The organism is Mesorhizobium sp. B2-8-3, from assembly GCF_006440815.1.
Lineage (GTDB): Bacteria > Pseudomonadota > Alphaproteobacteria > Rhizobiales > Rhizobiaceae > Mesorhizobium.
Genome location: NZ_VFTW01000020.1, coordinates 57672 through 108992, shown reverse-complemented (window position 1 = coordinate 108992; position 51321 = coordinate 57672). Strand labels below are relative to the sequence as shown.

The window sequence follows — 51321 nt, the reverse complement described above, 5'->3', positions numbered from 1 at the left end:
ATCGGCGGATCCTTTTGGCGAAGAATCCTCCAATCAAATCACTTCAAGCCGTCCTCACCCTTGCGTCGTGTACTGTGGAATCCGCTTCAGCGCGACACGCTTTAAGCGGCGAGCGGCGAGACGGGCCGGCGCAGCGGGCGCCGGATCGGCGCCCCAGACGTGACGTAGTCCGCTCCTGGCGGGGCCTGCATCGACAGGCGACCATGACCGCTCAGCGCCGCCTGGGAGCGGGTGGGAAAAAACAGCCGAAAGACCCCATCAGCCAACCTACCCGCCGTCGGAAGAGCCCTTAACGCAGCCCTCCTACAATCAACGCCAGGGAGCGATGTCCCCATTGGGCTCACGACAATGACGCGACCACCTCCAGCATCACCTCCGTCGCGCCGCCGGCGATGGATAGGACGCGTGCATCCCGCGCTATGCGCTCGATCGGACTCTCTCGCATAACGCCCATAGCGCCGTGGAACTGCACGCATGCATACAACACCTCGTTGACAAGTTCGCCGCAGATGGCCTTCAACATCGAGATTTCGCGCAGGCAGTCGTCGTCCGCCGCCATGCGCCAAGCGGTGGCATAGAGAAACTCACGGCTTGCCTCCACTTTCGCAGAGAGCATCGCAAGACGTTGACGGATCGCCTGCATGTCCCACAGGACGCCCCCGAATGCGCGGCGCGTTTTTACCCAGGAGAGGGTCATATCGATCGCGGCCTCGGCCATCCCTATCGCCATGCCTGCAAGAACAAGGCGCTCATTCTGGAAGTTGCGCATTATGGAGTAGAAGCCCTGTCCCTCCGCGCCGAGCACGTTCTCGGCGGGGATGCGGCAACCGTCGAAGACGAGCTCCGCCGTATCGGAGGAGCGCCAGCCGAGCTTGTCCAGCTCGCGGGCGACACTGAAGCCCGGCGTCCCCTTTTCGACGAGGAACATCGTGATCCCGTGGCTTCCTGCCGAGGGATCAGTCTTGGCTGCGACGCAGTAGAGATCCGCGTGAACGCCATTCGTGATGTAGAGCTTCGTACCGTCGAGCACATAGGAGTCGCCATCTCGCAGCGCACGCGTGCGGATGGCCTTCACGTCCGAGCCCGCATCCGGCTCCGTTATAGCGACCGCGGTGATCACCTCGCCGCTGATAATGCCCGGCATCCAGCGCGCCCGCTGGGCTTTGGTGCCGTCGTGAAAGACATACAAGGAAGCCATGTCGGCATGGACCAGCATTGCATCGGCGACGCCGCCATAGGTCGAGCGCCCGAGCTCCTCGGCGAAGACCGTTGATGCGACCGCGTCCATCTCGGCACCACCGTACTCGGCAGGGTAGCGGATGCCGAAGAAGCCGAGCTCGCCCATGCGGCGCAGGATCGGACGAGGAATGAATCCGTTCTCCTCCCAGAGATCCGCACACGGCTTGATTTCCTCATCCACGAACCGGCGCACTTGGTCGCGCAAGAGCTCATATTCCGCCGCCACCCAAGGCAGTCCGGGTTCTCGTGCCGATACCCAAGCTTTGTCCATCATCTTCATCCGCTCTGCATGCGTCCAATGCAAGGGCACCGCCAGGATTGGTGCCCAAGGTCGGGGGGCATTCCGGCAAGCTAGAGTTCGACCTCCTCTCTCGGTCCCTCCGAGAGTGGGGAGCCTTTGGAATTTGCCATCCAACGCATTCCGTCGATCACTTCCGCCAGTTCGGCGAGCGTCGGGCGCTCAAAGAGGTTGCGAAGCTGCACGTCGACGCCGAAGATCTTCCGCATGCGCGACACCGCCCGCATCACCAGGAGCGACTCCCCGCCCAGGCCGAAGAAGTTGTCGCGACGGCCGATTGCCTCGACCTTAAGGAGATCGCACCACAGCGCGGCCAGCGTCTTCTCGGTCTCCGTCAACGGGGCGGCGAATTCTTGCGCAGGCTGGAAGTTTTCCGCGATCGGCTCGGGAAGCGACGAGCGGTCGATCTTGCCGTTGGACGTGAGCGGCATCCGTTCGAGGCAGACATAGTGCGTCGGAATCATGGATCCTAAGAGTTCTTCGGCGAGGTGCGCGCGCAGGTCCGCGACGGTCAGGGGTTTCGACGAGACATAGTAAGCCACAAGTCGCGCGATACCGTCTTCGGCCGCTGGCGGTTCGACATCGCCCATTTGGACCATCGTTGGTGTCGCTGGCGTCGTCGTCGAGTTGGCGATGGCGATGACAGCGCATTCCTGAACGTGTGGATGCTTGAGAAGCCGCGCTTCTATCTCGCCCAACTCGACACGTGCGCCACCAATCTTCACCTGATGATCGGCGCGGCCGAGAAAGTCCAGGCGCCCTTCCGAGTTCCAGCGGGCGAGATCCCCCGTCTTGTACAGCCGCAGCTTCGAAAACCCATCTCGAGGATCGGGGACCGTAAGGAAACGCTCGTCGGTCAGGTCAAGGCGATTGAAATAGCCTCTCGCGAGACCGTCGCCGGCAATGAACATCTCACCGATGGTGCCGGAGGCGGTGGGCTGATGTGCTTTGTCGAGGACGTAGATGCCCGCATTGGCGGCCGGAACGCCGATCGGCACCGATGCGGATTGATCCCGGTCGATGTCGAAACGGTGAATCATGCAGCCAACCGTGGCTTCGGTTGGTCCGTACTCGTTGTAGATTTCGATGGGGTGGGGGATGGCGTTCGTGATATCGCGAGCCAATTCAGTTTTGAAATCCTCGCCGCCCACGATGAACTTGCGCAGCCTTGTGGTCTCGAGATTGCGGTCGCGGATCATCGCGAGATGCGCCGGCGTCAGCTTCATGATATCGACGGCATTGTCGTCGATGACCTTGAGCACGACCATGCTCTGGACTCCGGGATCACCGAGATAGACCACGATGCGGCCGCCGGTGACGAGTGGCGTAAAGAGTGTGGTAACGGTCAGGTCGAAGGCAAGGGATGAGAAAAGGGGCCATGCGTCACCTTCGCTGGAACCGTATACCCGAGCGGCCCACCAGATGTAGTTCACCAGGCTCCGGTGCTCGATCACGACGCCCTTGGGCGTGCCGGTCGAGCCGGAGGTGAAGATGATGTAGGCGGCGGTGTCCGGAGTGGCAGCGGATGGTCGGGCCGAGTCCGGCTGAGTCAAAATCGACCCGAAATCGGCGTCGAGCACGAAAATGTCTGCAAGGTTCGGGGACATGACGGATTGAAGGCGCGCCTGTGTGATCGCCACCGGCGCCCGCCCGTCGGTCCCGTTGGCAATGTCCTTCAGGATCGTTGCGAGACGCCCCTTGGGTGTTGCCGCATCCAACGGCACATAGGCCGCGCCGGACTTCAGGACGCCCAAGATCGCGACGACGACCTCAATGGAATGCTCCATGAACACAACGACAATCCGACCTGGCCCAGCGCCGGTCGAACTTAGATGCGTGGCCATCTGGTTGGAGCGTTCGTCGAGCTGCCGGTACGTCAGCATTGCGTCACCGAAACGGATCGCTTCGGCGTTGGGACTACGCCTCGCCTGGTCGCGGAAGAGATCGATGATCGTCCTGTCCGACGGGTAGGGCGCCGCCGTGGCGTTGTACTCGACAACCAGCGCCTGATGATCGGCATCTTTCGGGAGGGGAAGTGCTACGCCCTTCGCCACGATAGGTAGGACTTCATTCATGAGATACGCTCTCCATTGCAGAAATCAAAAATCAATCACGTCAATCGCTCAGCCCTTCGGGTTGCCTGGCGATAGAGCTCTGCGATGGCAGGTGCGTCCGGCTCCTCCAGCATACGGCTATCGTTGCAGTCCTCGGGCCCGAAATAAAACTCGGCTTGGGGCATCACTCGAAGCCATTGGCGCGGCGCCGCACCCGATCGCATCCAAGCCTTGTTCGGAAGGAATATGCATACTCGACCCGAATACGGGGTGGGGATGTACCGCCGCAAAGCCGTGATCGCCGTGGATTTGAGTCGAGCTCTGCTCGCCAGCACCGGATCTGCCGTGATAGGCTCTTTGCTTTTGCGAACGGGGGTCACGAGGGCGCCGACGCGCCCGCCAAGGTTCCCGAGACGCCTGCCGAAATACCGGAGACGAGCGCCGAATGTCGGCAGCTTTGCTATCTCTCGCAGAAATGAATCGGCGGTGCGACTGGCAAAGAAATATAGCTGACGCGGCAATTCCTTAAAGATGATGGGGTGTAGGGGGCCAAAGAGCGCCATGCACGGGACCTCCGCTCCGCGTTGACGCAGGATTTTTGCCAGCTCGAGAGCGGTTGCAGCGCCGGAGCAGTAACCGGCGATGATGTACGGACCGGTGGGCTGATATGCGACGATCTGGCGGGCGAAATACTCCGCGATATCTTCGACGCGTTCCATCGGGTCGCTCTGCCCATCGAAGCCAGACGGTTGGAGTGCGTAGAACGGCTGATCGCCACCCAGGTGCTTCGACAGGTCCGAGAATGAGAAGGGCGCCCCGATATGCCCGGGCACGGCATAAATGGGCGTGCGTGTTCCGCGAGACTGCAGGGGAATGATTGCTGGCTGTTGCCGGGCTGCAGCCGTGGCCATGTTCAGAAACGCGATGATTTCGCCCTTCCGGTTACGCAACTGGTCGGAAGACTCGGCAGTCAGTGCGCCAACTGGGGCGTTGCAGCGCAGCCGGTCGCCCTCTGCCCAGACCTTGATGTCCTTGACCGCGAGGTCTGCGAGAAGCTCCGGGATCTGCATCAAGTCCGCCGACATAGGGCCTCTCGAGTTGGTTGACCTCCTCGCTTATCCGCAGTGCATCGTAGGTGAATGATGGCATCGCCGACATTTCAATTCCGGACTACCACTCAATTCCGGACTGCCACGGTCCCGATGTACCCGGGTTTCGGTACGAACCTATGGACAGCCCAATCCCTTTCCTCCCAGGAAAGGGGCTGTCCTAAACCGCATCCCAAGGCCTTGGAGATAGCCTCCAGCCGGGTCCAGCGCCGGAGGAAGCCTTCCAGCCGGTCTTGCGGAGCAAGGGCGGTGTAGGACCCGTATTCGGAGGCGGAAAAGCAGAGCGCTGCGATCTCATCCGCTTCGGGCACCGGCAGAACTGCCTCGATGTCCACCCCGACCTCCTCCCTGGTCGAAAGGGCGACGACCGCGACATCTCCGGATCGTGAGACGCTGAAGCGCAAATCGCGAGCAGGCATGCGGTGCGAGAGGTGGGGTTTGCCCAGGCGTCCATATTCCAGTTCGATGTCGGACGGCGAGATTCCCAGTTTGGAGGCGAGGAGCCGGCGCAGCAGCCCACGGGTAGCTTCAAAGCGGCGGCGGTCCCGCTCCAGTCTCAACCCCTCGGCGCGCCGACGTTCCTCTTCGTTGAGGCAAACGCCTATCTCGCGGATGACGTTCTGCTCAGCATCGAGCATGAATGCCAGGACCTCCAAACCATCTTTGTCGAGAACCGGTATTATGATCCCGGGTCTCAGCCCGACTTTATCCAAAGAGTTTGAGGGGGGCGGTGCCGGCTCCACAACAGACTGACTGACGCCGAATCTGGGTCGAATTAATCGATGTCCCGGCCGAGCCGAGACAACGTGAAAATTCCAGCTCTCGCCAAATGCGCCATGGCGATCGTCCCCGCCCGCGCCGGAAAATTGGATAAAGTCGAGCACGGGGCAGCACTCAGAAGTCATACGTGGATCCCGATCGCTGGGAACGCTCGTTCATGCGGAATCCCGATGAAACAATCACGTAAGAGCGAAAGCAAGGAGCGGCTGGTGGATATTTTGATGTATGGATGTGCTATAAAGACCCAGATATGCTGCTGCTCGCGAGGGGTCTGTCGGAGGCGAAACGGCCGAACTTATCTTGACACCTATCTTGACGATGAACTCGCGCCCCATTGATCTCCTGCTTTGACGAGTAAGGCTGCTGGCCAAAGAGCAGTTTACTTGGATGCGGAATGCCCAGATCAAAGCAATCTCCGCTTCGCTTGCGATGCCACCGTCAGTTAAGGTCCAATTCGGATTACCTCTTCTGACTGATTGATCGGCCATGGTGGCTACGTGGCCACTTGGAATCTATGGCTCCAGCGGTAGGAGTCGAACCTACAAGCCTTCCGGCGTCGCATCAACAGTGCGGTGCGTCTACCAATTCCGCCACGCTGAAACATAGATTAGACAAATCCAACCTCTCCTTTGTCCTCGCCTGCCGAACCTGCCGATCGATGGTGCAAGAGCCTGCCTCAAAAACTTGATACAGAGTGGCAACTCCTATTTTGCTCGACACTTCAAGCCGCGGCCTGTCTCATGCGAGTGGCAATGGTCCCTAGCACCCGCTTGGCACCGCGCAGCTTTGCCTCGATGCGGCGCTCTGGACTGTCTCTGCCTATTGCGATCCACGTCAAAGGATGCTCGGCATTGGCCAGGTGTGACTTGTGCCCGGCGGTGCCTGCCAGAAAATCGTAGCCGCGCTCCCCGCGTCCGAAGCTGTCCTCAATGGCCAGCACATGGCTGACAAGCCCGGGCTTGAGCCGGCCGTCGCGCTCAAACAAAAAGCCGCTTTGATAGTTGAGAACACGGCCGTCATGCACGAAATTGTACAAGACTCCAATTGTCTGGTCCCCAGCCAGCGTCCGTGAGATGCGGACGGTCCCCGTGGGAACTCCGCGCGCAATGAGGTCCTCGTGAAACCGACGGAAGCTCGGATTGGCAAAAGATCCCTTGTGTCTCCACCGCGCCTGATGAAGCTCGGCGAGCAAATCAAACGCGGCGAGCGCCTCCGATGTCGCTTCCAGCGTCCGGAACTCAATGGGGCCGCGTTCCGCATATAACCGCATGGCACGGCTTACCGCTTGGCGAGTATTGCGGCCCAACGTGGCGCGGTAATTTCCGCCTTTCTGCCGGACTTTGGCGAAATCAATCCACCGTGCCGTATCTTCCGCTTTGACCTCGGTAAGGAACCCAGCCCTACGCGCGGTGCGGCAAGCGGCCAATTCGAAGTCCCGATCAATTCCGGAGAGCACCAGCTGGTCGGAGTAGCGCAAGTGATGTGCCAGAGCCTCGAGGCATGCCACCCTGGTGGCATCGGCCAAGGATCGCTCCGCAAGAATATTGTTGTACTCGATGAACAATCGATCGAAATGAACGTCTCCGGTTTCATTGAGCAGCCAACGCGCTCGTGCATGCAGCCCGAAACTCCACGCCCTCCGCCGGCAAATAATCGCCAGGCCGACGATCTTGCTTGACGTCCGAGCGACTAAAACGTGGGGTTGCGCCCCCGCCGGGAGATGCCGCAGCCAAGTTCCGATCCAAAGCCAGGACAGATAGAATGAGTGAGTTGCTCGCGCTTCGAGCTCCTTCCAATCGGTCTCAAGTTTCGCGATGTTCTGCAAGACCTCCACGCTAACGTCGATCACCGTATCCTGAGGCATGGCAGGCTTGTCTGAAGCAACACGATAGCGCTTCGCATCGACAACCGAGATGTCGCCAGATTCTGACATGCCCCCATCTTTCAAATACTTTGCCTTCGACGCCGTGCCATTGGCTAAATACTTCGCCAACGCCCCACGTTATGATTCCAGCGGGACGCGCCCTGGATTACTAGCGTTGCGGCCGCCGGAGGCGAATTGCCATGTCCAGGGCAAAATCCTTTGCCAGGCATCAATTCGGACTCATCACCTGATCCGCCAGCACGCGGCCAGGCCCTACGTCGTTGAGAGTGCTCGCGGCCGGCAAGCTGTCGCCGGTCGGCGACGAGGTTGGGACCGGCGAACCGGCTGGCTCTCCTGGCTGGCTTTCGCCCACGATGATGTTGACGAGGTCACCTGGCCGCAACAGGGTCATCCCGGCGGACTCGATGCTGACCGGCCCGGCTGTCGATTGCCGCACGATTTGATAGGTCACCCTGTTCGCGTTCGTCGCGAACTGGGCCGCAAACTGGGCGCGGGTCACCGGCAACGTGTACAGGATGCCTTCGCTTGCGTTCAAATCGCGTACATTGGCCGCGATCTGGCTCTCCGTCGTCTCAAGCTCGACCTCCAGATCGTTCCTGAGGTCGGCACGAGTTTGCAACACCTCAGCCTCCAGCGAAGCGACGCGCTGCTTGGCGCTCGCGTACTGGTTGCGGGCGTCCCGCCGACGCTGTTCCGCGTCGGACAACTCGCTCTGGGCCTGGTCCATCATCGTCACGTTGAGAACTTTGCGGTCCACGAGCGTGCGCATACTGTTGACGCGCTCCTGGCGCAGCTTGACGAGTTCGTCGAGCGATTCCATGTGTCCATACGCGACGACATCCTGCTTGGCCGCCTCCAGCGCAGTCAGGGTCGCGTGTTCGCGATACTTGCGGGCCATGGCGAGGGCACTACGACGGTCGCTCTGCTCATTGACGAGGTTGGCGGCTTCGACCGCGCCGGCCAATTCCAGCAACTGGGACGGGATCTTGGGCGCCGTACCGTCGCGCTCGGCCTCCAGGACCGCCCCGCGCGCGAGCAGTTTCACCATGGCATCGATCGCCCCGCTCCGCTTCTGGGTTTCACGCACGGCTTCGATCTTCTGCCACGGCTCGCTCTGGCCCTGGTTCAGTCCGCCGGCGAGCGCGATGGCATGTAGGATCGTCATGCCGGGCGCGTACTTGAACGAGCCTGGATTCTTGACCGGCCCCAGCACGTAAATGGGCGAGCGCTCCAGCGACACGATGTTGACCAGCCCCTTGCGGCCAAGCAGTTGTTCGAAGGTTTCCACCAGGTCGGCCTGTACTTGTTGCGCCGACCGGTTGGCGACCGCAATGGAGCCAAGCAAGGGCACGGAAATCGTGCCGTCCTCCTGGACAGTATATTCGCCGCTCAGTTCCGGACGCTGCAGGATGCCGCCCAGCGCCGAGGCCGAGGACGCGCCCGCCCACTTGTCTTCCTCGACGTCGACTCGCTCGTAGAACGCGACCTTGAGGCGATCGCCGACGCCGAACAGGCCTCCTGTTGGCACGTCTGGCGCCATGCCGAGCGTTTTGGAGCGCTCGGAATTGGTGGCGACGGCAGGGGCGGCGCTCCTTTCGATCAACGCTGCGGTAGACGCATCCGGTCCCGTGCTGAGAGTTTTGGAGCGCTCGGTACTGAGGACGGTAGGCGCGGCGCTCGGTTCGATCAGAGCGGCGGCCAACGGCACGATCGCGCGGGAGGGTTCGGCCGTGGCTTGGGCCGGTTGATCTTGCCAGCTGTCGATAGCAGCAGACACCTTCTGTGCCAGAATTCCGGAGACCTCCTCGACCTTCTGTGCCAAGGTTCCGGAGACCTCCTCGACCTTCAGCATCACGGGTCCGGAGACCTCCTCGACCTTCTGTGCCAAGGTTCCGGAGACCTCCCCGACCTTCAGCATCACGGGTCCGGAGACCTCCTCGACCTTCTGCATCACGGGGCCGGAGACATCCTCGATGGCCTTCCAGTTTCTGATCGCGCCTGCTCCCAGGGCGGCGACGCCAGAGAGCCCCATGACAAACAGGACGCCTTTCATGCCGCTCCGGGCCAAATGCGACGAGGAGGAAGTGACGGGTTCGGAGTTGTATTTTGTATCCATGGCCATGGCGTGTGTCTTTCGCTTTTTCAATGGTGGCCATCCCGTCCCGAACTGGTCGAGCCGAGCAAGGCTCTGCCTTATCGTGACCCTTCACCGCCAGCGGCACAACTATCCCTTTGTGGGCACTCCTTCGGGATAAACACCGCCTTGCACGAACTCGTTCAATGAGCAGATTACCGCGCCGCAGGAGAACCTCTTTGACGGGCAAACGAGACAAGGCGATCGAACGCAGCGAAGAACCGGAAATATTGGTCTATCGACGGAGCGTCTCGAACCGCCTGCGGCCCCAACATGCAATCGCAGGACGGCTGGGCCATCTCCAATTTCATCGTCCAAGCCTTGGAGAACGGGCCGATCACCACCCACGGCTCCTGGCCGCAAACCCGATCGAGAGTCTCGGGTTTGAGAATCCGGATAGATCTCGACGATGCTGCCCTAAGCCTAAAGAGGGTATTTTGGCGCCTAAAGAGGGTATCTTGGCATGGGGGTTTCGTGGCGTAAGGTAATATAGGCTGAAAAGAAACCATGGCGGTTGGCGCGTGGAGTGCCGGGTTCGTACATCAAACGGGCCATAAGAGAGGTCGAGCGCCACAGATCAGAGGAAGGCTGCGATGACAAGACAATCTTTTATAACAGTGCTTGTGGGAACGAGCGAGTTACTACGAGAGGGTCTTATTCGAATCCTCGATGCAGAAAAGTTTCGTATTCTTTCCTCTGCAGACTGTGTTCACGATCTTCTGCAGAAGCCACTTCCCCAGAACCGATCCATCTTGCTCATCATGGATGTCGGCGGTACTGATGCCAACGCTGGATTCGCACAAATTGCGGACTTTAAAGCAATTTACCCGTCCAGTCATGTCGTTGCGCTAGCCGATAACTGTCGATCGAACGATATAGTTTCAGCCTTTCGTGCGGGAGCTGACGCGTATTTGACAAAAGCCGCTGCTCGCGAAACCTTCATCAAAACCATCGAATTGGTTATGCTTGGGCAGACGGTGCTGCCTGCAGAAACGTCGATGTTTATTCAAGATATTTGGCCTAGCATGAAATATGATGCGGCACATGATTTGGCAAACGCGGCTGTTAAAACGGAGGATGAGGAGACAGAGCTGTCGGTTTTGTCAAATCGTGAAAAAAGTATTCTTCATTTTTTAATCGAAGGAGAGTCTAACAAAATCATCGCGCGCAAGATTAACATCGCCGAAGCTACGGTGAAGGTACATGTAAAGGCCATCCTTCGAAAGATACGGGTCCGCAACCGTACTCAGGCTGCAGTTTGGGCGATGAATCATGGCTTGCTCACTCCCCCCGTCGGCAATGGCCTGTCAGGGAATGAAAAGATCGCAATTCAACCCTCTCATGATCCGCAAGAGCTAATTGAAGCGCAAAAGGGGTACCGCTTTCTCGAGAGCACTCATCCGATGTGATCGCCTCCAGGTTGCGGGAACCCGAGTATTTCGCCATGGCTCTCAGCTCGGGCAGGCCAAATTCTTTGGCAGTTAAATTCTCTCGCGAAAAACTAACGGTGGATCATGAGCGAAAGCGCTTGAACTCGCCCGACGATCTGCTAACAAAAATTTGTATGTCTCGTCGGGACATTTTACAGCGAAGACATACGGAAGCAGCCCATTCAAAGCTAACAGATCTCACTATCCTTCTTTGAAGTTGAGGGGATGCATTAAGGTGGGCAACGCAAAAATTGCTCCTGGATTTTCGCTCAACGAAGCCCGAATTGGAACGGTCGAGGGCGGAGAATCTGGGCTCCTGGTCTGGAAATTCGACCAACTGGTTGCAGTCCTTACTCGGATCGACGAGGAAGCCTACTCCACAAAGGGCAAATGGTTCCTCGAGACAGGCTTTGGGTTGCTGAGCGGTCAGCACAAGAATTTCGATACGATCGAGGAAGCCGTAAGCTGGGTGGGCAGACATACCTTCCCCTAATGCCCTTGATTGATCAGCGGATTTCCGCAACCCGGCGCGCGGTTAGCTTCCCGGTGGCCGAATTTGGCAAACGCGGCCATCGCTCGGTCTGCGAATTCGTGCACGCCGCACAAAAAAGGCGCTGACTGCAGCTGAGCAGGATCGTGTTGACGAGGCGCGCCGGCGGGCGCGGTAGGTCCAACACCAAGAACGGGTTGATCCCGCCCGCCTGGTGACCGGAGGCAATTTCACTCCGCTCCAATCACTGCAACGAGGTCCCTCGACTTGGGATCGTCACTTCCGCATAGTTCCTTCCGTGAAGAGATCGTTGACCTTGTAGGCGACTTCCGTGCGGTTGGTCGCCTTCAGTTTCTTCATGATGTTTCGTATATGCACCTTCACGGTGCTTTCACGCAGGTTCAGCTCATAGGCGATGATCTTGTTCGCCTTCCCGCGACGGAGCGCTTGGGCGACCTCGGTTTGCCTTAGAGTGAACATTCTCGACAAAGGCTGCGTGTCGCGGCTGTCTGACTCGATCAGATGCCGCATGGAGAGAACGCTGCTTGCAGGGACAAAGATACCTCCGGCTGCAGCAAGGTTGATCGCTTCGACACACACATCGATACCGACTGAGGTCGGAATGTAGCCTCGTGCGCCACATTCGAGAGCTGCCAATATCTGTGCAAGGTCCTCATTGTCCGCCAGGACAACTACGGGGATCGATTTGAACTCAGACGATATGCGCCTGATCTCGTCTGCCGTGGCATGATCGGCGGCCTTCCGACCGCCAAGGTTGAAGAGTATGGCGACCAGGGGAGGGGCTGAGCCCTTCTTCATGCGCCATTCTTCGATTGAACCCATGGCGGCGACCGCCATGCCGAGTTCGTGGTCTACGAGGGCCGATGCAAGGCATTCTCGGTCCAAGGCCCTTCCATCCAGTATGAGAAGGCATTGCTCATGACGAGCATTTTCGGTTCCGTTGCTCGAAACCGTTGGTTGATTCATAGAGTTGTAATTAACCAGTCCAGCTGAGGAGCTCATACTACCAGCCCTTTTGCATACCAGCCGCCTCGCGCGGCCGACTACCCCTTATTCTAGAATTTGGAAAAGCAATCCCACCCGTCCAGTTTAAGGCTGGATCGCTTCATTCTGACCACACAGCAGTTCCCGCCTACCCAGCGAAGAACTGCTAACGTTACTCTAGGGTGAGATTATTAGCGGTCGCTAACCTAGGTTAATTTTTAGTAAAATTCCAAATAAGCGAAGCCGACCAGGCCTTGAAGACGCTGCGCCGCGCCGCTGGTTCCCAGGCACGCCGTTTTGCCTGCTGCTTGAACCGAGGAGGCAATCGCGGGAGCATGCTGGATCCGCCAGAAGATCTAGCTGAGGTACTCTTTCTCAAATCCGGCCGATTTTACGAGGTTCTTGCGGTTAAGAATCTCGACATGACCAGCCTTGAATGAGACGAGACCGGCACTGCGGAGCTCCCTCAATGTCCGGTTCACGTGAACGGGGGTCATTCCGAGGATGTCCGCCAGCTCATTCTGAGTGAGAGGGCAGTCATACTTCCCGTGGGCCGACAGGCCAACGTTGGAGAGCCTTTCCTCCAATTCGAGCAGGAAATGGGCGGTCCGGCTCATTGCGTTGCGCCGCCCGACATTCACCAGGTGCTCGGCTAGAATGGCGTTCATCCGTGCCAGGGAGTGGGCAATCCTGCTGCCGAAGCTAGCTTCGGACAAGATTCCCTCGACCAGGGCCTTCCTTGGTATTGGATAAACGGTCACATCGGTTATGGAGGCTAGCGAAGCGAACCGGGGCCCGTCCACGGAGCGGAAGCCGACAATGTCTCCCCAAAGAGGAGTGTCGATGATCTGCCGTTCTCCGTCCGGCAACCCGCGGTAGAGCAGGGTCCAGCCTGACTTTACAATGAATATCGTATCGTCGTCGTCATCCTGGCGACATACGATCGAATGGGGTTTGTAGGCTCTGGCGGCAACACCGAGAAAATCGTTGTTGGCCCACTCAGTCTTCGACCATGTCCCCCCAACCGGACGTGGGCCTATGAATTGCGACAGCGTCTGCATGGAGATCCCCAGTTTCTCCAACTCTACCACAACCTACAATAGATAATTCTTGAAAGCCAGATGTGAGCGACTTCACAGTGAGCTGGGTATGGTTGCAATGCCCGACGGAAAAGAACTCTTCTCCGACGTCTGCAACGCCGCTGCGACTTCGAAGTTCCGTATCAGCCCCCCACGGTGGAGAAATCGAAGGCCGATGTCTTCGCCGGCGATAGTGCGGCCTTCAGGCGAGGCGGCATTTACATCCGCCTGGCTTGCGCATTTCGCGTCCAAACGCGCATTTGGCCGTTTGCTGAAAGTTGCAATTGGGAATTTGCCCGCCGAGCCTCGAAAATGTGAGGTCGGCAGGCCAGCTACTGGGCCGCAGCCGCTGTCTTCGAATGCATGATAACGTTTTGGTCTTCAGGCGTTCCCCTTGGGGGCGGCCTTGCTCAGCCATTGAGGATCGAGAGCCGTATCGTCGGGATGGGTGGGGGCTTCGAAGGCATCGATCAGCGTTTTTGCTGCCCTGCCTGCAAGGTGGGATTCTGCGTACCTGGCTTGGACGGCCCGAGCGCGGTCGTAAACTTCTTTGAGCTGCCGGACCTCCTTGGCTCCCAACGTCTCACGCATAATCTGCCTGGCCATACCGTTTCCCCTTCTTGCGTTGGAACGCCAAGCAAATCGCCGTCTTCGTCTATCAGCACCGGCCTGCGCGCCCGAAGAGATGGCCAACTTTGGCAGCAACCTGTGATCACCGGCAAAACCAACGCGCCCGGTCTCGTCAGCCAGTTCCTCGCGACTTTTGGCAAGCATCTTTTCGCGCCTAGCGCCCAGACGGCCGATCCGAGTGAGAATAGAGTTTACATGGTGGCGAAGTCTCCGGGCATCCGCCCTGGCTAAGCTTTAATGCTTACCGCCGGGCCTGCCATACACAGGTTCCTTCGGAAGGAGTATCTGCGGCCATCCTTCTGCAGCGGGATGTCCAGCTACGTCCTTTGGCTCCCGGCGGCGCGGCGGAAAGAAGCAGGGAAGCGAGGAGAGCCGACATCGCATGACCATGTCACTGTATAGCGGCGGCTCCGACCGCTCACCTTGGGTTGATGCGCTACAATAATCTCGGCAACGCGATCGAGCGCACGCTCGATAAGCAGACAGCATGCCTGCATCCTTTGAGGAGGCAGAAGCGGGATCCTCAAGCTATGTCTCGCCGATAGATCATCAGCTGGTTCTCGCCTTCCTGCATGATCCCACCCCACTGATTGCGAACGACGAAACGCAGGCGAAGGACTGCGCGGGCCGGATTGCGCGTGGTCCGCTTGTCCGCGACCGTTACCTCCGCTTTGATGGTGTCGCCGGCGAACACCGGGCCTGAAAACCGCCACGTCCAGCCGAGCGACGCTACCGCCCTGAACCGGGCGACGGCATTGTTCTTCAGTCCATCGACAAGAGACAGCACGAGCAAGCCATGAGCTACACGGGCCGGGAAGCCATGCCGCCGCGCCGCCTCGTCGCTCATATGGATTTCGAACCGGTCACCGGTCATTTCCGCGAATGCCTCGATGACAGTTGCCGTTACTTCTCGGGAAGGCGTTTCGAAATGGTCGCCGATCTCCACGTCTTCGTAGCTCAACCCGAAGCCTGTGAGCGATTTTCCCTTGGGCTCGACACTCATGCCGGCACCGGAGCATCCTCTCGCAACAGTCCCTTCTTCTTCAGGTCCTTCCAGAAATCGCCCGGGATAGAGTAGCTGAACCAGGAGAGATTCTGCTCGAGTTGCTGGACGGTGCGGGTGCCGGCGCAGAAGGAGGGGATGGCCGGATGCGCTACCACGAACTGCAAGGCGGCGGCCGGCAGCGGCACGCCGTGTGCGCGGCAGACCTCTTCGATTTTCGCGACTTTTTCAACGATGTGGCTTGGCGCGGGTGAGTAGTTGTACTTGGCGCCGGGAACGGCACCCGTGGCCAGGATGCCGGAATTGAATCCCCCGCCGACGAGCACCGCCGCGCCACGTTCGACGCAAAGTGGAAGAAAAGCGTCCAGGGCCTGCTGTTCGAGAAGCGTATAGCGACCTGCCAGCAGGAAGCAGTCGAAGTCGCGCTGCTTCAGAGCTTCGTGGCAAACCTCCCATTCGTTAACGCCAACGCCGATCGCCTTCACAAGGCCTTCCGAACGCAGCTTCTCCAGCGCCTTCCAGCAGCCATCCATCGCCTGCCGGAAGACCTCCGGCTGCTCGTCCCCGCTGGTGAACCGATCGATGTCGTGGATAAAAAGCATGTCGATGTGTTCGAGGGCCAAGCGCTGCAGCGAATCCTCGAACGACCGCATGGTGCCGTCGTAGGAGTAGTCGAAATTCATGGTGTTCGGCGCGGCGTTCGACCACGGCGCGAAGTCGATCTGCGAGCGCTTTGCCGGTTTCAGCATCCGGCCCACCTTGCTGGCGAGGACGAACTCGTCGCGCTTCTTCCACCGAAGCGAATGCCCGGTTCGCAGTTCCGAGAGGCCGTGGCCGTACATCGGCGCGGTGTCATAGAAGCGCACGCCCGCATCCCATGCGGTCTGGATCATGGCATCCGCGGTCTGCTCCTCTATGGGCTGAAGGAAATTTCCGATCGGAGCGGTTCCGAACGCGAAGGCCGTAACCTCGAGCCCGGACCGGCCGAATACACGCTTGCCAGACGGCTTCATGATATCCTCCATTAGTAACCATCTGGTTATTTATATTTAAGTTCACGCGGCGCCGCAAGGACTTGATAGCGGCAACACCTCGCGATGCAAAAGTCCGCCGCTTGACGTCGGCGGCGATTCCGGCATAGTAGTAACTAGATAGTTACATACGGAGGTCGACCGTGCCGCTGAGCGAAACGCAGCAGCAGGTGCGCGAGATGGCGCGCCAATTTGCCGAGGATGTCATTCGTCCGGTTGCCGAGGCGCTCGATCGGGATGAGCGCTTTCCCGGCGAGATATATGAGCAGATGGGTGAGCTCGGTCTCTTCGGGATAGGCGTCCCGGAGGCCATGGGCGGCCCCGGCTTCGACACGCTTACCTATGCGCTGGTGATGGAGGAACTGTCGCGCGGCTATGCGTCCGTCGCCGATCAATGCGGCCTCGTCGAACTGATCAGCACCTTGCTTGTTCAGCATGGCACCGAGGCGCAGCGGCAGCAGTGGCTGGGGCCTGCGATGCGCGCCGAGAAGAAGGCTGCCTACTGCATCACCGAGCCTGAAGCCGGCACCGATGTTTCCGGGATACGCACCACCGCAAGGCGCGACGGGGACGGGTGGCGACTGAACGGCGGCAAGATCTGGATCCACAACGCACCGGTCGCCGACATCGGTTTCGTGCTGGCGCGCACCGACAAGCATGCGGGCCATCGCGGCATGTCGATCTTCATCGTCGATCTGCATGCCAAGGGAATAGAGCGCGGGCCGAAGGAACATAAGATGGGTCAGCGGGCCAGCCAGGTCGGCGCGCTCAATTTCAACGACGTCGTTCTGGGTCCTGAAGCGCTGCTGGGAGAAGAAGGCCGCGGTTTCCACATGATGATGAGCGTGCTCGACAAGGGGCGTGTGGGCATAGCTTCGCTCGCTGTCGGCATTGCGCAGGCCGGGCTCGAGGCAGCGGTCGACTATGCCCAGCAGCGGCGTCAGTTCGGCAAGCCGATTGCCGACTTCCAGGGCGTGCAATGGCTGCTTGCCGACATGGCAAAGGACATCGAGGCGGCTCGTCTGCTCGTGCGCAGCGCCGCCGAGAAGATCGATGCGGGGGAAAATGCAACCAAGGCCTGCTCGATCGCCAAATGTTTCGCGGCAGACATAGCCGTGGCGCGCACCGCCGATGCCGTGCAGGTCTTCGGCGGTTCCGGCTACATACGCGGCTTCGAGGTCGAGCGCCTCTATCGGGACGCCAAGATCACGCAGATCTATGAAGGCACCAACCAGATCCAGCGCATGATCATCGCCCGCGAGCTCCTCAAGCATGGAGCCCGGGCGTGAGTGCCGGATCGCGTCATGCGGCTTTCGTCACGGGATCGAGCCGCGGCATCGGGCTTGCGGCGGCATTGCAGCTCGCACGGCGCGGATTCGGCGTGGCCCTCAACGGCCCGGCCGACGACGAGGAATTGAAATCCGCCGAAGCCGCGGTCGCCGCGCTCGGCGTTCCGGTCGCGCGCATCGCGGGCGATGTCGCCGATCTGAGTGCGCACGAAAGCATGCTTGACGCCGTCGAGGCCGCCATCGGGCCGCTGTCGACGCTGATCAACAATGCCGGCGTGTCGGTCATCTCGCGTGGCGATCCGCTCGATGTGACGGAAGAGAGTTATGACCGCTGTCAGGCAATCAACACGAAGGCGCAGTTCTTCCTGTCGCAATGCTGGGCCAGGCGGCTTGTCGCCCGCAGGCGCGATGACGGCCGCTTCTACAGCCTGATCAACGTCTCCTCTTCCAATGCCACGGCGGTGGCCGAGCCCCGGGCCGAATATTGTGTATCGAAGGCGGGATCTGCCATGGTCAGCCAAGTCTTCGCGGTCCGCCTTGGCCGCGAGAACATCGCCGTCTACGACATCAGGCCTGGCCTGATCGAGACGGCGATGACCAGGGCGGTCAGCGAAACCTACCGACGCCGCGTCGACGAGGAGGGGCTGACATTGATCCGCCGCCTCGGCAAGCCGGAAGATGTCGGCCGCGTCATGGCGACGCTCGCCACAGGCGAGCTGCCATATACGACCGGCCATGTCATTGCCGTCGATGCGGGTATGTTGGTGCCGCGGTTCTGACTGCGCAGCGCCAGGGAGAACGCCATGATCATCCAACTGCCGGACACCACAGGCAGACTTTCCGATTATCGGCTGCAGGGCAAAGCGATTCCGGCCACGCGGTTGCCTCCCGATGCGCCACGCACCGTGCTGTCGGCGGCCCATGTTGTGGCGGATCCTTTCAGCGTGAGCGATCCCGGCGGCCCCGCCGCCATCGACTGGAAGGCCACGATGGCATTCAGGCGCCACCTCGACGGGCTCGGCCTCGGCATCGCCGAAGCAATGGACACCGCGCAACGCGGGATGGGTCTCGACTGGCCTTCGGCTTTGCAGCTCATCCGCAGGAGCAAGGAGGAGCTGCCGGACGCGCTCGTCTTCAACGGCGCCGGCACCGATCAGCTCGGACCGGCTGATGCACGCTCGCTCGACGATGTCCGCCGAGCCTATTTCGAACAGATCGAGGTCATACAGAAGGTCGGCGGCAGGTTGATAGTCATGGCCAGCCGGGCGCTGGCGGCGGTGGCGCGTTCGCCGGACGACTACATATCGGTGTATCGCGACGTGCTTGCGCGCTGTGACCGCCCGGTGATCCTGCACTGGCTGGGAGAGATGTTCGATCCGGCCCTCAAGGGCTATTGGGGGGCTGACCGCTTCGAGAATGCGCTCGAGACGGTGTTGGCGATCATCGGGGACAACATCGCCAGGATCGACGGCATCAAGATCTCGCTTCTCGACAAGGAGAAGGAAATCGCGATGCGCCGCCGTCTGCCTGCCGGCGTTAAGATGTACACCGGTGACGACTTCAATTATCCGGAGCTGATCGCGGGCGACGAGAAGGGCTTCTCGCATGCCCTTCTTGGTATCTTCGATCCTTTGGCGCCGGCCGCCGCCTACGCCATCGACCGGCTCGGTCTGGGCGATACCCAAGGGTTCCACGCCACGCTGGATCCGACCGTACCGCTCGCGCGGCTGATTTTCCGCGCGCCCACGCAATACTACAAGACCGGGGTCGTTTTCCTTGCCTGGCTGAACGGCTTCCAGGACCATTTCATCATGCTCGGAGGCGCTCAGTCGATGCGGCCGCTGCCCTATTTCGTGGAGGTGTTCAAGCTGGCCGACGGATGCGGTCTTCTTGGAGATCCCGAGCTCGCAGCTGGGCGCATGCGCAAGCTGCTTGCCCTTTACGGTCTCTGATCGGCGCCATGCGCGATTTTGCGAAGGATCATTCCGCATTGGCGCTGAATACGGCAACGCTTGGCCACAACCTCGACGGGTACGGTGCGGGCTGGTCGATCGAGCGCGTGCTCGATGCATGCGCCGAACGCGGTTTCGGCGGCATCGTCTTCTGGCGCCGCGAACTCGGCGATCGCGCCATTCATATAGGTGAACAGGTTCGCGCCGCCGGTCTGAGGGTGGTCGGGCTGTGCCGCGCCCCATATCTCACCGGCCCCCTGGCGCTGCCCGACCGCGAGACGGTAATGGATGACTTCCGGGCTGCGATCGATATGGCTGCCGGCCTCGGCGCGCCTGTTCTGACCATCGTCGCCGGCGGGGTAGAGCCGGGAACAAAAGGCATCGGCGAAAGCCTCAAGCTGGTTGCGGATCGTGTTGCCGAAGCGGCGCCCTACGCGGCTGTCAGAAACATTCGCCTCGCCATCGAGCCGCTGCATCCGGTTTATGGCGGCGACCGATCCTGCCTGGTGACGATGCGCGACGCGGTCGACCTTTGCGTCGCCGTCGATGCACCCAATGTGGGCGTTGCGGTCGACGTCTACCACGTCTGGTGGGATCGTACGCTGGCCGACGAATTGCTGCGGGTCGGGCCGAGGCGCATTTTCGGCTATCACCTTTGCGATTGGCTGGCGCAGACCCGCGACGTGCTGCTCGACCGCGGCATGATGGGAGACGGCGTGGCCGACCTGAAGGCGATCCGCGCGGCGGTGGAAGCGGCTGGCTATGACGGGCCGTGCGAGGTGGAGGTGTTCTCGGCGCGAGACTGGTGGAAGCGTGATCCCGGGGACGTCCTGGACGCATGCGTGGAGCGCTTCCGCTCCGTCTGTTGAAGACGGAGGTTTGACAGCCTCGCAACCCCGCTCTGGGCAAGGGGGACTGTTGCGTGGTCAGCCGCCGCCTGCGAAACAGCCTGCCGCGCTCAGATCGGTCCCGAGATTAATGCATGTCGCGCAAAAGTGTGCAGCGGTTTTGCGATAACGACATGCATGAAAACAAAGGCTTAAAAGCGCGTCGCCTGAATCCGCTTCAGCGCGACGCTCTTTAGCCTTTCGGCCGCTGGCTCTGCTGTCGGAAGGCCGCCAGGCCCTGCCGAAGATCCTCGCTGCCGGCGGCGATACGCCCGGCAAGGGCGTCCAGCACGCGCTCGCGCTCCTCGCCTTCAACGGCATTGATGAGCATCTTGGTCAATTCGACCGCGGTAGCGGACCTGCCTGCAACGACCGCGGCAAGGTCCTCGGCCGCTGCCAGGCCGCGCCCTTTGTCGACGACCTTGTCGACAAGCGACAGTCTCAACGCCTCGTCGGCGGAATAGACCTCACCGAAGATCGACATGCGCCGGATAAGCTGCGGGCCGAAACGACGGGCCGCGCGCTGGGTTCCTGACCAGCCGGGTATGATTCCGAGGCTGGTCTCGGGCAGACCGATACGGGCGTGGCCTTCCGCAATCCGATAGTCGGCGCAGGCCGCCAGCTCCAGGCCTCCGCCGAGGCAGTGTCCGTTCAGGACGGCAATGACCGGCTGCGAAAGCCTGGCGACAGCGTCGAAGCCGGCGTGGCCGTCGCGGATCCAGTGGCGTGCGAACTCCGCTGGACCGAGGGCGCTCCAGGCGGCGACATCGCCGCCTGCGCAGAATGACTTGTCGCCTTCGCCGATCAGGATCAGAACCTTGGCTGCGGAACGCTCCACCGACCTGCACAGCGGGACGAGCGCATCGACCATCGCCGCGTCAAGCGCGTTCAGCTTTTCAGGCCTGCGGATGGTCAACCGTGCGACGGGTCCGTCAATGCTCAGGTCGAGACGAGGGTCGCTCACAACCGCAGCCCTATCGGCTGGTCAAGAAACAGTGCCTCGTCCATCACCTTCAGTTGGGGGGAGACCGAGAGCGGTGTGGCTGCCTGCTGCAGGACGTCACGTTCGAGGTCGAGCCCCGGCGCTATTTCGGTGACGACCAGGCCGTCGGCCGCCAGCCGGATGACGCATCTTTCCGTCACATAGGTGACGTCCTGGCCCTGGCTGCGGGCGCGCGCCCCCGAGAAGCTGACCTGATCCACCTTCGGCACGATCTTGGCGACCTTGCCTTCCTTGTCGATGACCAGATTTCCGTTTTCCAGCCGCATCTTCGCGCCTGCATTGAAATTGCCCGAGAACACGATCTTACGCGCCCGCGAGGTGATGTCCACGAAGCCTCCGGCGCCGGCGGTGCGGTGCGGCGTCGACGAAAGCCGCGAGACGTTCACGGATCCGTCGGATCCGATTTCGAGGAACGACAGCAGGGAACAGTCAAAGCTGCCGGCCTGGAAGTATGTGAAAAGGTGCGGGGAAGCGACGAAGGCCTCTGCGTTGGAGGCGCAGCCGAATTTGAAATCGAGCAGCGGCACGCCGCCCACCGGACCTTGTTCTATCACCCAGGTGACGGCGCCGTGCAGGCCTTCCTCGATCAGGATGCGAGGCACGTTGGCGGAGATGCCGAAGCCGATGTTGACGGCCCAGCCCGCTCGAAGCTCCTGCGCGACCCGGCGTGCGATGACCTTGGAGATATTGTATTCAGGCGTACGGAATGTGCGCAGGGGCCGGAACAGTTCGCCCGATATGGCTGGATCGTATGCGGTTCCCGTGGTCTGCAGTTGATCCGGAGCTTCGACAATGAAGTCCACCAGGATTCCGGGGACCCGCACCTCATGCGGCCGCAGCGTGCCTTGAGCCGCGACGCGCTTGACCTGGGCGATGACGATGCCGCCGCAATTGCGCGCCGCAAGCGCCATCTCCATCGCACCGAGGGTTGCCCCTTCCTGCTCGAAGGTAAGGTTTCCCTTCTCGTCCGCCGTCGTCGCCCGGATGATCGCCACGTCCGGCTTGAGGGGTGGGAAGTGGAGCCATGTCTCGCCGTTGAACTCCACGCGCTGCACGATCGGTGACTTCCGTGCCGCGTCGTTCATGGCCCCGCCTTCGAGTGCCGGATCGACAAAGGTGTCCATGCCTACCTTGGTCAACACACCCGGTCGGTGCGCCGCGCCCTCGCGCAGCATGTCGAACACGACGCCTGAGGGGAAATTCCAGGCCGCCACGTCGCCAGCGAGAATGCGCTGCCAGATCAGCGGCGGCTCGGCATTGGTAGGCCCCGATGGATATGAGCCGCCGATGATGCGGCTGATCAATCCCGGCAAGGCGATGTGGTCGACGCCCTTGGTGCCGAACATGTCGCCCGCGGCGATCGGATGGATGGTGGTGATGTTACGGGGTGCCCCTTCGACTGTGAAACGTTTGCCGAGCGCTTCAAGCACGGCGTCCGGACACAGCAGACCGGACGACGAATTGACGGCTACCACCGCTCCGTCGCGAATCTGGGTGACGGCCTCCGCTGCGGACCTGACCTTGCTCACGTTTCCTCTCCACAAAGCTTGAATAAGTAACTAAACAGTTATATCGTTGGTATAACCGCCTGCGGCTTTCAAGGCAAGCTCCGGGCTGACCACAATCAGTGGGAGGATTTCGATGAATATCATGTTCCAGAAGGCGAACCAGAGAGTGTTCGGGACCTTCCCCCTCAAGGGCGATGCGCTGCGCAACGCGATCGCGGCGGCAATCGACACGGGATACCGCGCCTTCGACACGGCCCAGGCCTATGGCAATGAAGCCGACACTGGTGCCGCCTTGGCCGAGAGCGGCATACCTCGGGACGAGCTCTGCATCACGACAAAGGTCACCGTGGAGAACTTCTCGCAAGAGCGGTTCATGTCATCCGTCGAACAGTCCTTGCGGGATCTGAAGTTGGATCGTGTCGACATTCTGCTTCTTCACTGGCCGACGCCAGGAGGCGACATCAAGCTCTCGCTTGAACTGCTTCAGGAGGCGCAGGAACGGGGTTTCGCCAGCACCATCGGAATTTCGAACTACACAGCGGCGATGATGCGGCAGGCGAGGCAGATCACCGGCGTGCCGCTCGTAACAAATCAGGTGGAATTCCATCCGCTTCTTGACCAGCGCAAGCTGCTGGCGGCCGCGAGTGAGACGGGCATCCCTCTATCGTCCTACTGCTCGGTCGCGCGCGGCGAGGTTTTCAAGCATCCGCTTTTCGCCGATATCGGCGCCACATACGGCAAGTCGGCCGCCCAGGTCGTGTTGCGCTGGGTCCTGCAGAAGGGTTTGCCGATCAACACGATGTCCACCAAGCCAGGCAACATCCGCTCGAATTTCGACGTTATGGACTTCACCTTGTCGAGCATCGACATGGGCCGCATCGACGCCATGAATGCCGTCGGTTTCCGCGTTGTTGGGAAGCGGCTGATCCCTTATGCACCGGATTTCGATACCTGAGCGCGCGAACAGGGAGAGTGAGCAGATCCGAGGTGACTGGCAAATGCTAGCGGTTGCCTCGGATCAGGTCCGACGCATGCTCGCCGATCATGATTGTCGCTGCATTGGTGTTTGAGCCGACCAAGGACGGCATTGCCGAGCTATCGCAGATGCGGATGCCATCCAACCCGTGCACTCGCAGGAGAGGGTCGACCACGGACATCGCATCCTTCCCCATCTTACACGTGCAAGTCGGGTGATACGAGGTCCGGCCGTAGCGTCGCGCATAGGCTTCATGGTCTGACTGCGAGCGCACGCTTGTGTCAGGGAAACGGAGCTCCTTGATGAATTTGCGCAGCGACTGCTGATTGAAGATCTCCCGGCTGATCTTGATGCCTTCGACCGATATTCTCAGGTCGTCGGGCTCCGCGAGGAAATTGGGGTCGACGATTGGATTGTCGCGTGGATCCGGCGAGCGGAGCGTCACGCTTCCGCGCGATTTCGGGCGCAGCGTATAGCTGTTCAATGTGATGCCGGACGATCCTTTCGGAACCGACGGCACGCCCGCTTCCGCGCCGGCTCCCGCCAGGAAGTGGAACTGCAGATCGGGAACCGCTCCCGCATGGTTCCCCGAGGAATGCCAGAAGGCGCCGCCCTCGACCACGTTCGACGTTATCGGCCCGGTCCTGAACAGCGTGTACTGGATACCGGCCCACAGCATCCAGTGCGTCTTGTTGTATTTGTCGAGTGAATCATGGCCTTTCAGCTGGGCCACGATGTCGATGCCAAAATGATCCTGAAGGTTTTGCCCGACACCCGGAAGATCCTGGATCGCTTCGATGCCATGGTGACGAAGGTGATCGGCAGGGCCGACGCCTGACAGCATCATCAGCTTCGGCGTGCCTATCGCCCCCGAGGTCACCAGCACTTCGCTGTCGGCGTTTATGACCTTCAGTGAGCCGCCGACCGAGCATTCGACGCCAACGGCCCGGCGGCCCTTGAAGACGATGCGATGGACCAGGGCTCCTGTGATCAGCGTCAGGTTCGGGCGTGTCAGGGCAGGCTTGAGGTAGCCCACGGCAGCCGAGCAGCGGCGGTTGTTGCGCGTTGTGATCTGGTAGATGCCGGCGCCTTCCTGCTTCGCGCCGTTGAAGTCCGGATTATAGGGCAGCCCGTATTCCTGGCAGCTCTGGACGAATGCGCGCGAGACGACGTTCGGATCTGGTATGTTCGATACGCCGAGCGGTCCGTTGGTGCCGTGCAGCTTGCCGGAGAGTATGCTGTTGCCCTCGGAACGGAGGAAATATTTCCGGACGTCCTTGAACGCCCAGCCGTCCGCGCCTTCCTCGTTCGCCCAGCGGTCGTAATCGGTCTCGTGCCCGCGGGTATAGACCGCGGCATTGATGGACGAACCGCCGCCGAGAACCTTCGCCTGGGCATAAAGAATTTCGCGGTTGTCGGCGTGCTTCTGCGGTGCCGTCACCAGCCCCCAGGTGAGCGGCCCCGTGGTCATCTTGGCGAAGCCGACCGGCATATGGATGTAGGGATGGCTGTCCTTGCCGCCGGCCTCGATGATACAGACCCTTACAGCCGGATTCTCAGACAGGCGCGCGGCAAGCACGCAACCCGAAGAGCCGGCGCCGACGATCACATAGTCGAAACCTGTCGTCATCACTTGATCCAGTGCGCACGCTTGCCGACCTCGATGTGGACGGACTTCACCTGTGTGTATTCCTCCACGCCGTACATTCCGGCCTCTCTTCCCCATCCGGACTGCTTGAACCCGCCGAGCGGCATCTCCGGCCCTCCGGCCATGATCGTGTTCACCCAGAACCGGCCGGCGCGCACGCGCCGCGTCACCACCAGCGCCTTGTCTATGTTCTTTGTCCACACGCTGGCAGCCAGGCCATACACCGTATCGTTCGCGAGACTGATGGCCTCCTCGACCGTGTCGAAATGGAAGGACGACAGGACGGGCCCGAAGATTTCGTCGCGAGCAATGGACATCCCGGATGTGACCCCCGAAAACAACGTTGGCGCGATATACTGGCCGCCGCCAAGATCCAGGGCCTGCCCGCCGGCGACAAGCGTCGCCCCTTCGGCCTTGCCCTTGTCGATATAGCTCAGGATGGTTGAATTCTGCGCATCGGTGGTGATGGCTCCGACCTGCGTCTTCGTCTGCAGCGGATCGCCAACGACTATCTTGGCCATCTTGGCGGCAAGGATTTCCTCAAACTCGCGAGCGACCGGGCGCTCCACGATGACGCGGCTCGACGACACGCAGCACTGGCCCGTGTTGAAGCTTATGCCGAAAGCCGCGCCGTCCGCCGCATCCTCGAGGTCGCTGTCCGCAAAGACGAGGATCGGATTCTTGCCACCCAGCTCCAGGCCGAGCTTCTTGAAGTTCGAGTCGGCTGCCGCATGGACGCATGAGCGTCCGACGGATGTCGATCCGGTAAAAGACAGCATGTCGACATCGGGATGCTCGCTCAAAGCCTGACCAATCGTCCGGCCCGATCCGGTGACGACGTTATAGACGCCGTCCGGCGCGCCGGCTTCGGAAAGGATTTCGCCAAGCAAAAGTGTCGTCGCGGACGTGACCTCGGAAGGTTTGACGACCATGGTGCAGCCGCTGGCGAGGATGAACGGAACGCGTTCGCAAAGGATCAGGAACGGGAAGTTCCATGGTGTGATGAGCCCGACCACGCCGACTGGCTCGCGCAGCACCATGCCGAAAAGGCCGTCGCCGAGACTGTTGAAACTGTCGCCGTGCAACAGCCTTGCGGCGCCCGCGCCGACCTCGAAACAGGCGATGCAGTGATCGATCTCGCCGCGCGCCTGGGAGATCGGCTTGCCGTTCTCGAGGACTTCCCAATAGGCGATTTCATCACGGCGGCGGCGCAGAATGTCGGCCGTCCTCAGCAGCACGCCGGCCCGGTCGGCCCCTGGCAGTCCGGCCCACCGGCGGTCCTCGAATGCGCGGCGCGCCGCGGCGACGGCGGCATTGAGGTCGTCCACCGTGCATCTGGGCGTAAGCGTCACCGGCACGCCGTGGCCCGGCGACCGGCGCTCGAACATGGCGCCGCCTTTGCGCCAGCATCCGTCCGACCAGAAACCAAATTCGCGCGGTGCATCCGGGAGGGCTGCGCGGTCAGTGAAATCGAGCATGGAATGCCTCCGTTCTGGCTGTGCGCCGGCCGTCCGCGATCCATTGCGGGCGGAACGCGCCGGCGCCTAGTTCAATACGATTTGCGTCTTGAGATCCTGGGGCCGCTCGGCCAGGGTCTCGAAGGCGCGCTGGATGTCATCGAGCGGGAAAGTCGCGCGTGTGAACGCCTCGGTCCGAAAGCGGCCGTGCGACAAAAGTGTCAGCGCATCGTGCATGTCTTCTCCCATGCCGGCGACCGAGCCCTTCAGACTGTTCTCCTCGAGGATGGTGCGCAGGATATCGACCGGCACCGTGTCGTGCGGCCCGGTAAGGCCGAAGAAAGCGACATGGCCGCCCTTGCGGATGAGTTCGAAGGCCAGCGCATAGAGCCGTGCGGAGCCGACGCTCTCGATCACCAGGTCCGCCCCCCGTCCACCGGTCCTTTTCAAGACCTCTGCCTTAAGCAGGGCAGGATTGGCAACGGCTGCATCCGCACCGGCTTCAAGGGCAAGGCGGCAACGGTCTTCCGACAGGTCCGCGACAATGATTGGGGCGGCGCCGCACAAGCGCATCATCTGGACATGCAGATTGCCGATCGGTCCTGCTCCGAGGATCACGACTGACTGGCCGAAACTCGCGCGCGCCTTGCGCGCGGCGCGCACCACGCAGGACACCGGCTCGGTCAGGGCAAGCACCTGAACCGGCACATCGTCCGGCGCCTCTATGACGAGCCGCGCCGGCACGCAGACATATTCGGCGAACGCGCCGTCGCGCCCGATGCCCACCTGCGTCATCGAGGGGCAGTTGAGGACCTCGTTGCGGCGGCACCAATAGCACTCGCCACAGCCAATATTGACGTCCGCGACGCAGGTCGTGCCTGGCTTGATATGTTTCACACGCTCGCCCGTCGCGGCGACGGTCCCGGCAAACTCGTGGCCAGGCACGAGCGGCAGCCGGTCGGCGGCATAGTGACCGTTGAACATATGGATGTCGGTGCCGCATATGCCGGTCCGCGAGACGCGGATCAAGGCGTCGTCGGGGCCAACCTCCGGTACGGCGACCTCAAGCAGATCGAAACGGTGCGGAGCTGTCAGAACGGCCGCGCGCATTGTTGCCATGGCGTGTCTCACTTCACGGTGCGAAGTTTGGAGCGGTCGATGGTCAAAGCGATCGCGACGATCAGCACTAGACCAAAGACCATTTGCTGCTGCGTCGCGGCGATGCCGAAGTAGAGCATCGAGGCGCGGATGACCGCCACGATCAGCGTGCCGATCGCGGTGTTGAGCACACCGCCGACGCCGCCCGTCAGCGGCGTCCCGCCGACAAGCACCGCGACGATGGCCGGCAGAAGGAAGCCGTTGGCAATCGTCGGCGCGCCGCCCGACAGCTTGACGGAAAAGAGTAGCCCGGCCACTGCGGCCAGCGCTCCCGATATGGCAAAGGCGAGGATCTTGTAGCGGGCGACGTTGAGGCCGGACGCGGCCGCGGCCAGTTCGCCGGCGCCCACGGCCTTCAGCGCCCTGCCGAGGATGGTGCGCCGTTCTATGATCAGGCAGATTGCCAGCAGGCCGAGCGCGATGAAGAGCTCGTGCGGCACGATGCCGGTTCGACCGATCATCCAGCCGAAGGTTTCGTTGCGCTGTGTTGCGTCCATGTTCAGGGCTCGATTGCCAGACAGCCATTGCGCCACCGAGAAGCACACGCCGCCGACGGCCAGCGTCGAGATGAAGGAGGGAACGTACATGCGGGTGGTCAGGTAGCCGGAGAGGGTGCCCAGCGCGAAGCCTGCAAGGATGCACAGCGCGGCAACCCATATGCCCAGCGACGCCAGATAGACCGAGGCAACCACGGTGATCATGTTAGCCATCGACTGAGCCGACAGGTCGATGCCGCCGATGTAGATCGCGAAGGTCAGTCCCAGCGCCATGATGAACAGCGGTACGATGTCGCCTGCAAGGCTCAGCAGATTGGCCGGCTTCAGGAAGCTCGGATCGGCGATGCCGACGATCGTGACCAGGACCAAAAGGGTGATCCAGGGGAAGTGTGGCTTGAGGCGTTGGATGTCCATGTGGCCTCTCAGATCATGTAGTGCAGAAGGTCGTAGAGCGTCGGCTTGGAGCCGGGAACGCAGTCGAAGCGCTTCTGGATCTCACCGTCCTTTATGACGACGATGGTGTGGGAAAGGCCGATCGCCTCCTCGAGCGTGTCGGCGACGAGGATGACGCCGACCCCATCGTCGCACATCTCCCTGATCATATCGTACACATCCTCTTTGGCGCCGATATCCAGGCCTCGGGTCGGATGGTCGAGAAGCATGATATCGGAGCCGCCCGACCGCCATTTGGCGAGCACGACCTTCTGCTGGTTGCCTCCGGAGAGGTTGCCGCAATCGGCGTATTCTGAACTTGCCTTGATGGAGAGCTTGCTGATCCACGTCCTGGCAAGGGCACGCTCGTCGGCCACGTCGAGCCAACCCATCCGAGCGTAGCGCGGCATTTGCGAGAGCGTCATATTCTCGTAGACATTCATGCCGGCTACGATCCCTTCGACCTTGCGCTCGCGCGGTACATAGCCAACGCCTCGTTCCACCGCGCCGCGAGCCGTCAGCCCGGGGATGATCTCGCCTTTGACCTTCAGAGTGCCCTTGATGGGCGCGCGCATGCCGTAAATGGTTCGAAGGATCGCTTCGCGGCCGGAGCCCTCGGTGCCGACCAGGCACAGCACCTCGCCGGCATGCAGCGTCAGCGAGATGTCGCGGACCCGTCCGGGCAGGCTGACATCCGACAGCTCGACCAGAGGCTTCGTTGCGTCGTAGGGCTTTTGCCGCTGCTCACGATAATATTCCTTGTCGACGTGGCGGCCGACCATCTTGTGCTGAATCGCCTCCGGCGTCGCCGCGCCGCGCGAGACGACATCGACCACCTGACCGTCCTTCATCACGTAGATGCGGTCCGAGAGCTCCATCACCTCGTCCATGCGATGGGACACGAAGATGAATGAAGCGCGCGCCGTCAGCTCCCGCACGAGCTTGAACAACAGCTTTACCTCTTCCTCCGCCAGCACCGAGGTCGGCTCGTCGAGCAGGACGACCAGGTGACCCTGCATCCGTTCCTCCAGGGTCAGCACCTTGGCCAGTTCCACAAGCTGGCGCTGCGCGAAGGAAAGACTTGAGGTGACCGCGCGAGGGTCGATATCGAGCTTGACCTTGGCGAGCTGCTTCTTGGCGGCTTTGGCCATTGCCTTCCAGTTGACGACGCCCAAGCGCGAAAACTGGTCCTCATAGCCCAGGAAGATGTTCTCCATCACCGACAGGTTGGTGACCAGCGATTGCTCCTGGAACACCATGCCGATGCCCCTTTCCATCGCATCGCGGGGGCCGCTGAACCGCACAGGCTTGCCATCGATGAGGATTTCGCCGCCATCGGGCTGATAGGCGCCGTAAATCACCTTCATGAGCGTGGATTTGCCGGCGCCATTTTCGCCAACCAGCCCGACGATCTCACCGCGACTGATGGAGAAGTCGACGGATTTCAGCGCCCTGACACCGGGAAACTTCTTTTCGACGGCTCTCAATTCGTACATGGCGCCCTCACTTGACGAACGCGACCGAGCGCCGGTCCGTCGACAGGATGACCGCGATGATGACGAGCAGTCCTAGAACGGCGGCCTGCAGGAAGTCGGGCAGGCCGATGACCACCATGCCGTTGTTGATCACCGCGACAATAAGGACGCCGACGAGCGTGTTCCACACTCCACCTACGCCGCCCCACAGCGCCACGCCGCCAACCACGACCGAAGTGATGGACATGAACATGAAATTGGATCCGGTGACCGACTCGGCCTGGCCGAGCTTCGCCACCTGCAGGATCGCGGCTATCGCGTAGAAGAAGCCGGCAAGCGAAAAACCCGCCATCCTCACCTGCCGCACCCGCACGCCCGAGGCGTGAGCGAGTTCCTCGCCGCCGCCGACCGCGTAGAAATAGCGTCCAAGGCGGGTATGGGCCTGGATGAACCAGGCAAGAACGAGGCACAGGCCCGCGACATAAACCATCAGCGGGAAACCGAGAATGCGCCAGGTCAGCAGGGCGCGGAACGTCGGATCGTTGAATTTGACGATGTCGCCACCAGTCAGCAGGATCGCGGCGCCCGTGCCGACGAATCCAAGCGCGAGGCTCGCCATGAAGGATGGTATTTTCAGCTTGACGTGAATGAGGCCGTTGACCAGGCCGACCGCGGCCCCGACGGCAAGAATGACCGGGATTGCGATCCAGCCGCCCGACGCGAGCGTTCCGCCGAGCGCCAGCATCAGGAAGCAGAACAGGACCGCCGTCAGGGAAACGACACCCTCCATGGAGAGGTCGATGGAACCCATCACGATGATGAAGGTCACGCCGACCGCCACCATGAGCGCGGGCGTAGCCGCGATCGCGATGCGCGCGAAGTTGCGCTGCGACAGGAACGAAGGGTTTATCGCCGTGAACAGCACTATGAGCGCGAGAAGCACCAGCAAAGGTGCCCAGCGGATCGCGTTCTCCCGCGTAAGGATGCGTGGCAACTTCGGCCTCCCGTCCAGACGTGTCGTTGTGGAGGGGGCGGCCCTGAAAAAGGCCGCCCGATCGAGCTTCGTATTACTTGTACTTGATCTGCCCGTTGCCCGGACCCCAGAAGTCCTTCCAGTTGTAGGACGGAACGGTATCGAGATATTTGGCCTTGAAGTCCGCGGCATCCTTGTTGGAGATCAGGATCGTCGGGCCGTAGAATTCGCGGTGCTCCTTCGGCTCTTCGGAGGGTTTGAAGGCGCCGGTCGCTGCATAGTAAGCGAGCGCCGCCGTGATGCCGCCGCCCCAGTGCGGATTGGTGAAGACGGTTGCCAGGAGCTTGCCGTCCATGACGAGCTTCACCGCCTCCGGATTTCCGTCATAGGCCACTATCGGCATACCCTCGATGCCTTCGGCGCGTAGGGCCTCGATCACGCCATACGCGATATTGTCATTTGCGCAGTGAACGCCGGTGATCTTGTCGCCGAAACGGGTCAGGAAAGACGCCATCAACTCCGTACCCTTGGTCGTGTCCCAATCGGCGGGCTGGGCATCGAGAAGCTCGATGTTGGGAAAATCTTTCAACGCGTTCTTCAAGCCATTGAGGCGTTCGATGGCCGGATTGTTGGCGGCAATGCCGCCCAGATGCACGACGCCACCCTTGCCTCCCATGGCCTCGAACAGGATACGCGCCGTCTGCTCGGCCGGCTTCTCGTCCGACCAAGTCATATGCGAGACGTAATTGTCGCCGATGTCCCAAGGATGCAGGTCGTCGGTCTTGTTCCAGATAGTGGAAATGTAGGCGCCGGCATCCCGCACCGCCTCGACCACGGGACGTGCGTTCGGGCTGTCGTTGGCGTCGCAGGCGATTGCGCATTTGCCGTTGGTTTTGGCAAGAAACGCCTTGATGTCGGCCAGCGATTTTTCGGAGGAGCCCTCGTTGATCAGCGAGACGAGGGAATCCTTCGGTTTGCTGAGCGATTCCACGAAAGCCTCTCCACCCGACACGATCGAGTTCCAGTAAGCCGAGGCGCGGTCGCGGTAGGACCAGGCGATCGCCGGGTCAGTGAGAGCCGCCTGAGCGCCGCCGCCGCCCAAGCCGAATGGCACGGCCATGGCTCCCATGCCGGCAGCCGTGGCGAGCAGGAAATTGCGCCGGTTGATGGTCTCGCGCTCGATGAAATCCTTGATGAAAGTCGACATGCTACCTCCCATTTGGCAACCACCCGCAGGCGCGGGCACCTATTGAGCAACGTCGAGAGTCTGGCCGTCCAAACCGCTCCCCTGGTCGCTTAATGCACCATCTAGTTACTTCCTTAACGGGCGAGAGTCAAGCGCCGGCGCAATGCGCGGCCTGTTGACTTCTCGAACAATTGAAATGACTTTCAGCGTATGATCGATCGTCGCCTACACGCTGGAACTGGAATCAAGGGAGCGACCAAAGTGGACGCAACGTCCGACAAATCAGGCAATGTCGCCAAGAAGAAGCGGCTTCGGGATGCCGAGGCGACCAAGCTTCGCATCCTGGAAGCGGCAAAGAGCGATTTCGCCAAGAACGGACTCGGCGGCGCCCGCGTCGATGTCATTGCGGCAAAGGCCAATGCCAACAAGCGCATGATCTATCATTATTTCGGCAGCAAGGACGGTCTCTTTCAGACGGTTGTGGAAAACGCCTATATGGACATCCGCACAGCCGAGCAGAAACTTCATCTCGACGACCTCGAACCCAAGGATGCCCTTGAACGCCTCGTGCGGTTTACATGGCAATATTATCTGAAGAATCCTGAGTTTATCACCTTGGTCAACAGCGAGAACCTTCACCGCGCAAAGCATGTGAAGAAGTCCGAGCTGATCAAGACCGCCAGCCGCAAGTTCGTCGCCATGGTGTCAAGCATCCTCGAGAGGGGCGTGAGCAGCGGGGATTTTCGTGCGGGGATCGATCCCGTGCAGCTGAATATTACGATCGCCGCCATCGGATATTATTATCTGACGAACCGCTTCACGGGCTCAATTATTTTCGAGCGCGACCTGATGGACAAGGGCGCCCTAGATCAGCGCTTGGAGTTTAATATCGATACCATTATGCGGCTTGTGCGCGCGTGACACTGCCTGTGGACGCTGACGGCGTCGAGATGTTCCGCCCTCCAGCTTGACGATGAAAGAGGCGGCATGAGGCTGATCGGGCCAGTGCGTGCGACGGCTAAGCGCAGTCGGGCATTCACGATTTTCGGCGTTGATTGAGTTCGGCAACCAGATCGTCGGATAAGCGACGCACGGACATGTTTCTTGTCAGCAGAACCAGCTTTGCGGTCTCCTCAAGCTCTTCGGCCGCGAAAACCGCATCGCGAAAACTGCGGCCCGAGACAACCGGGCCGTGATTGGCCAAAAGAACTGCGGCATGGCCGGGCGCGCGTGCTCGTATCAAGGCACCGGTGTCTGCCGATCCAGGATGTGTGTAGGGTATGAGAGGCACACGCCCCACCCGCATCACGACATAGGGGGTTATGGGCGGGATCGTATCCTCGGGATCGGTGTCCTCGAGGCAAGATAGCGCTGTGGCATAGGTCGAGTGCAGGTGCACGACGCCGGCGGCCTGTGATCGCGACTCATAGAATGCCATATGCAGCGGAATTTCCTTGGTCGGCGCGTCCCCCGAAACGGCGACGCCATTCCAATCGAGTTTTGTGAGCTTGGAAGCTTCAAGATATCCCAGGCAGGAATTGGTCGGCGTCACAAGAAAACCGTCGGAGAGCCTCGCCGACAGATTGCCTGAGGAACCGGCGGTATAGCCGCGCTTGAAGAGCGACCGGCCCCAGCGGCAGATTTCGTCGCGAAGCTGCTGTTCTTCCAGTGTCATCGGCTGCTGCCTTTCAGCATGTTCAGGGCGCGTTGAAAGAAATCATCGGCGCCGAAATTGCCCGACTTCAACGCCAGCGCGAGACGCGGCGGCCCGTCGAGAACCAGCACGGGCACGCCGATGTCGATCTCGGAGCCGATGCGCATCGGTCCTTGCCCCAGCGCTGAGGCAACCGCGCCGGACGTCTCCCCGCCAGCCACGATCATGCGGCGAAAGCCGGCTGCCGCCGCTTGCGTGGCCAGCGAGGCGAAAAAATACTCGAACCGGCCAGCAAGCTCCGAGCCGCCATATCGAGCCTGCGCCGCCGACACAACCGCCGGATCCGCGGAGGAGAAGACCAGCGGGGCAACGTCCTTGTGCTTTTCGATGAAAGCAAACGCCTGCTTTGCGACCGCGTCGCCGTCGTTGCTCAAAGCCTCGGCGCTCAGTTCCATAGAAGGATGCGTTTGCCGGTAGAGCGAAACCTGGCGTCGTGTCGCCGCCGAGCAACTGCCGGACAGAACCAGCGCCGGACCATGCGCGCCCTGGAAGCCTTTGGAGGCGCGGCTGGCGCGAATGCCGAAATTTCCCGGTAGCGCGAGAGCGATGCCTGATCCACCAGTGACCAGCTTGTGACCGGCGGCGGCGCGGCCGAGCTTGACAAGGTCGTCGTTGAGGATCGTGTCGGCGACAATCAGCCGCTCGCCGGCGGCTTCGGCGTCGGTAAGCGCCTTGCCCAGCATCTGTGATCGGACGGCGTGCAACGGAAGATGTCCAACCTTCAGGTTTGTCTGGCGCGCCAGCCAGCGCCGGATATCGGCGTCCGTCATTGGCGTCAGCGGATGGCTTTCCATGCCGGATTCACTAAGCAGCTTGTCCCAGACGAAGAGATGGCCCTGATAGACCGTGCGCCCATTCGCCGGAAAGGCGGGGCAGACGAGTGCCAGCGGCGCCTCCAGTTCATCGAGCAGCGCCGCAGCGACCGGCCCGATATTGCCTTGCGGAGTCGAATCGAATGTCGAGCAGTATTTGAAAACGATCTGCTCGGCGCCATTTGCAACGAGCCAACGGCAAGCGGCGATGGATTGCGCGACCGCCTCGTCGACAGCGATCGAGCGGGTCTTCAGCGAGACGACGGCCGCATCGATGTCCGGTTGTGCCGGATGTGCGGGCGTGCCGATATACTGCAGCGTCCGTGCCCCGGCCTTGGCCAGCGTATTCGCGATATCGCCCGAGCCGGTGAAGTCATCACCGATGACGCCGATCCGCATGGCCGTCAGTCGTGCGTGCGCTGCTGCCAGAAGGTCACGGCAAGCTGCTCCAGATGCGTGCGCATGGCTTGCTCGGCGCGGTCCGGGTCGCGCGCGGCGATCCCTTCATAGATCGCCTTGTGCGCCTCGAAAGCCGTCTTTTCCTGCCCCTTGGCGGCAAGCGTGACGGTGCGCTGTTCCTTTAGCCATTCCGAAATCTGGTCGTGCAGCGCGATGAAGACCGGATTGCGCGCCATCTTCGCCAGTTCGAAATGGAAGGCGATGTCGGTCGAGGTAAACCGCTCGCGATTGCCTATGGCTTTGCGATTGGCTTCGAGCGCAGCCGCCAGCGCCTCAAGGTCCGTGGCCGTCGCGTGGCGGGCTGCCTCGCGCGCTAACCCGACTTCGAAGAACAGGCGAGCGCCCTGGAAGTAGCGATGCCCCTCCTCGGTCGAGAGCATCTGGCGCACCGCCGGGGCCATGCCGGTGAAGATATGCGAGGCGGTCGGCATCAGTACCTTGGCGCGCGCGCCGTTGGTGAGTTCGACGAGCCCGGCTTTCTGCAGCGAGATCAGGGCCTCGCGTATTGCCGGCCGGCCGACGCCGAAGCGCATCTGCAGGTCGCGCTCGGGCGGCAGTTGATCGCCGGGCTTCAGTTTGCCGGACAGGATTTGCGCCTCGAGATGCGAGGCTACGTGCTCGAAGAGCTTCTTGCGTTCTATGACGAGAGGGTCGACCATAGACCTTTCATACCATCATACTTGACAACCATGCAACTGCTTGCAAGGATGACGGCAAGATAAACCAAAACAAGGCCGGGTCGGCGAACGGCTTCGTTCGCCGAAAGCGCGTTTCCGACAGCGATCGGAAGCGATGGCACGGTCTTGCCAAAAACCCCGTGGCGGGTCAGGGAGCGAGAAGACATGCGGATCGCCATTTTGGGCGGCGGCGGCGCGATGGGCGGCATTTTTGGCGGATACCTCGCCCGCGCCGGCAATGACGTCACGCTGATCGATGTGTCGAAGCCTGCCGTGGCGGCAATCAATGACAACGGCCTGACGATCGAGGAGAAGGACGGCACCCAACCGGTCATCCGCGTTCCCGCAAGCACGGAGCCGTCCAAGGTCGGGCCCGTCGACCTCATCATCAATTTCGTTAAATGCTACCACACCGATGCCGCGGTCCGCGCCGCGGCGCCGATGATCTCGGGCGATACGGCGGTGCTCAGCCTGCAAAATGGCTGGGGAAACGCGCCGCGCATCGCCGGCATTGTCGGCGAAGACAAGGTGCTTGTCGGCCTGACCTATCACGGCGGCACGCTGCTTGGTCCCGGCAGGGTGAAGCATCCTGGTGTGGGGATGACCTATATCGGTGAGCTGAGCGGCAAGACGACGCCGCGTCTGGACAAAGTGATCGAAACCTTCCGCGCCGCGCAGATCGAAACCACGAAATCGGAACGCATCCTGGACGAGGTCTGGAAGAAACTCGCCTTGAACGCCTGCACGCTGCCGATCGCCGGCCTGCTGCATTTCATGTCGCACGAACTGGTCGCTTTTGACGCGACCAAGTCGCTGATGGCCGCGATCCTTAGAGAGGTCGTGGCCGTTGCCAATGCGCAAGGCATTTCGCTCGATTACGACGAACGTTGGGCGGCCATCACCGGATTGCTCGAGAAGGCGGTTGGCGGCAAGGCGTCGATGCTGCAGGACGTCGAGGCCAGGCGCCAGACGGAGATCGAGGTGATCAATGGCGCCATCGTCGATGCCGGCAAGCGCATCGGCGTGGCGACGCCGGTCAACGACACGATGGTCTGGATGATCCAGGCCAAACAAGCCCACTATCTTCAGGCAAAGGCATAACGATGCCGGCCTTGTCGTTCAGCGTTTGAGGCTTGAGATGGCGGCGCGCCTCGAAGTCTCGCAGCTCTCGAAATCGTTCCCGGGCGTGAGGGCGCTCGACGACGTATCGATGACGGTCGAGCCCGGCGAAATCCGGGCTCTGCTGGGCGAGAATGGCGCCGGAAAGTCGACGCTCGGCAGGATCGTCGCCGGTGTCTATGCCCGCACCAGCGGCGAGGTGCGCCTCGATGGCGTCGCTCTCGGCGAACTCGATGAGAAAGCGGCCGGCGAGCTCGGCATCGGCATCGTCCATCAGGAAGGCTCGCTGGTGCCGCAGCTCTCGGTCGCGGAGAACATCTTTGCCGGTCGGCAGCCGACGAAATGGCTCGGCCAGGTCGATGTGAGACTGATGCGTGAACGAGCCCACGCTCTCATCGCCCAACTCGGCGTTGCCATCGATCCCGCCATGAAGGTGGCGTTCTTGTCGCCGGCCCAGGCGCAGATCGTCGAGATCGCCAAGGCGCTGTCGCGCGAGTTGAAGCTTTTGATTCTTGACGAGCCGACGGCGGCCCTGACCCTGACCGAAACCGAAAAGCTGTTCGAGATCGTGCGTCAGCTGGCCAGGGACGGCGTTTCGATCATCTATGTATCCCACCGCCTCGCCGAAATCTTCTCGCTCTGCAATTCGGTCACTGTGCTGAAGGATGGGCGGCTGGCGGGCACCCGAAAGGTCGCCGAGACCACGACGGACGAATTGATCCGGCTCATGGTCGGGCGCGAGGTCCATCTCGCGCGCTCGGCTTCGCCACGACAAGTGGGGCCGATCGTTCTTGAGGCCAATGAGATCTCCGCGCCGCCGCTTGTGCGATCGGCTTCGATCACCGTGCGTGCGGGCGAGGTCGTCTGCCTGGCCGGATTGATCGGCTCAGGGCGGAGCGAATTCTGCGAGGCCATCTTCGGTGCGAGGGCCCGCAGGGCCGGTGAAATCCGCATCGCAGGCGCGCCGATCAACCCGCAAGGACCGTGGGACGCCAAGCACGCCGGCATCGGCATGGTGCCGGAAGATCGCAAGACCTCGGGCCTTTTCCTGGGAATGGATCTCGTCAACAACATCGCCGCAACGGTCCTGTCGAAGGTCTCGTCGGGCGCCAATTTCTCCAACAGGAAGGCCGAGGCGCTGGCCGGCAACTTCATCAGCGAGCTGCGCATCTCGACGCCGAGCGTGCACAAGATCGTCGGCGAGCTCTCCGGGGGCAACCAGCAGAAGGTGCTGCTGGCAAAATGGCTAGCCATGGAGCCCCGCCTGCTCATCGTCGACGAGCCGACGCGCGGCGTCGATGTTGGCGCCCGCTCCGAAATCTATCGTCTCCTGCGCGGCCTCGCTGAGCGGGGCGTGGCGCTATTGGTCGTCTCTTCGGATCTGCCCGAGGTGCTCGCGCTCGCGGACCGCATCGTGGTGATGGCCGAAGGCCGAACAGTCGGAGAACTCGCCGGCGAAGGCGCGACCGAAGAGCAGGTTCTGCGGCTGGCGACCCGGTTCACATCGTCCGTGGCGGACGTACGCAAGGAAGCGGTTGGAGCATGAGCTTGGCACAGATTTCCCGCAACGAAGCGCAGGCGTCGGTGGAGCAGCGCGAGGCCTTGCCGCTGCGCATCGTGCGCCGGCTGGCCAATTCGCGCGAGCTGACATTGTTCGTTCTGGTCGTGCTGCTGGCGCTGGCGATGACCATCGTCTATCCGCACAATTTCCCGACCGGACCGAATATGCGGGCCGTGCTTTTGAACCTCGCGCCCGTCGGCATCCTCGTCTGCGGCATGATGCTCCTGATGATTGCGGGCACGTTCGATCTTTCGGTCGGCTCGACGCTGGCGCTGGCCGGCGTATGGGCCGGCGTTGTCGCGGGCTGGTGGGGCTGGCCCGCCGAGGCGGCTCTCCTCATCGGTGTCGTGGTCGGGGCTATGGCTGGGCTGATAAACGGGCTGATCGTCACCCGCATCGGCATCAACGCGCTGATCGCGACGCTCGGCACGCTGACCATCTACCGCAGCCTCACCTATGTGACGGCCGGAACGGGCGTCACCCCGATCTCGGACAGCTTCGCCGAGTATGGCCGCGCCGCCGATCCGATCCTGCGCATCCAGTCGCCGTTCTGGGCAATGCTGGTTCTTGTCCTGATCGGCGGCTGGCTGATCGCCCGCACCCGCTTCTTCCGCCAGTTCTATTTCGTCGGCGGTAATCCTCGTGCGGCGCAATTGTCAGGCATCCGCGTCGACAGGCTGATTCTCATCGGCTTCGTGATCATGGGTGCGCTGGCGGGTATCGCCGGCGTGCTTGGGGCGGCGCGGCTGAACAGCGCGGTCGTCAATGCCGGCGTCGGCATCGAGCTCAAGGTCATCACCGCGACGGTGCTCGGCGGCGCCAGCCTCAAGGGCGGCGAGGGCACGGTTCTGGGCGGCATTCTCGGCGTGCTTTTCATCGCCCTGATCGAGAACGCCATGATCATCAACGCGGTCGGCGTGTTCTGGCAGGGACTGGTCGTTGGTCTCGTCCTGCTGTTCGCCGTCTCGCTCGACCGCTTCAAGACCGCGGGCCGCGCCTGATCGGGCAGCAAGCGGGGGAAATCCGGCCAGAGCCGGGGGAACTGCAAAAACTGGGATCAGAACCCAATCAGGAGGAAACAGGAATGGGCTCTATGCTGAAATCGACATTGATCGCCTTGGGCATGACGGCGCTTGCATCGGCCGTGACGGCACCTGCGCGCGCGCAGGAATCATCGTTTGGCCCCGCCGACGCCAAGGAGACCTACTACTGGATTTCCAACAAGGCCAACCTTCCGCTCTTCGTGCAGTACGACTATGTCGGCATGAAGAAGATCGCCGAGGAACTCGGCGTGAAAGTGGTCGTTGCCGGGCCGACCGATTTTGACCTGCCGGGCTTTATCGCCGCAGTCGACCAGGTCTGCGCGCAGAAGCCAAATGGCGTGTCCGTGGTGGGTGGCTGGGATCCGTCTCTGACGGAATCGGTCAAGAAGTGCCTGGAACAGGGTGTGCCCACCGTCGTCGACGACGGCGATCTGCCGGACTCGGGCCGCTTGGCCTACATCGGCACGAACTGGACACAGGTCGGCGTCGCGCAGGCCAAGAAGATAATGGAGAAACTGCCCAGCGGCGGCAAGCTGGCCATGATGTCGATCATCAATGCCGGCAACATGCGTGAGGCGGTCGCTGGCTTCAAGGCCTATATCGAGGCCAATGGCGGCGGCAAGTACAACATCGTTTCCAACGAAGACGACGGCGGCGACGCGCAGAAGGCCGCGCAGGTGACGGCCGCGATCCTGGCCGCCAATCCGGACATCGCCGGCATCGCCGGCTTCGACTCGGAGTCCGGCGCCGGCATCGTCACCGCATTGCGCGAGGCCGGCAAGAATCCAGGCGACATCAAGGTGACCGCGATGGAGCAGACGCCCGACTTCTTCAAGACAGCCAAGCAAGGCTGGGTCGACGGCATCGTGGTGCAGAACCGCGAGCTTTTCATCTACTACGCCGTCAAGATCCTGCACGACTACAACCACAACGGTCTGAAGTCCGCCGGCCTTGGCGCCGCCGACGGCGGTCGCCCGGTTCCCGATACGCTCGACACCGGCGTGCTGCTCGTCACCAAGGACAATGTCGACAAGGTGACGGCCGCGCTCGGCGTCAAGTAGTCGATCTGCACGAGGGCTGTCGCCCCCTTCCTCCGGCGGTTCACCCCTGCCGCCGGAGGCACCTTTGAAGCGAACCAACCCGATCAAGTCGCGACCATGGCCGCAACAGTGACACCACAGACGATACCGGACGACGTGGACATCCACGATCCTGCGTTCGTCGCCGATCCATTCTCGGCCTTCGACAGGCTGCGGCGCGAATGTCCGGTGGCCCGGTCGAACAGGCACGGGGGTTTTTGGCTGCTGAGCCGCTATGACGACGTGCGGTCGGCGGCAATCAATTGGCGCGACTATACATCCAGCGTTCCCGGCGTGACGGCCATTCCCGTGATCACGCCGCGTACCGAACCCCAGCTGCCGATCGAAGTCGATCCGCCGCGGCACTCGCGCTACCGCGCGCTGGTCAACCCGGTCTTTGCCCCACAACGTGTCGCCGCCATCACGCCGCGCGTCAGGGCGCTGGCCCGGTCCCTCTTCGAAAAGATGGCTGCGAAGGGACAGGCCGAGATCGTTGCCGAATTCTGCGTGCCAGTTGCCGTCGCCTCGCTGGCGGCCTTCACCGACGTGCCGCTGGAAGATTCGGACAGGTGGATCGGCTGGATCACCAGCATGTTCAACATGAGCGACCCTGCAGCCGGCGCGGCTTCGAGCCGTGAACTCAACGCCTATATCGAGAAGCTGATCGCGGCGCGGCGCTCCAAGCCGACCGACGACTTCATCAGCATGCTGATTGCGGCCGAGATCGATGGCGAACGGCTGGACGACAATCAGATACGCTCATTCATGACCGTCGTCTTCGGCGCAGGTTTCGAGACCACGGCGGATGGCCTTTCGGTAATGCTGCACTGGCTCGCCGAACACCCGAAGGCCCTGGAGCGGCTTGCCGAGGAGCCAGCGCTCGTTCCCACCGCGGTGGAGGAGTTCCTGCGCTATTCCTCGCCGATCGAGATTTTCGGCCGCAACGCCTCGCGCGACCTGTGCCTGCACGGTCGCAATATACGCGAGGGCGATATTGTGGCGCTCGGTTTCGGCTCGGCCAACCGAGATCCATCGGTATTCGAAGCGCCGAACGAGCTACGCCTCGATCGCAATCCGAACAAGCATCTCACTTTCGGGGCCGGCCCACATTTGTGCGCCGGTGCGGGTGTAGCGCGCATGGAAATGGCGGTGACACTTGAGACGCTGATCGAAGCCCGCTTGAGCCTTGCGCCTGACACGACGAAAGAGCTTCGCTGGAAGACACGCGGCGATCGGCACGGACTTTCCTGCCTGCCGCTCAAGATCGACACGAGAAAGACGAGTTGAACCGATGACGCTTCGACCCACGACCCGCATCCGCTTCCACGGCGTCGCCGCCTACGAGATTCTGACCGAGAACGGCATGCGCATATTGTGCGATCCCTTTCTCGATCAGAACCCCGGCGCCGCAACCAAATCCACCGAATTCGACCACGTGGATCTGGTGATCGTTAGCCATGCGGCCTTCGATCATCTGGGCGACACCGACAAAATCGCTGCCAAATATGGATGCCCGGTCGTCTGCGGCGGCGAGGTGAAGGCCTGGCTGATGGACCGCGGCATCCCGGCAAACCAGATTCGTGCAACCACCTGGGGCATCCGTGTCAAGGTGGCGGGCATCGAGATACAGCCGCTCGAATGTCACCACTGGTCGCAGATCAGGTTGAAGGACAATTCCTTCATATCAGGCGTGCCGATGGCCTTCATCGTCTATGCCGACGGGCTGCGTTTCTACCACTATGGCGACACAGCCATCTTCTCCGACCTGAAGCTGCAGGGCCAACTCTACAAGCCGAATGTCGGATGCATCGGCATCGCCAATCCGCAGGAGGTCCTGCATCTCAATCCGATGCCTGGCGAAATGCTGACGGGCGAGATGAGCCCCTACGAGGGGGTCCTTGCGACCCAATGGCTCGGGCTCGAGACCGTGCTGCCATGCCACTACATCACCCTCGACGGCGACAAGGATGTCGCCGACTACATGAAGCATCACGGCGCGGCGAGGGCGCGCGGCGAGCCTATCGCCGACCCCTATCTGCTTCGGGCCGGCGACTGGATCGAATTCGACGCCGAAGGCAGGGTGGTGCGCCCCGCAAAGGCGGCATGATGCAGGCCGCCATTTTCGATCAGCCGCGGTCGATCCGCATCGCCGATGTGCCGAAGCCGCTCCCTGGACCGGGCGAGGTGCTGGTGCGCGTCAGGGCAGCGGGCCTGTGCGCCGGCGATCTCTACATCTACACCGGCAAAAATCCTTACGTGATCTACCCGCGCATCGGCTGTCACGAGATCGCCGGCACGGTCGAGGCTTACGGTCAAGGGACCGCCGGTCCGAAGGTCGGGACGCGTGTCGTCGTCGACCCGTTCATAGGCTGCGGCCATTGCTATCCTTGCCGGGTCGGCAAGCGCAATTGCTGCGCCAACCTCGCCATTATCGGTGTGCATCGCGAGGGCGGCTTCGCCGATTTCGTCACCGCGCCCGCGACCAATTTGAACCCTGTGCCGGACGGGCTGACCGATTTCGAGGCGGCATTCGCCGAGCCGGTCGCCATCGGCGTCCAGGGTTGCCGGCGTGGAATGGTCACCGCCGACGACACGGTCCTCGTTCTAGGCGCCGGTCCGATCGGTCTGGCGATCGTCGAGGTCGCGCGGGTGCTCGGCGCCAAAGTCTACGCAACCGACCTTTCGGCGGAGCGGCTGTCCACCGCCGCGGACATGGGTGCAACTCCGATCGCCGGCGGCGCGGGCCTGCTCGAGCGCGTGCTTGAGATCACGAACGGCGAGGGGATGCCGGTCGTCATGGAGGCGACGGGTGCGGCGCCAGCGATGGAACAGACCATCGACCTCGTCGCCGCCGGCGGCCGTATCGTCATCCTCGGCCTCGTCAAGAAAGGGCAGGGCGTCACGTTTCCCGGCCTGGATTTCACCCGCAAGGAAGTCACGATCCTCGGGTCGCGCGCGTCCGTCGATTGCTTTCCCGAGGCGCTCGATCTGCTTGCGTCGGGCAAGATCCACTATCCCAAGATCGCCAGCAGCTTCTCGCTGTCCGCGGCACCCACCGTTTTCAAAACACTCGCTGACAATCCGATGGCCTTGCACAAGGCTGTCTTCGTTTCGGAGGCCGTATGAAATTCGTGACTTTCTCCCATAAGAAGGCGGGGCATCACCACCACGCCGGCGTCCTCGACGGCGAGGAGGTGGTGTGCCTCACCGAAGCCGGGCTAGCGGCGTCGGTGCTCGACATCGTGCAGGGCGGCAAGTCGGCGCTCGACAAAATTCGCGGCGGACTTACCCAGGCGCCGCGCTATGCGCTTGTCGATGTCATGCTCGAAGCCCCCATCCGCCCCGGCAAGGTTCTTTGCTCCGGCATCAACTACAAAGGGCATGCCGAGGAAAATCCTAACGCCAAGATGCCAACCGAGCCGTTCTTCTTCGCAAAGCTGCCGTCATCGGTCGTCGGGCCGGACGTGCCGGTCGAGAAGCCGGTTCGAACCGAACAGATGGACTACGAGGTTGAATTCACCGCCGTGATCGGCAAGCGCCTGCACAAGGCCGCGGAGGCCGATGTGATGCCGGCGGTCTTCGGCTACACGCTGCTCAACGATATCTCCGCCCGCGACGTTCAATTTAAGGACAACCAGATTACCATCGGCAAGAATTTCGCCGGCTTCGCGCCGATCGGCCCCTGCATCGTCACTGCCGATGAACTGACCAGGCCGGATGATGTGGCGCTGAAGACCCGGCTCAACGGCAAGCTGCTGCAGAATGGCAGCACGTCCGACTGGCTCTTCTCGCTGCCGCGGCTGATATCCTTCCTCTCACACTATGTGCCGCTTGAGCCTGGCGATCTCGTCTCTACCGGAACGCCGGCTGGCGTAGGCGCCTTCCAGAAGCCGCAGATCTTCATGAAGGCGGGCGATATCGTCGAGATCGAGGCGACTGGCATCGGCGTGCTCAGAACGCCGATCGTGGCCAGATAGAGGTATGGCCCGCCCTTTGCGCATTGGTGTGATCGGCTGCGGCTTCTTCGCGCAGAACCATTTGCATTCTTGGCGCGACCTCGCCGAAACGGGAGCGCAACTCGCTGCCGTTTGCGATGTCGATGCCGGCAAGGCGCGCGCGGCTGGGGAGCAGTTCGGCGTGCCGTTTTACTCGGACGCCGAAAGCATGCTCGAGGCTGAGCGTCTCGACGTGGTCGACATCGTCACACGCCATGACACGCACAGGCTGTTGGCGGAGATCGCCATCGCGCATCGCGTTGCCGCGATCGTCCAGAAGCCGTTCGCGTCGACCTGGCAAGACTGTGTTGCGATCGTCGAATCGGCCCGCAAGGCAAATGTATGGCTTGCAGTGCACGAGAACTTCCGGTTCCAGGCGCCGATGCGCGTGGTCCGCAAGGTGATCGACAGCGGCGCCATCGGAACGCCGAGTTGGGCGAGGATTCGCTTCAGGACCGGCTTCGATGTCTACAAGACCCAGCCCTATTTCTATGACGAGGAGCGGCTGGCGATTGCTGATGTCGGCATCCACATGCTGGACCTTGCGCGCTTCTTCCTCGGCGAGGTCGAGCACATATCCAGTGAAACCCAGAAGCGCAATCCGCGCGTTCGCGCCGAGGATACGGCGACCATGCTGCTGCGCCATGCAAGTGGCGCGGTGTCGGTTGTGGAATGCACGTACGAGTCGCGACGTCTGCCCGATCATTTTCCTGAAACGCTGCTGGTCGTTGAAGGTCCCAAGGGCGCGATTTCGCTTGGAGCCGGCTGCAGGATAACGGTGACGAGCGATGGCAAGACCTGGACGCAAGATGCTGGCGCGCCGCTCCTGACCTGGACCGGTCACCCCTGGCATGTCGCCCAGCAAGGCGTGATCGGCGCATGCGGCCATTTTCTCGACTGTCTGCAGCGTGGCGTCCCGGCCGAAACCAGCGGTGAGGACAATCTCAAGACATACGCGCTGGTCGACGCCGCCTATCGCGCCGCGGACGAACGGCGCGCCATTCAACCCATGCAATGGAATCCCATTCACAACGGAGAGCCTGGATGAGCATGCTTTCCGAAGCGGCCTTTGCGCTGACCGTTGTTTTCGAGCTCGTCGAGGGGACCTTTCCCGAGTTCTACCGGCTCGTTTCGGAGAATGCGGCGTCATCTGTCGAGCTTGAGCCGGGATGCCTGCGCTTCGATGTGCTGACACCGCTGGGACCCCAGAAACCGTCGCAGATCTTCCTCTACGAGATCTATCGTGATCGCGCAGCCTTCGACCTGCATCTTGCTTCCGAGCACTATCGCAGCTTCGATGCCAGCACGCGCGACATGGTGAGCAGCAAGACGGTCGTGACATACAAAGTCGATGAGAACTTCAAGCAGGCGAAGCTGTGACAGCCGATCCGGATCCTGTGGCGCTCTACGGCACCGACGAGCCCCTGCCGGAACGACGGCTTCTGACTGCCGGATCGCTGACCGCTATCCTTGAGGACGGCAATCTGCGGACGATTTCCTTTGCCGGCGTCGAGGTGGTTCGAGCGATAAACTATCTCGCGCGCGATTCATCCTGGGGGACTTACAAGGCCGAGCTCTCCAATGTCTCTGTGGCGACGGAAGGGGACTCCTTCAAAGTAGGCTACGATGGACTCTGCAGCGGTCCGCAAGGCCGCTTTGCTTATCGAATGACGATTACCGGCGACGCTTCGGGCGAACTCAGCCTGGAGGCCGAAGGTGTTGCACTCACCGATTTTCCGACAAACCGCACAGGCTTCGTCGTGCTTCACCCTGCCGAGGCGGCGGGCGGAAAGCTGTCCATCCGGCACAGCAACGGAATGATCGAAGATACGATTTTTCCCTCTCTGATCAGTCCGGATCAGCCTGCATTCGACATTTCGGCGCTGACGCATTACCCGGCGCCTGGCATGACCTGCACCGTCACCATGGAAGGCGATGCCTTCGAGATGGAGGACCAGCGCAACTGGACGGATGCCTCTTTCAAGACCTATATCCGGCCACTTTCAAAACCCCGTCCATATATCATTCGCAAAGATACGCAGGACTGTCAGTGCATCACTGTTTCCGTGCGCGCCGATGCGTCGGCAACCCAAAGGACAACCGGCGGCGTTGTAACTCTGACGCTTGGCGGACCTGCGGGACGCATGCCGTCCATTGCCTTGTTCCTCGATCCAGACGATTTGCCTGACGCGACGGCCAGCGCATCTTTGCTTGGGCCGGTTCCGGAGATCATTGTTCGCTTCGACAGCGCGCGCGGGCATGACGCTCGGATGCTGCGCAAATCAGCCGACCTTGCGGGTGCGCTCGGCGCCCGATTGGCGGTCGAGGCGGTTGTTGAAACGGTCGATCCCTCAGCAGAAGCAGCGGCCATTGCCGATGCGATTCGTTTGTCCAAAGTCGAACCCAGCGCGCTGCTGGTTTCGCCCCGGCGCGAATTCAAGACGCGGCCCTCGAACCATTTGCCTACAGGCGAGCGGCCCGTCGGCGAACTGGTCGATGCGCTCAAGGCAAGTGGCATCGATTGCCTGATCGGCGCGGGAACTCCCTCCCTGTTCACCGAATTCAACCGCAATCCGCCGAGCGGCGATGCGGATTTTGTCTTCTTCGGCAACAGCGCGATCGTGCATGCCGCCGACGAGCAGTCGGTCATGGAAACCCTGACGGTTTATTCAGCCGTGATGGAGACGGCGCGGCATTTATGTCCTGGCAAGTCGATCTGGCTGGGACCGTGCACGATCGGTATGCGACATAATCCTTACGGACAGTCAGTTGCGGCCAATCCTGACCTTATCCGGATACCTGCCGCCCGCATCGACCCGCGACAGCAAGCATTGTTCGGTGCCGCCTTTGCCGTCGGCGTGGCGACCCAGGCAGCCGCGGCAGCCGCCGATCGATTGATATTGGCAGCACCGACCGGACCTTTCGGGCTTTTGAATGAGGATGGCACCCCGCGACCGTTACAGGCCATCCATGCCCAACTCGTGGCTGCAGCAGGAACCCAGCGCTACGACGTCTCGGTCAATCATTCGGCAGTGGCGGCAGTCGCTTTTCAGCTCGCCGACGAAATCCGCATCCTGGCGGCAAATCTAACGTCGGCGCCGATCGAGATTGCGTTGGCCCCGACGGCAAAACTTCAAGGCGTCACTTGCGACGATCCGGAACTGGTGAATTCTCATCGGGCCAGCCACTCAGTAGGACCATACGGCTCTGTCACTTTTCAGGTTGCCCGACACGGGAGACGAGGTAGGGGGCCTTGACGAGCCCTACAAATTCGGCCCGGCGACCGATATCGTCGAGCTTCCCGTCACCGGGGGGCTGGACGATTATCCGGCCTTCGAGGTCGTTGCCGGCTGAAACCAGGGCTATTCGAATCCGCCCGACATCGAGGAAATCTGGTGGGTAACTTCCAGTATGCGTTCGAGAACTGCAAGGGCGGCATCTACACGCTCACCATGCATCCCGAATTCATCGGCCGCGGCCATCGCATCATGATGCTCGACCGGCTGATCCAGCGCATGAAAGCCTGCGCGGGCGTGCATTTCACCACGCTCGGCCCTTATGCCGCCGAATGGAATCGCAGAACCCGCTCGAAAAATGGAAGTCGGAAAACCCGATGCGCACCGGCGTCAACAGCTTCCCATCGCTCTGACCGGCCGTGGGTGGCTACGGCAACAGAACGAGCGCCCCGCTGGTCTTGCGGGTTTCCAGGTCTCGATGGGCGTCCGCGGCTTTGGCCAGCTCGTAGGACGCTGGCTGCCCGATCCTGACGGCGCGCTGGCGAAATGCCGTAAAGAAGCGGCCGACATGTGGCGCGAGCTTCTCGGGGGTGTCGGTGTAATGAGCATAATTGGGCCGCGAAACGGTGATCGACTTCGAGGCCAGGCGGTCGATGTCCCAGGCGCCGACCGGCCCCGATGCCTGGCCGAAGCTGACGAGATGACCGCGTGTGGCAAGGGCCGCGAGCGAGCCGGCGAAAGTATCGACACCGACGGCATCGTAAATGACGTTGGCGCCTGCGCCGGCGGTCAGCCGCATCACCGCCTCGCTGAAATCCTCCCGGGAATAGACGATGACATGGTGCGCGCCAAGACGCTCGACGATGCGCGCCTTGTCATCGCTCGACACGGTTGCGATCACGGTTGCGCCGAGATGGCGTGCCCATTGCACCAGCAACTGGCCGATGCCACCGGCGGCGGCGTGGATGAGCACGACCTCGCCTGGCCGAACGGCATGGACGTCGTGCAGGAGAAAACTGGCTGCCACGCCCTTGAGCAGGCTCGCGGCGGCGACCTCGTCAGAAATGTCGTCCGACAGCCGCACCAACAGGTCGGCCGTCATGTTGCGGCGCTCTGCATAGGCGCCGACCGGCGGGCAGGCATAGGCGACACGGTCGCCGACCGACAGGCCGGACACCGCCGGGCCGATTGCCTCGATGACGCCCGCGGCCTCCATGCCCGGCACGCCCGGCGGCCGCAGCAGATCGAAGAAGCCGGTGCGGCAATAGACGTCGATGAAGTTGACGCCGATCGCCATGTGGCGGATCCGCACCTCGTGGGGCGCCGGCGGCGGCAATGCGATTTCCTTCAGCTGCAGCACTTCCGGTCCGCCATAGCGCTCGACGAGGATCGCGCGCGTCGTTTCTCGTGTGTCCCGGGGCGGTGCTAGGATCGATGGCGCGGGGATCGAACGGGGTGCCACGCCTGTCGGCCTCGACGGCATGATTGCCGGCGACGGCCTTGCCTCGGCCGGCGTGGCGGCGTCGCGGCGCCCGAGGAGATTGCGGATCGCGGCAAAGCCGGCACGATAGATATCTTCGGCGACCAGCTTCACCAGTTCGTCGCGGCGATGCGCCGGCGGGTGGAATTCGGAGCGCCATTCCCAGAAGGTGGCGTTGCCGTCGGTTACCGGCTTCAGCCGTATCGACGCGACATAACCCATCAACGGCAGCGGCGCCTCGAGCAGGCAGTAGCTCAGCCGGCGCTCCTTGTCGGACAACGCCAGAAGCTGCTCGCGCAGTTCGCCGCCGTCGGCCAGACGGAAATGACGCACGGCGCCGACCGCGTCGGCCGGCTCGCCGCCATCGATCTCGCTCGACGCGATGGCCGGGTGCCAGCGGTCGTGGCCGTTGAAATCGCGCAGGATGGCCCATACCTCCTCGATCGGGGCATCGATGATCGTGCTCTGGCGGACCTGGACCATTCGCGGCGGGTCAGCGTCCGAAGCGCTGCTTCAGCGCGGTAAGCGCGGCCTGGAACACGCCGCTGCCTATCTGCTGCGTAAGCGCTGCCTCGCGCCCGGGGGCGCAATCGAACTCGGCCTGCCATTCGGCCAACGTCAAATTGCCGTCGGTTATCGGCGTCAGCGACAAGGTGGCGACATAGTTCTCCACCTGCATCGGGCTCTCCAGGATCGCATAACTGCAGGAGAGGTCGTAGTCGGACAGCGCCAGCAGTCGTTCGCGGATCCGTCCGCCGTCCTTGAGCGTGAAACTGCGGATGCAGCCGATCCGGTCGGCATGCGCATTCTGCTCAATGCGGCTCTCGGCCACGAAAGGCGCCCAGTCCGGCAAGCCGTTGAAGTCGCGCACGACCTTCCAGACGTCCGCGGCCGGGGCCGGGATGACCGAGGAGACATAGACCTTGGTCATGCTTGAGAGCCGGCTGTGGGCATGGCGGTCCGAGCATTTATTGTCTCGCGCCGCGCCAGATCGACCCCCACCCCGTCGAGCTTCGCTCGACACCTCTCCCCCGATCGACGGGGGAGAGGAAAGGCGCGAGGCGATTCCAACTGGCTCCTTTCCTCTCCCTGCGGAGGGGGGAGAGGTGGCGCTGCCAAGCAGCGACGGAGTGGGGGAACCACTTGGCAAGAAAACACCGCCGTCACCTCAATGGTCGCGGTCGTCATCATCGTCCTTGGCGGCCTTGCCCTTGCCCTTCTTATCGCGGGCGAGGTTCGAAATGTCCTTGGCATCGCGCAGCACGTCGGTCATCCGTCCGAGCGAGCCGCCCTCGATGCCGATCTCCTTCATCAGATTGTCGATCATCGGCGCCTGCACCCGGTAGCGCAGCGCCGAATCGATCACCTCGTCGGTGACGTTGCGGTTGCCGCCAGATCCGCCGTTGATACCGTCGACATGCAGGATCTTGATGCCGTCGATCTTCTCCATCGGCTTGACGCTCTCGCGGATGATGCCTTCCATGTGATCCAGCAATTTGCCGCGCAGGCGCCCGGCGCGCGCCTCGCTGGAGAGAAGG

The 51321-nt window shown here is 61.8% G+C and carries 46 protein-coding genes, 1 tRNA gene and 1 pseudogene (1 of these 48 cut by a window edge); 20 read left to right on the top strand and 28 right to left on the bottom strand.

What is annotated here, in order from left to right:
* Positions 1-340 precede the first annotated feature (340 nt).
* The 7 genes from FJ418_RS24190 to FJ418_RS24160 form a co-directional block, all read right to left on the bottom strand.
* On the bottom strand, positions 341-1519 hold the full coding sequence (locus FJ418_RS24190) for an acyl-CoA dehydrogenase family protein (RefSeq protein WP_140708996.1): 1179 nt from the start codon (positions 1517-1519) through the stop codon (positions 341-343).
* A 71-nt stretch (positions 1520-1590) separates the two neighbouring features.
* Positions 1591-3612, bottom strand: a complete 2022-nt coding sequence (locus FJ418_RS24185; protein ID WP_140869919.1) for a non-ribosomal peptide synthetase — start codon at positions 3610-3612, stop codon at positions 1591-1593.
* 35 nt (positions 3613-3647) lie between these two features.
* On the bottom strand, positions 3648-4676 hold the full coding sequence (locus tag FJ418_RS24180) for a thioesterase domain-containing protein (protein WP_140869916.1): 1029 nt from the start codon (positions 4674-4676) through the stop codon (positions 3648-3650).
* Positions 4677-4768: 92 nt separating this feature from the next.
* Positions 4769-5338, bottom strand: coding sequence for a 4'-phosphopantetheinyl transferase superfamily protein (locus FJ418_RS24175; protein ID WP_246683197.1), 570 nt, complete (start codon positions 5336-5338; stop codon positions 4769-4771).
* A gap of 657 nt (positions 5339-5995) precedes the next feature.
* Positions 5996-6080: transfer RNA gene (locus FJ418_RS24170), tRNA-Asn, on the bottom strand.
* 121 nt (positions 6081-6201) lie between these two features.
* Positions 6202-7473 (bottom strand): GNAT family N-acetyltransferase, encoded by a 1272-nt coding sequence (locus FJ418_RS24165; RefSeq protein ID WP_246683195.1) that lies wholly within the window; start codon positions 7471-7473, stop codon positions 6202-6204.
* 100 nt (positions 7474-7573) lie between these two features.
* A complete protein-coding gene (locus tag FJ418_RS24160; RefSeq protein WP_140869910.1) occupies positions 7574-9487 on the bottom strand; it encodes a polysaccharide biosynthesis/export family protein in 1914 nt (637 codons plus the stop codon).
* Between the two features lie 276 nt (positions 9488-9763).
* Between FJ418_RS24160 and FJ418_RS32440 the strand changes: the two are divergent.
* The 3 genes and pseudogenes from FJ418_RS32440 to FJ418_RS24150 all read left to right on the top strand — a co-directional run.
* Positions 9764-9871, top strand: a pseudogene (locus tag FJ418_RS32440) (SDR family NAD-dependent epimerase/dehydratase); the annotation flags it as partial.
* Between the two features lie 221 nt (positions 9872-10092).
* Complete coding sequence (locus FJ418_RS24155) at positions 10093-10908, top strand: response regulator transcription factor (RefSeq protein ID WP_140869907.1); 816 nt, start codon at positions 10093-10095, stop codon at positions 10906-10908.
* Between the two features lie 256 nt (positions 10909-11164).
* On the top strand, positions 11165-11422 hold the full coding sequence (locus FJ418_RS24150; protein WP_181167072.1) for a hypothetical protein: 258 nt from the start codon (positions 11165-11167) through the stop codon (positions 11420-11422).
* Between the two features lie 273 nt (positions 11423-11695).
* Here the strand turns inward: FJ418_RS24150 and FJ418_RS24145 are convergent, their stop codons facing one another.
* The 5 genes from FJ418_RS24145 to FJ418_RS24125 all read right to left on the bottom strand — a co-directional run bounded on the left by FJ418_RS24145 (position 11696) and on the right by FJ418_RS24125 (position 16149).
* Positions 11696-12406 (bottom strand): response regulator transcription factor, encoded by a 711-nt coding sequence (locus FJ418_RS24145; protein WP_226891962.1) that lies wholly within the window; start codon positions 12404-12406, stop codon positions 11696-11698.
* Between the two features lie 374 nt (positions 12407-12780).
* Positions 12781-13485 carry a Crp/Fnr family transcriptional regulator gene (locus FJ418_RS24140; RefSeq protein WP_140643778.1) on the bottom strand — a complete coding sequence of 235 codons (705 nt, stop codon included), beginning with the start codon at positions 13483-13485 and terminating at the stop codon, positions 12781-12783.
* Positions 13486-13884: 399 nt separating this feature from the next.
* A complete protein-coding gene (locus FJ418_RS24135) occupies positions 13885-14277 on the bottom strand; it encodes a hypothetical protein (protein WP_140869904.1) in 393 nt (130 codons plus the stop codon).
* 379 nt (positions 14278-14656) lie between these two features.
* Entirely contained in the window at positions 14657-15136 is a 480-nt protein-coding gene (locus tag FJ418_RS24130) for a MaoC family dehydratase (protein ID WP_140869901.1), read from the bottom strand.
* Entirely contained in the window at positions 15133-16149 is a 1017-nt protein-coding gene (locus FJ418_RS24125) for an aldo/keto reductase (protein ID WP_140869899.1), read from the bottom strand. Before FJ418_RS24125 ends, FJ418_RS24130 begins: the two co-directional genes overlap by 4 nt.
* A 161-nt stretch (positions 16150-16310) precedes the next feature.
* Here FJ418_RS24125 and FJ418_RS24120 point away from each other — a divergent pair, with 161 nt between their 5' ends.
* Genes FJ418_RS24120 through FJ418_RS24105 form a run of 4 tightly spaced genes read left to right on the top strand, consistent with a single transcriptional unit; the run spans position 16311 to position 20277 of the window.
* Complete coding sequence (locus FJ418_RS24120) at positions 16311-17456, top strand: acyl-CoA dehydrogenase family protein (RefSeq protein ID WP_140869896.1); 1146 nt, start codon at positions 16311-16313, stop codon at positions 17454-17456.
* A complete protein-coding gene (locus tag FJ418_RS24115; RefSeq protein WP_140869892.1) occupies positions 17453-18235 on the top strand; it encodes a 3-ketoacyl-ACP reductase in 783 nt (260 codons plus the stop codon). The genes FJ418_RS24120 and FJ418_RS24115 overlap by 4 nt, the downstream gene beginning before the upstream one ends.
* A 24-nt stretch (positions 18236-18259) precedes the next feature.
* Positions 18260-19408: a dihydrodipicolinate synthase family protein gene (locus tag FJ418_RS24110; RefSeq protein WP_140869889.1), complete on the top strand. Its 1149-nt coding sequence runs from the start codon at positions 18260-18262 to the stop codon at positions 19406-19408.
* 8 nt (positions 19409-19416) lie between these two features.
* A complete protein-coding gene (locus FJ418_RS24105; RefSeq protein ID WP_140869886.1) occupies positions 19417-20277 on the top strand; it encodes a sugar phosphate isomerase/epimerase family protein in 861 nt (286 codons plus the stop codon).
* A gap of 211 nt (positions 20278-20488) precedes the next feature.
* On the opposite strand, the gene FJ418_RS24100 is transcribed toward FJ418_RS24105, so the two are convergent.
* Both FJ418_RS24100 and FJ418_RS24095 read right to left on the bottom strand, forming a co-directional pair.
* Positions 20489-21259, bottom strand: coding sequence for an enoyl-CoA hydratase/isomerase family protein (locus FJ418_RS24100; RefSeq protein WP_140869883.1), 771 nt, complete (start codon positions 21257-21259; stop codon positions 20489-20491).
* Complete coding sequence (locus tag FJ418_RS24095) at positions 21256-22827, bottom strand: acyl CoA:acetate/3-ketoacid CoA transferase (RefSeq protein ID WP_140869880.1); 1572 nt, start codon at positions 22825-22827, stop codon at positions 21256-21258. Before FJ418_RS24095 ends, FJ418_RS24100 begins: the two co-directional genes overlap by 4 nt.
* Positions 22828-22939: 112 nt before the next feature.
* Here FJ418_RS24095 and FJ418_RS24090 point away from each other — a divergent pair, with 112 nt between their 5' ends.
* Complete coding sequence (locus FJ418_RS24090) at positions 22940-23761, top strand: aldo/keto reductase (RefSeq protein ID WP_140869877.1); 822 nt, start codon at positions 22940-22942, stop codon at positions 23759-23761.
* Positions 23762-23807: 46 nt separating this feature from the next.
* Here the strand turns inward: FJ418_RS24090 and FJ418_RS24085 are convergent, their stop codons facing one another.
* The 7 genes from FJ418_RS24085 to FJ418_RS24055 form a co-directional block, all read right to left on the bottom strand.
* The gene (locus tag FJ418_RS24085) at positions 23808-25412 is read right to left on the bottom strand and encodes a GMC family oxidoreductase N-terminal domain-containing protein (RefSeq protein WP_140869875.1); all 1605 of its coding nucleotides are present in this window, start codon (positions 25410-25412) and stop codon (positions 23808-23810) included.
* On the bottom strand, positions 25412-26908 hold the full coding sequence (locus FJ418_RS24080; protein WP_140869872.1) for an aldehyde dehydrogenase family protein: 1497 nt from the start codon (positions 26906-26908) through the stop codon (positions 25412-25414). Before FJ418_RS24080 ends, FJ418_RS24085 begins: the two co-directional genes overlap by 1 nt.
* A gap of 66 nt (positions 26909-26974) precedes the next feature.
* Positions 26975-28006, bottom strand: coding sequence for an alcohol dehydrogenase catalytic domain-containing protein (locus tag FJ418_RS24075; RefSeq protein WP_140643806.1), 1032 nt, complete (start codon positions 28004-28006; stop codon positions 26975-26977).
* Positions 28007-28014: 8 nt separating this feature from the next.
* Positions 28015-28956: an ABC transporter permease gene (locus tag FJ418_RS24070; RefSeq protein ID WP_140643808.1), complete on the bottom strand. Its 942-nt coding sequence runs from the start codon at positions 28954-28956 to the stop codon at positions 28015-28017.
* A gap of 8 nt (positions 28957-28964) precedes the next feature.
* Positions 28965-30470 (bottom strand): sugar ABC transporter ATP-binding protein, encoded by a 1506-nt coding sequence (locus FJ418_RS24065; protein ID WP_140869869.1) that lies wholly within the window; start codon positions 30468-30470, stop codon positions 28965-28967.
* 7 nt (positions 30471-30477) lie between these two features.
* Positions 30478-31443: an ABC transporter permease gene (locus FJ418_RS24060; protein ID WP_140653956.1), complete on the bottom strand. Its 966-nt coding sequence runs from the start codon at positions 31441-31443 to the stop codon at positions 30478-30480.
* A gap of 73 nt (positions 31444-31516) precedes the next feature.
* Positions 31517-32629 (bottom strand): sugar ABC transporter substrate-binding protein, encoded by a 1113-nt coding sequence (locus FJ418_RS24055; protein ID WP_140869865.1) that lies wholly within the window; start codon positions 32627-32629, stop codon positions 31517-31519.
* Positions 32630-32869: 240 nt separating this feature from the next.
* On the opposite strand from FJ418_RS24055, the gene FJ418_RS24050 reads away from it, so the two are divergent.
* Positions 32870-33529 carry a TetR/AcrR family transcriptional regulator gene (locus FJ418_RS24050; protein ID WP_246683193.1) on the top strand — a complete coding sequence of 220 codons (660 nt, stop codon included), beginning with the start codon at positions 32870-32872 and terminating at the stop codon, positions 33527-33529.
* Between the two features lie 115 nt (positions 33530-33644).
* Here FJ418_RS24050 and otnC read toward each other — a convergent pair whose 3' ends face one another.
* From otnC to nanR, 3 genes are read right to left on the bottom strand one after another with little or no spacing between them, the layout of a single operon-like run.
* Positions 33645-34283, bottom strand: coding sequence for a 3-oxo-tetronate 4-phosphate decarboxylase (otnC, locus tag FJ418_RS24045; protein WP_140782674.1), 639 nt, complete (start codon positions 34281-34283; stop codon positions 33645-33647).
* Positions 34280-35533 (bottom strand): 3-oxo-tetronate kinase, encoded by a 1254-nt coding sequence (gene otnK, locus FJ418_RS24040; RefSeq protein ID WP_140869860.1) that lies wholly within the window; start codon positions 35531-35533, stop codon positions 34280-34282. Before otnK ends, otnC begins: the two co-directional genes overlap by 4 nt.
* A gap of 5 nt (positions 35534-35538) precedes the next feature.
* The gene (gene nanR / locus FJ418_RS24035; protein WP_140653964.1) at positions 35539-36252 is read right to left on the bottom strand and encodes a transcriptional regulator NanR; all 714 of its coding nucleotides are present in this window, start codon (positions 36250-36252) and stop codon (positions 35539-35541) included.
* A 183-nt stretch (positions 36253-36435) separates the two neighbouring features.
* On the opposite strand from nanR, the gene FJ418_RS24030 reads away from it, so the two are divergent.
* From FJ418_RS24030 to FJ418_RS23980, 11 genes are all read left to right on the top strand, one after another.
* A complete protein-coding gene (locus FJ418_RS24030) occupies positions 36436-37371 on the top strand; it encodes a 2-dehydropantoate 2-reductase (protein WP_140869857.1) in 936 nt (311 codons plus the stop codon).
* A 37-nt stretch (positions 37372-37408) separates the two neighbouring features.
* On the top strand, positions 37409-38935 hold the full coding sequence (locus tag FJ418_RS24025; protein ID WP_140869853.1) for a sugar ABC transporter ATP-binding protein: 1527 nt from the start codon (positions 37409-37411) through the stop codon (positions 38933-38935).
* Positions 38932-39951 (top strand): ABC transporter permease, encoded by a 1020-nt coding sequence (locus FJ418_RS24020; RefSeq protein ID WP_140869850.1) that lies wholly within the window; start codon positions 38932-38934, stop codon positions 39949-39951. Before FJ418_RS24025 ends, FJ418_RS24020 begins: the two co-directional genes overlap by 4 nt.
* Before the next feature lie 83 nt (positions 39952-40034).
* The gene (locus FJ418_RS24015; RefSeq protein WP_140709047.1) at positions 40035-41054 is read left to right on the top strand and encodes a substrate-binding domain-containing protein; all 1020 of its coding nucleotides are present in this window, start codon (positions 40035-40037) and stop codon (positions 41052-41054) included.
* A gap of 96 nt (positions 41055-41150) precedes the next feature.
* The gene (locus tag FJ418_RS24010; protein WP_140869847.1) at positions 41151-42359 is read left to right on the top strand and encodes a cytochrome P450; all 1209 of its coding nucleotides are present in this window, start codon (positions 41151-41153) and stop codon (positions 42357-42359) included.
* Positions 42360-42363: 4 nt separating this feature from the next.
* Positions 42364-43179 carry an MBL fold metallo-hydrolase gene (locus FJ418_RS24005; protein WP_140856039.1) on the top strand — a complete coding sequence of 272 codons (816 nt, stop codon included), beginning with the start codon at positions 42364-42366 and terminating at the stop codon, positions 43177-43179.
* Positions 43176-44198: a zinc-binding alcohol dehydrogenase family protein gene (locus FJ418_RS24000; protein WP_246683190.1), complete on the top strand. Its 1023-nt coding sequence runs from the start codon at positions 43176-43178 to the stop codon at positions 44196-44198. Before FJ418_RS24005 ends, FJ418_RS24000 begins: the two co-directional genes overlap by 4 nt.
* The gene (locus tag FJ418_RS23995; RefSeq protein WP_140869842.1) at positions 44195-45049 is read left to right on the top strand and encodes a fumarylacetoacetate hydrolase family protein; all 855 of its coding nucleotides are present in this window, start codon (positions 44195-44197) and stop codon (positions 45047-45049) included. The genes FJ418_RS24000 and FJ418_RS23995 overlap by 4 nt, the downstream gene beginning before the upstream one ends.
* Before the next feature lie 4 nt (positions 45050-45053).
* Complete coding sequence (locus tag FJ418_RS23990) at positions 45054-46115, top strand: Gfo/Idh/MocA family oxidoreductase (protein ID WP_140856035.1); 1062 nt, start codon at positions 45054-45056, stop codon at positions 46113-46115.
* Positions 46112-46447: a putative quinol monooxygenase gene (locus FJ418_RS23985; protein ID WP_226891957.1), complete on the top strand. Its 336-nt coding sequence runs from the start codon at positions 46112-46114 to the stop codon at positions 46445-46447. Before FJ418_RS23990 ends, FJ418_RS23985 begins: the two co-directional genes overlap by 4 nt.
* Positions 46444-48324, top strand: a complete 1881-nt coding sequence (locus tag FJ418_RS23980) for a hypothetical protein (RefSeq protein WP_140869839.1) — start codon at positions 46444-46446, stop codon at positions 48322-48324. The genes FJ418_RS23985 and FJ418_RS23980 overlap by 4 nt, the downstream gene beginning before the upstream one ends.
* Positions 48325-48429: 105 nt before the next feature.
* Here FJ418_RS23980 and FJ418_RS32065 read toward each other — a convergent pair whose 3' ends face one another.
* The 4 genes from FJ418_RS32065 to FJ418_RS23965 form a co-directional block, all read right to left on the bottom strand.
* Positions 48430-48606, bottom strand: a complete 177-nt coding sequence (locus FJ418_RS32065; RefSeq protein ID WP_181167070.1) for a hypothetical protein — start codon at positions 48604-48606, stop codon at positions 48430-48432.
* A 124-nt stretch (positions 48607-48730) separates the two neighbouring features.
* The gene (locus FJ418_RS23975; protein ID WP_140869836.1) at positions 48731-50266 is read right to left on the bottom strand and encodes an SRPBCC family protein; all 1536 of its coding nucleotides are present in this window, start codon (positions 50264-50266) and stop codon (positions 48731-48733) included.
* A gap of 10 nt (positions 50267-50276) precedes the next feature.
* Positions 50277-50714, bottom strand: a complete 438-nt coding sequence (locus FJ418_RS23970; RefSeq protein WP_140833569.1) for an SRPBCC family protein — start codon at positions 50712-50714, stop codon at positions 50277-50279.
* A gap of 237 nt (positions 50715-50951) precedes the next feature.
* Positions 50952-51321, bottom strand: the 3' end of a protein-coding gene (locus tag FJ418_RS23965) for a flotillin family protein (RefSeq protein WP_140869833.1). 1817 nt of this gene lie beyond the right edge of the window; 370 of the gene's 2187 nt are visible here — the last part of the coding sequence; the start codon falls outside the window, past its right edge — the gene reads right to left on this strand; the stop codon is at positions 50952-50954.

What these genes read in the sequence shown, in the direction of transcription:
- FJ418_RS24030 (WP_140869857.1), top strand. Translation starts at nt 36,436, where the DNA reads ATGCGGATCGCCATTTTGGGCGGCGGCGGCGCGATGGGCGGCATTTTT.
- FJ418_RS24055 (WP_140869865.1), bottom strand. Translation starts at nt 32,629, where the DNA reads ATGTCGACTTTCATCAAGGATTTCATCGAGCGCGAGACCATCAACCGG.
- FJ418_RS24160 (WP_140869910.1), bottom strand. Translation starts at nt 9,487, where the DNA reads ATGGCCATGGATACAAAATACAACTCCGAACCCGTCACTTCCTCCTCG.
- FJ418_RS24105 (WP_140869886.1), top strand. Translation starts at nt 19,417, where the DNA reads ATGCGCGATTTTGCGAAGGATCATTCCGCATTGGCGCTGAATACGGCA.
- FJ418_RS24110 (WP_140869889.1), top strand. Translation starts at nt 18,260, where the DNA reads ATGATCATCCAACTGCCGGACACCACAGGCAGACTTTCCGATTATCGG.
- FJ418_RS24070 (WP_140643808.1), bottom strand. Translation starts at nt 28,956, where the DNA reads ATGGACATCCAACGCCTCAAGCCACACTTCCCCTGGATCACCCTTTTG.
- otnC (WP_140782674.1), bottom strand. Translation starts at nt 34,283, where the DNA reads ATGACACTGGAAGAACAGCAGCTTCGCGACGAAATCTGCCGCTGGGGC.
- FJ418_RS24010 (WP_140869847.1), top strand. Translation starts at nt 41,151, where the DNA reads ATGGCCGCAACAGTGACACCACAGACGATACCGGACGACGTGGACATC.
- FJ418_RS24065 (WP_140869869.1), bottom strand. Translation starts at nt 30,470, where the DNA reads ATGTACGAATTGAGAGCCGTCGAAAAGAAGTTTCCCGGTGTCAGGGCG.
- FJ418_RS24000 (WP_246683190.1), top strand. Translation starts at nt 43,176, where the DNA reads ATGATGCAGGCCGCCATTTTCGATCAGCCGCGGTCGATCCGCATCGCC.
- FJ418_RS23970 (WP_140833569.1), bottom strand. Translation starts at nt 50,714, where the DNA reads ATGACCAAGGTCTATGTCTCCTCGGTCATCCCGGCCCCGGCCGCGGAC.
- FJ418_RS24185 (WP_140869919.1), bottom strand. Translation starts at nt 3,612, where the DNA reads ATGAATGAAGTCCTACCTATCGTGGCGAAGGGCGTAGCACTTCCCCTC.
- FJ418_RS24190 (WP_140708996.1), bottom strand. Translation starts at nt 1,519, where the DNA reads ATGAAGATGATGGACAAAGCTTGGGTATCGGCACGAGAACCCGGACTG.
- FJ418_RS24180 (WP_140869916.1), bottom strand. Translation starts at nt 4,676, where the DNA reads ATGTCGGCGGACTTGATGCAGATCCCGGAGCTTCTCGCAGACCTCGCG.
- FJ418_RS24140 (WP_140643778.1), bottom strand. Translation starts at nt 13,485, where the DNA reads ATGCAGACGCTGTCGCAATTCATAGGCCCACGTCCGGTTGGGGGGACA.
- FJ418_RS24175 (WP_246683197.1), bottom strand. Translation starts at nt 5,338, where the DNA reads ATGCTCGATGCTGAGCAGAACGTCATCCGCGAGATAGGCGTTTGCCTC.
- FJ418_RS23985 (WP_226891957.1), top strand. Translation starts at nt 46,112, where the DNA reads ATGAGCATGCTTTCCGAAGCGGCCTTTGCGCTGACCGTTGTTTTCGAG.
- FJ418_RS24125 (WP_140869899.1), bottom strand. Translation starts at nt 16,149, where the DNA reads ATGAAGCCGTCTGGCAAGCGTGTATTCGGCCGGTCCGGGCTCGAGGTT.
- FJ418_RS24135 (WP_140869904.1), bottom strand. Translation starts at nt 14,277, where the DNA reads ATGCTTGCCAAAAGTCGCGAGGAACTGGCTGACGAGACCGGGCGCGTT.
- FJ418_RS23995 (WP_140869842.1), top strand. Translation starts at nt 44,195, where the DNA reads ATGAAATTCGTGACTTTCTCCCATAAGAAGGCGGGGCATCACCACCAC.
- FJ418_RS24080 (WP_140869872.1), bottom strand. Translation starts at nt 26,908, where the DNA reads ATGCTCGATTTCACTGACCGCGCAGCCCTCCCGGATGCACCGCGCGAA.
- FJ418_RS23990 (WP_140856035.1), top strand. Translation starts at nt 45,054, where the DNA reads ATGGCCCGCCCTTTGCGCATTGGTGTGATCGGCTGCGGCTTCTTCGCG.
- FJ418_RS24075 (WP_140643806.1), bottom strand. Translation starts at nt 28,006, where the DNA reads ATGGCAACAATGCGCGCGGCCGTTCTGACAGCTCCGCACCGTTTCGAT.
- FJ418_RS24020 (WP_140869850.1), top strand. Translation starts at nt 38,932, where the DNA reads ATGAGCTTGGCACAGATTTCCCGCAACGAAGCGCAGGCGTCGGTGGAG.
- FJ418_RS23975 (WP_140869836.1), bottom strand. Translation starts at nt 50,266, where the DNA reads ATGGTCCAGGTCCGCCAGAGCACGATCATCGATGCCCCGATCGAGGAG.
- FJ418_RS24025 (WP_140869853.1), top strand. Translation starts at nt 37,409, where the DNA reads ATGGCGGCGCGCCTCGAAGTCTCGCAGCTCTCGAAATCGTTCCCGGGC.
- FJ418_RS32065 (WP_181167070.1), bottom strand. Translation starts at nt 48,606, where the DNA reads ATGCACGCCCGCGCAGGCTTTCATGCGCTGGATCAGCCGGTCGAGCAT.
- FJ418_RS24015 (WP_140709047.1), top strand. Translation starts at nt 40,035, where the DNA reads ATGGGCTCTATGCTGAAATCGACATTGATCGCCTTGGGCATGACGGCG.
- FJ418_RS24130 (WP_140869901.1), bottom strand. Translation starts at nt 15,136, where the DNA reads ATGAGTGTCGAGCCCAAGGGAAAATCGCTCACAGGCTTCGGGTTGAGC.
- FJ418_RS24090 (WP_140869877.1), top strand. Translation starts at nt 22,940, where the DNA reads ATGAATATCATGTTCCAGAAGGCGAACCAGAGAGTGTTCGGGACCTTC.
- FJ418_RS24005 (WP_140856039.1), top strand. Translation starts at nt 42,364, where the DNA reads ATGACGCTTCGACCCACGACCCGCATCCGCTTCCACGGCGTCGCCGCC.
- otnK (WP_140869860.1), bottom strand. Translation starts at nt 35,533, where the DNA reads ATGCGGATCGGCGTCATCGGTGATGACTTCACCGGCTCGGGCGATATC.
- nanR (WP_140653964.1), bottom strand. Translation starts at nt 36,252, where the DNA reads ATGGTCGACCCTCTCGTCATAGAACGCAAGAAGCTCTTCGAGCACGTA.
- FJ418_RS24145 (WP_226891962.1), bottom strand. Translation starts at nt 12,406, where the DNA reads ATGAATCAACCAACGGTTTCGAGCAACGGAACCGAAAATGCTCGTCAT.
- FJ418_RS24155 (WP_140869907.1), top strand. Translation starts at nt 10,093, where the DNA reads ATGACAAGACAATCTTTTATAACAGTGCTTGTGGGAACGAGCGAGTTA.
- FJ418_RS24085 (WP_140869875.1), bottom strand. Translation starts at nt 25,412, where the DNA reads ATGACGACAGGTTTCGACTATGTGATCGTCGGCGCCGGCTCTTCGGGT.